This window comes from Janthinobacterium sp. PSRC1-1, from assembly GCF_049897525.1.
In the GTDB taxonomy this organism is placed as follows: Bacteria; Pseudomonadota; Gammaproteobacteria; order Burkholderiales; family Burkholderiaceae_D; genus Janthinobacterium; species Janthinobacterium tructae.
The window spans coordinates 113194-169263 of record NZ_JAFCWK010000005.1 but is presented as its reverse complement, the minus strand read 5'-3'; the positions used below and the strand labels follow the sequence as shown (position 1 = coordinate 169263).

Sequence of the window (56070 nt, the reverse complement as noted above, 5' to 3'; positions counted from 1 at the left end):
GCGGCGCGCTGGCGCGCCTACCTGAGCGACTGTTCGGCCGTGGTCGGCTTTGTGGAACCGATGCAAATATCGGGACGGGTCACGCGCGTGGCCGGCCTGGTGATGGAAGCGGTGGGCCTGCGCCTGGCCGTCGGCGCCGCCTGCACCGTGCCGCTGCCCAATGGCGGGCGGGTCGAGGCGGAAGTCGTCGGTTTCGAAGGCGAGCGCCTGTTTTTGATGCCGCAAAGCGACGTCGAAGGCATCGTGCCCGGCACGCGCGTGTTTTCCGTCGAACCGGCCATCCCCCGCCCCGGCAGCGTGGCGCATCCGCGCCGCCGTCCCAGCGACCGCGCGCGCCACCTGCCCGTGGGACCGCAACTGCTGGGCCGCGTGCTCGACGGCGCGGGCCGCCCGCTCGACCAGCTGGGCCCGCTGCACACGACGGACAGCGCGCCCATCAACGTGCGGCCCGCCAATCCGCTGGGCCGCGCGCCCATCGTGACCACGCTCGACGTGGGCGTGCGCTCGATCAATGCCATGCTGACCGTGGGCCGCGGCCAGCGCATGGGCCTGTTCGCCGGTTCCGGCGTGGGCAAGAGCGTGCTGCTGGGCATGATGGCCCGCTACACGGAAGCGGACGTGATCGTCGTCGGCCTGATCGGCGAACGCGGACGCGAAGTGAAGGAATTCATCGAGCAAATCTTGGGGCCCGAAGGCCTGGCCCGCTCCGTCGTCGTGGCGGCGCCGGCCGACACGCCGCCGCTGATGCGCCTGCAGGGCGCCGCGTATGCGACGGCCATTGCCGAGTATTTCCGCGACCAGGGGCAAAACGTGCTGCTGATCATGGATTCGCTGACCCGCTACGCCATGGCGCAGCGCGAAATCGCCCTGGCCATCGGCGAACCGCCTGCCACCAAGGGGTATCCGCCGTCCGTCTTCGCCAAGTTGCCCGTGCTGGTGGAGCGGGCCGGCAATGGCGAGGAAGGCGGCGGCTCGATCACCGCCTTCTACACCGTGCTGACCGAGGGCGACGACCAGCAGGACCCGATCGCCGACTCGGCGCGCGCGATTCTCGATGGCCACATCGTGCTGAACCGGCGCCTGGCCGAGGCGGGACATTATCCGGCCATTGACATCGAGCAATCGATTTCGCGCGCCGCCCACTCGATCACCACGCATGAACACCAGCAGCAGGCGCGCAAGCTGAAACAGCTGTATTCGCGCTATGAACGCAGCCGTGACCTGATCAGCGTGGGCGCCTACAGCGCCGGCACCGACCCCGTACTGGACCAGGCCATCGCCCTGCATGAAAAGATCGAGGCGTTTTTGCAACAGCAAATCACCGAGCGGGTCAGCATGGACGAGAGCTTGGGGCAACTTACCGCTCTATTCGACTGATTAGGGCTTGCATGGCGGGAATATAATCAGGCATGGCTTCTCCTTCCCAACTTGCAACCCTGATCGACCTTGCCCAGCGCGAAACGGACGATTGCGCCAAGCGCCTGGGCGCGGCCCTGAAAGCACTCGACGATTGCCGCCAGAAGCTCGACATGCTGTCCGGCTACCGCGACGATTATGCCCAGCGCTTCGAGGCGAGCATGAGCAACGGCATCACGCCCATGGCTTACCGCAATTTCCAGGCCTTCATGGTCAAGCTCGACAGCGCCATCCAGGGCCAGCAGCAGGTGGTCGAGCATGCGCAAGCGCGCAGCGAGAATGAAAAGATGCGCTGGCAACTGGCAGAACGCAAGCGCATGTCGTACACCACCCTGAATAACCGGGCGCAGGAACAGGCGCTGAAGCTGGAAAACAAGCGCGACCAGAAAGCAATGGATGAGCACGCGGCGCGACAAGCCTATTACAAACGCTAAGCAACACTGAGGCAGCATCATGCAAACCCAGCCCACACCGATTTCCCAGATTATCTCGCCGAACGCCACGCCGGGCGGCGCCAACCGCAGCCAGCCGCCCACCAGCAGCACGCAAGGCGACTTCCAGCGCACCCTGAACCGCCAGATCGAGCAACGCCAGGCCAGCCGCAATATGGCGCAAGCGCAAGTACAAGCACCTGCCCCCCGCCCCGCCAGCCCTGCCGCCACGCAGGCGCCGGCCAAGGACACGACGCCGATGCAAGCGGACACGGAACCGGCCGCCAACAAGGAACAGCCATCCGCGCCCGCGCCCACCGACAGCGCCACGGCCGACGCCGAGGCCAGCGTGCCCGCCGCGACAGTCCCGCCGCCGGCCGATCCGGCCGCCGAGATGCTGGCCCTGGTGGGCAGCATCCAGCTGGCCATCCAGCCGCCAGCGGCCAAGGCCGCGCCGGAACTGCCCGCGCGCGCCAGCGTCAAGGCCGATGGCAAGAACCTGGCAACGGGGGCCTTGCTGGCAGCCGGCCAGGGCAGCGGCAAGGCCGCCGCCACGGTCATCGCGCAAGCCGACAGCGGCGACTTTGCCGACAGCCTGGGCCAGGCCCAGGCCAAGACAAGCGCCACACCAGGCGCCAGCATGCCGAGCGGCAAGGCCGAGCCGGGCAAGCTGGCCATCGATGCGCAGCTGGCGGCCACGGCCAAGGCTGGCAGCGCCGTGAGCGACGCGATCATCAAGGAAGCACCTGCCGACCTGAGCCGCCTGGCGGCCCAGTTGCAGCCAGGCGTGCTGCAGCAGGCCGCCGCCGCGGTGGCCGTGCCGGCCGACAAGCTGACGGGCCGGGTCGGCACGCCGGCCTGGGACCAGCAGCTGGGACAGAAGGTCGTGTGGATGGCGGCCGGTGGCGACCAGAGCGCCACCCTGACCCTGAATCCGCCCGACCTGGGACCGGTGCAAGTGGTGCTGACGGTCACCAATGACCAGGCCGATGCCGCCTTCATGTCGGCCCAGCCCGAAGTACGCCAGGCGCTGGAAGCGGCCATGCCGCGCCTGCGCGAGATGATGAGCGAAGCGGGCATCGCCTTCGGCAACGCCACCGTCTCGGCCGGCACGCCGGAACAGCAACACAATGGCGAGCGTGCCGCCTCGGGCGAACGCCGCGGCAACGGTCAGGGCGGCGGCGTCTCCGGTGGCGAGATCGCCATCGCGCCGGCGGCGGGCGGACGCAGCCGGCCCAGCCTGAGTGCCGTGGATACCTTTGCCTGAGGCCAATTCGTCGGCCGCAGGCCCCAGGCGCGTCCCAGAGAGTAACTTTTCGTCTAAAAACAGCGAGTTGAGGGCGCTTCCGCCCTCTTTTCACTGCATCCTTCTGCGCAGAATTTGCCGATAATGACATAATGGCGTCGTGATCCACTTCCATGCACTCGAGTACCATTGAAAGCAAATCCAAAAATGAAAGCAGATCCGAAAGCAGATGCAGGCCTGGCCCCCCCCGGCGCCTCGAAAAAGAAGCTTCTGATCATCGTGCTGGCCGCGGTGCTGGTGGCTGGCGGCATCGGTGGCGGCGCCGCCTGGTACTTCCTGCATGGCAAGGCCGATAAAGAAGAAGCGGCGCCCAGCAAGAAAAAACATGCCGCTTCCAAGGCCGGTCCGCCCGTCTTCGTGCCCATCGACTCCTTCACCGTCAACTTGCAGCCGGAAAATGGCGAGCAGTACCTGCAAATCGCCTTCACCTTGCAGGCCAGCAGCCCGGAAGAAATGGACTTGATCAAGGTCAACATGCCGAAAGTGCGCAGCCGCTTGCTGCTGCTGCTGTCTGGCAAGAAGGCATCCGAACTCAATACCGTGGAAGGCAAGCAGCAACTGGCGGCCGAAATCATCAATCAGGTGAACCAGCCGTTCGAGGACAAAGGGCCGGAGCAGGACGTGACGGACGTATTATTTACCGCATTCATCATTCAATAAGCAGCCATGGCCGATAATTTCCTCTCCCAGGAAGAAGTCGATGCCCTTCTGAAGGGCGTCAACGGAGACCAGGACGACGCGCAGGCGCCGGAAGATGTCACGGGAGTTCGTACCTACAACCTGGCAACCCAGGAGCGCATCGTGCGCGGCCGGATGCCAACGTTGGAAATTATCAACGAGCGTTTCGCCCGCCTGCTGCGCGTGGGCCTGTTCAACTTCCTGCGCCGCAGTGCCGAAGTGTCGGTGGGTTCCGTGCGCGTCTCGAAATACAGCGAGTTCATCCGCAACCTGGTGGTGCCGACCAATCTGAACCTGGTCCACATGAAGCCGCTGCGCGGCACGGCCCTGATGGTCTTCGATCCGGGCCTGGTGTTCCTGCTGGTCGACAACCTGTTTGGCGGCGACGGACGTTTTCATACGCGTGTCGAAGGACGCGACTTTACGCAGACGGAGCAGCGCATCATCTTGCGCATCCTCGACATCGTCTTTGAAGCCTATACCAAGTCGTGGGAACCGGTCTTCCCCGTCGAGTTCGAATATATCCGCTCGGAAATGAACACGCAGTTCGCCAACATCGCCACGCCGAACGAGGTCGTCGTCGCCTCGACGTTTACGGTGGAACTGGGCTCCGTTTCCGGACAAATCCACTTCTGCATGCCGTATTCGATGATCGAACCGATCCGCGATTCGCTGACCTCGAGCCTGCAGGGCGAAGCGCTGGAAGTGGACAAGCGCTGGATCCGCCTGATGACGCAGCAGATCCAGATCGCCGAAGTCGAACTGGTGGCGTCGCTGGGCACGGCGCGCGTCTCGTTCGACGAGATTTTGAACATGAAGGTGGGCGACATCATTCCACTGAACATACCCGAACTGATCGCCGCCACCGTCGACGGCGTGCCCGTGATGGATTGCACATATGGCGTGTTGAACGGACAATATGCGCTGAAGGTTGAAAAGTTATTGGCAAATTCCGATAACATGAATAATCACTAAATAACTACCCGGGCCGCGTTGCGGTCCGTATCTGTACAACAGGAGAAACACATGTCTGACAACCAAGACGACCAAAGCGCGGAAGACGATTGGGGCGCGGCCATTGCCGAGCAGGCCAAGGCGGAAGCCGAAGCGCTGCAAAACCAGGCAGCCAATACGGCCAGCGCGGCCAGCGCCGCCGTGTTCAAGGACTTTTCCAAGCAGGCGTCAAAGTCGGAAACGCACAACGATATCGATTTCATCCTCGATATTCCCGTGCAGCTGACGGTCGAACTGGGCCGCACCAAGATCGCCATCAAGAACCTGCTGCAACTGGCACAGGGCTCCGTGGTCGAGCTCGACGGCCTGGCGGGCGAACCGATGGACGTGCTGGTGAACGGCTGCCTGATCGCCCAGGGCGAAGTGGTGGTGGTGAATGACAAGTTTGGTATCCGCCTGACCGACATCATCACGCCTTCCGAACGCATCCGAAAATTGAATAAATGAAGCCTGGCCTGTTGATTTCCACCGTGCTGCCGCTGATGGCGGCATGCGGCATTGCGCTGGCGGCGCCGGCTTCGGCGCCCGCACCAGCTTCGGCCACGGCCGAAACGGCGGCGCCCAGTGCAGCTGCCGAAGTGGCATCTGAAAAACCCGCTGCCGCCGCTGCGGCGGCACCCGCGCCTGCCGCCGCCCTGCCCGCCATGCCGGCGGGCGCGCCCATGACGATGGCGCCGACCAGCTCGGCCGGCAGCTTGCTGCAAACCATCTTCGCGCTGGTGTTCGTGCTGGCCCTGCTGATCGGCCTGGCCTGGTTCATGAAACGCTATGGCCCCAAGGTGATGGGCGGCAACAACAAGATGCGCGTCGTCAGTTCGCTCAACCTGGGCGGACGCGAACGCATCGTCCTCGTCGAAGTGGCCGACCAGTGGATCGTCGTCGGCGCCTCGCCCGGCCGCATCAACGCGCTGGCCACCATGCCGCGCCAGGAAGGCGAGTTGCCGCAACTGGCGACGACGCAAAACGGCCCCGCGGCCGCCAATTTTTCCGAGTGGCTGAAACAGACCATCGAAAAACGCAATGGGAAATAAGCAGCAGATGGCGTGGTCCCACGTAAAGACTCCCCTGACCTGGCTGCTGGCGGCGGCCGCCCTGGCCTTGCCGCTGTGGGCCATGGCACAGCCGGGTATCCCGGCCTTCAACAGCACGCCGGCGCCGGGCGGCGGACAGAATTACTCGCTGCCGGTGCAGACGCTCATCCTGATGACGTCGCTCACCTTCCTGCCGGCGGCCCTCCTGATGATGACCTGCTTCACGCGCATCATCATCGTGCTGTCCCTGCTGCGCCAGGCCATCGGCACGCAATCGGCGCCGCCGAACCAGGTGCTGGTGGGCCTGGCCCTGTTCCTGACCCTGTTCGTCATGGGCCCCGTGTTCGACAAGATTTATACGGATGCCTATCTTCCTTACCAGGAAAACAAGATCAGCATGCAGCAGGCCATGGACAAGGGCGTCGATCCCCTGAAAACCTTCATGCTCAAGCAGACGCGCCAGGCCGATCTGGCGCTGTTTGCCAAGATGTCGCGCTCGCCGGCCCTGCAAGGACCGGAAGACGTGCCGCTGCGCATCCTCGTGCCCGCCTTCGTCACCAGCGAACTGAAGACGGCATTCCAGATCGGCTTTGCCATCTTCATCCCGTTTTTGATCATCGACATGGTGGTCGCCAGCGTGCTGATGTCGATGGGGATGATGATGATGTCGCCGGCGACGATCTCGCTGCCGTTCAAGCTGATGCTGTTCGTGCTGGTCGATGGCTGGCAATTGCTGCTGGGCTCCTTGTCCCAGAGTTTTTACTAGGGGACGTACGATGACACCGGAAAGCGTCATGACCCTGGGCCGCCATGCGATGGAAGTCACCCTGATGGTGGCCGCGCCCATGCTGCTCGTCGCCCTCATCATCGGCTTGATCGTGAGTATTTTCCAGGCGGCCACGCAGATCAACGAATCGACCCTGTCCTTCATCCCCAAGCTGGTCGGCATCTTTGTCGCCCTCGTCGTGGCCGGCCCGTGGATGCTGTCCGTCATGCTCGACTACATGCGCCAGGTATTTACCGGCATACCGAACCTGGTGGGTTAGTGCAGCCACCATTGCCATGCTGACCCTGTCGAGCATCGAACTGAACACGTGGATCGCAGCACTGCTGTGGCCGCTTAGCCGCATCCTCGGCCTGATCGCGGCCGCGCCCCTGTTCGGCAATGCGGCCGTGCCGGCCAGCGTCAAGGTGACTCTGGGCGCGCTGCTGGCCATGATCATCGCTCCCACCGTGCCGGCCTTGCCGGCCGTCAACCCGATGTCCTTGCCCGGCTTGCTGATCCTCACACAAGAGATGCTGGTGGGCCTGGCCATGGGCTTTTCCATCCGCATCGTGTTTTCCGCCATCGAAATGGCGGGCGAGCTCAGCAGTCTCACCATGGGCCTGGGCTTCGCCTCGTTCTTCGACCCGCAAACCAAGGGCAGGTCTTCCGCCATCAGCCAGTTCCTCGTCATGCTGGCCACCTTGATGTTCTTGACAGTCAACGGCCACCTGGTCTTGCTGGCGGCGCTGGCGGAAAGCTTTGTCAGCCTGCCCATTTCATCGAGTCCCATCAGCGGCGGCGGTTTCCAGCAATTGGCGGCCTGGGGCGGGGAAATCTTCCGTTCCGGCCTGCAGATTTCGCTGCCCATCATCGCCGCCCTGCTGCTGACCAACGTGGCGCTGGGCATTTTGACGCGGGCCGCGCCGCAGCTGAACATTTTCGGTATCGGTTTTCCCGTGACCCTGGGCGTGGGCTTGCTGGTGATCAGCATGGTCCTGCCCTACCTGGCCACACCGTTCCAGAATATGTTCCTGCGCGGCATAGAAACGGCGCGTTTGCTGCCGCGCGGCTTCGCCACGCGCGACCGGCCACCGCCGCCGGCGGCGCCGAACCCCTTGCGCCCGGCGCCGCCGGCAACACCGGCACGCTAAGACCGCGCTCAATGCTGGTCCGTGCTGAGCGCCACGCGCCAGCGCCGCACATCGACATTCAGCCGCAACTGATGATGTTTGACCAGGTAGCGCACGCCGACCAGCGCCGCCGCCAGCCCCGACAGGGCGGCGATGCCCAGCGCCCAGCGCGGGCCGAAGGTATCGGCCACCCAGCCCACGACGGGTGCGCCCAGCGGCGTGCCGCCCGCCGAGATAGCCAGCAGGATCGCCATCACGCGGCCCCGCATGGCGGGCGCCGTCGACAATTGCACACTGCTGTTGACGCTGGTGGTAAACGTTTGCGCGGCGATGCCGATGACCACCAGCATCATGCCGAACAGCCAGTAATTGGGCATCACGGCGGCCAGCGCGCAGGCCAGGCCGAACAGCGCCGCCGCCCCCAGCAGCAAGGCCAGCGTCGGCTGGCCGCGCCCCGCCGCCAGCAGGGCGCCGGCCACGGAGCCGCAAGCCATGATGGAACTGAGCACGCCATACTGACCGGCGCCCGCATGGAAGGCCGTGACCGACATGGTCGAGAGGAAAATCGGGAAATTCAAGCCGAAGGTGCCGATCAGGAACAGCATCAGCAGGATGGCCATCAGGTCGGGCCGCTGGCGCACGTAGCGGAAACCCTCGCCCAGGCTGGCGCGCGTGGCCTTGATACGCGGTGCGCGGCGCAGCAATTGCACGCGCAGCAGCAACAGCGAACCGATCACCGCGGCAAACGAGACGGCGTTGATGATGAAGACCCAGCCGCTGCCGACGCTGCTGATCAGCAGTCCTGCCACCGCGGGGCCCAGCATGCGCGCCGCATTGAACGAGGTGGAATTGAGCGCCACGGCGTTCGTCAGGTCTTCCTCGCCGACGATTTCGGCAACAAACGTCTGGCGCACGGGCGAATCGAAGGCCGTCACGCAGCCCAGCAGGAAAGCAAACACATACACATGCCACAGTTGTACCAGGCCGCTGATGCACAAGATCCCGAGTCCCAGCGCCAGCAAGCCCATGGCCGCCTGCGTGCACAGCAGCAATTTCCTGCGGTCGAGCAAGTCGGCTGCCATGCCCGTCAGGGGCAGCAACAGCAGTTGCGGGCCGAACTGCAAGGCCATGACGATGCCGACGGCGCTGGCATTGTGCTGCGTCAATTCGCTCAGCACCAGCCAATCCTGCGCCGTGCGCTGCATCCAGGTGCCGATATTCGACACCAGGGCGCCACCGGCCCAGATACGGTAATTGGGAATGCGTAGCGAACGGAAGGTGTTGTTCATCTGGGCGTGCGGGCTCCTTGCCGGGTTGTGGGATACCTCAGCGGATCATTCCGCCAAGCGTTTGAGTAAGGCCACTGCATGGTTCAGTTCGGTAACTTCGTCCGGCGTGAGCCGGGTTTCAATGGTGCGCGCCAGCCAGTCTTCGCGCGCCGCGCGGCTGGCCGCGATCCAGGTGCGGCAACTGTCCGTCAGGGTCAATAGCGTCTGCCGGCCATCGGCCGGGTCGGGCGAGCCCGTCACCATGCGCGCTTGCGTCAACGCTTGCACGGTGGCGGCCATCGACTGGGGCCGCATGCCTTCGGCGCGCGCCAGGCTGCTGGCCGTGGCCGGGCCGTCGCGCTCGAGGCGGCTCAGCACGGATGCCTGCGACATGCTGACATCGCCCAGGTGCGCTTCGTCGCGCAGGCGGCGGCGCAGCTTGCCGACCAGGATGCGCAATTCGCCGGCCAGTTGCAGCACGTGCTCGTGATCGTTGTGTTCTTCTTGTGGGATGCTCATGGTGGCCGTGGGGTGTATCAACGGCCATCAGTATAACAGATAGACAGGTAGACTGCACAGCTTGCCTGCACATCTTGTCAAGACGGCCATTTTGCACACGTAAAAAAGCCGGGGCGGGAGGTATTCTCCCTGCCCCGGCTTGCCGGTCATCGAGCCGATACCGAGCGCTTAGCTGATGTAGTTGAACAGCGACAGGCCCGAGATCGAGGTGAACGTTTTCTGCGCCGCCTGCAGGGTCACCTGCTGCTGGGTGAAGGTGGAAATGGCTTTCACCATGTCCAGGTCCTGCAGGTCCGACAGGGTGGTGGCGTACTGGAGGTCGAGGTCGTCGCCTGCGCTGTCGAGATAATCGAGCTCCTTCATGCGCGCGCCCACGTCGGTGCGCACCGACAGCACATTGTCGTAGGCCGTGTCGAGTATATTGTGGGCCGCGTTCAAACCGTTCGCCAGGCGCGCCTGGCCCGCGTCGCCAGTAGTCGTCTGGCGCAGCACGCCGATCAGGTTTTTCACGGTGGTAAACAGCGATTCCTTGGCGCTCGGCTCCAGCGTAAAGCTGTCCTGGTCGGCCGGCGCACCCGTGATGTTGACTTGCTGGCCGGCGAAGGAGATGGTGTCGCCGCTCTTGTAGGGGATGGGCACGGCGGGATTCGGCACCGTCTGGCCCAAGGTGGCGTCAGTGATGGTATACGTGGTGACGGCAGTGGTACCCGTGCCCGCGACCTTGAAGTCGATGGAATATTTATGTCCCGTCAATGCCGTCGAGTCCGTCACCGTGCCGCCGGAAACGATGCCGGAACCGCCGCGCGCGAAGTTGCCGGCGGCGGCGGCCGTGGTGAACTTGCCGTTGCCGGTCAGGTTGTTTTCAAAGACGGTGGCGCCGGAATCGCTGGTCGCCAGGTAGCGCGCCGAGCCCACCTGCAATTCGCGCTGGCCCTGGTCGCCCACATAGGTGGCGCCCGTCGGCGTCTGGCTGAATGGCTGGGTGGTGGATTTATAGCCGGAAAACAGATAGCCGCCGGCGCCGTCGGCCGTGTTGGCGATGCCCAGCAAGTCGGTCAGCCGCCCTTCCAGTTCCTTCGCCAGGGTGTCGCGGTCGACATCTTTCAGCGCGGGATTGCCGGCCTTGACGACCAGGTCTTTCACGTCCGCAATCAGTGAACCCGTGTTGCCCAGCGCCAGCTCTTCCTGTGACAGGAAATTCTTCGCATTCGAACGGTTCGTCACGAACTGCGTATTGATCGATTGCGACTGCGTCACTTCCAGCGCGCGCGCCGAGGCGATCGGATCGTCGGCAGGCGTCAGGTTGCGGCGGTTCGCCGACAGCTGCATCTGCGTACGGTTCAGGGCGCCCTGCAGATTGTTCAGCTGCGAACTGCCCTGGTCATAAATCATTCGTGTGCTGATGCGCATGATGCTGCCCTTCCAGAAAGCCGCCGCGCGCCATGTCGCGGCAAAAATTAATTAACGTCCCAGGCCGATGACCACATCGAACAGGGTGCTGGCGATCTGCATGACCTTGCCGCACGCCTGGTAGGACTGCTGGTAACGCAGCAGGTTGGCCGCCTCTTCATCGAGGTTGACGCCCGAGACGGCCTGCTGCTGGGTGCTGACCTGCTGCAGCAAGGCCAGGCTGGCCAGGCCGCTGACCTGCACTTCGCGTGTCTTGTTGCCCACGAAGCTGACGGTTTGCGCATACGAACCCTGGAACGTGGCATTGCCGCCATCGAGGATGTTCTTCGTCTGCAAGCCCGCCAGCAGCGCCGCGTTGCGGTTGTCGCCCACGCCGCCCGTATTGGGCTTGATCGTGAAGGTATCGCCCTGCGCCGGCGTGCCCGTCATGCTGACATTGATGCCGCCAAAGCTGAAGTTGTCGCCTTCCGCATACGGGATGCTCGCCGTGCCGGCCGGATAGGTCGTGGTGGCGCCATTCACGCCCTTGACCGTCACCGCCTGGCCGGCCGGGAAACCCGTCAGCGAGGTAGTCGCCTTGTCGTACGTCAAGGTCACGGGACCCGTCAGGGCATTGCCCGGGGTCAGGTAGGCCTTGTCGACGGAGCCGGCGCTGAGCTTGCCCGTGCCCGTATTGGCCACCGGCGCCGAGGTGGCGATGGGGGCCCCAGCGGCAATCTTGTTGCGGTCGGTGATCAGCACGGCCAGGCCGGCCGCGCCATTCGCCGTCGGTTTGATGACGTAGTTGTCGCCCTGGGCGGCCGTGCCCGAGATCGAGAAATCAACGCCGTCGATGGTTTGCGGCGCCGTTTGCGGATACGGATTGATGATGGTGTGCGCACCGTCCGATTCGCGCGTCACCACATAGTTGGTGCCATCGTAATTCAGGCTGTAATCGCTGGCCGTCAGCTTGGTGGGGTCGCTGACCTTGGCCGACAGCACGGTGGTGCTGCTGGCGTTGTTGCCGCGGTCGGCACCGATCACGGGGTCGGGTATCTTGAAAAAGTCGCCGCCCATGGCGCCATTCAAGTCCTGGCCCAGCTTGTGCTGGTCGTTGAAGGTGCTCGCCAGCGCGATGGCCACCTTGCCCAGCGAGTTCTGCACATTGTCCAGGGTGCCGCTGCGAAATTCCAGCAAGCCGCCCAGCGAGCCGCCGGTCAGGGAGCTGTCCGGCAGCACGCTGACGGAATTGCCCGTGACATAGCCCACCTCGATGCGGTTCGGGTCCGTCCGCGAAGGCGTGGCCGCCAGCGCGAAGCTGCGATCCGCCACCACCAGCGGCTGGCCCGCGCCGATGGAAATGGTGACGGTATTGTTGGCAGCGGGTTGCACCGTCGCCTTGACATATTTGTTCAATTCCGTGATCAGCTGGTCGCGCTGGTCCAGCAGATCGTTGGGCTGGTTGCTGGCATCGACCGACAATTGGGAAATCGACTTGTTCAGCTCGGCGAGCTGCTTGGCGTAGGTATTAATCACCGTCACATTCGACGTGATCTGCGAATTGACGCCGTCGCCGATCTCCGTCAGGCGCGCGCTCAAGCCCTGGAAACGCGAAGCGAGCGAGCCGGCGCTCGACAGCAAGGCCTGGCGCGAGGCGACCGAAGACGGATTGGCGCTAAAGTCCTGCACGCCCTTGAAGAAGTCTTGCAGGGCGGGCGACAGGCCCGCCGTGGGGTCGGCCAGCAAGTTGTCGATCTGGCTGATCTGCGTGTGATAGCTGTCGAGCGCGCTGGTGGCGCTTTGTGCGGCATTGACCTGGGTGCCCATGAAGCTGTCGTACTGGCGCTTGATCTGCGACACTTCCGTGCCCGTGCCGACGAAGCCATAGCCGGAAAAGTTCGACTGCGAAGTCTGCTGCAGCACCGTCTGCCGATTGTAGCCGGGGACATTCGCATTGGTGATGTTATGCCCGGTCGTCGACAGGCCCACCTGCGCTGCAAGCAAACCGCCCTTACCGATGCTGAGTAGATTCGAAGTCATGGTGTCCTATTGGTTACCGTCACATGTATTTACGGCAGCCGCGGCGAAAACTTGAAGCGCGCGGCCTGCACAGGGGCACGGCAGGGGTTAACCGACCAGCGAATGCTTGATGATTTTTGTCAATTTGGCAGCATAATTCGGGTCCGTCGCGTAGCCGGCCTTTTGCAAGCCCTGGGCAAACGTGCTGGCATCGCCCGCGCTGGCGAGCACTTTTTCATAGCGTTTGTTGTTGGTAATCAACTGCGCATAATCCTTGAAGCTGTCCGCGTAGCTGTCATAGGCGCGGAATTTCTCCACCTTGCGCTGCGCCTTGCCATTCACATATTCCGTGGTGACGGCCTCCGTGACCTTGCCTTTCCAGTCGCTGGACGCCTTGATGCCGAACAGGTTGTGGCTGCTGCTGCCGTCGCGGCTGATGATTTCGCGCTTGCCCCAGCCCGTCTCCAGCGCCGCCTGGCCCAGCATGAACTTGGCCGGGATGCCGGTGGCGCGGCTGGCTTCTTCCGCATGCACGCCCAGCTTTTCCTGGAAGGCGCGCACATGCGGCGCCTGCGTGGCATTGGCCTTCTCGCTCAGGGTCTTGCCGCTGACGCCGGCACTGCTTGCACCGTCGGTGAGGGCGCCCTGCTGCTGGCGGAACGCGGCCAGCGCCTGCGCCATGCTCGACGAGCGGGGCGACGGCGCTTCGGCGCCATCGGCGGCCAGCGCCTGGTTCGAGGACGACAACTGGCGGATCAGCACGTCCGCCAGGCCCGTGCCCCGCTTGGCCAGGTTCTGGCTCGTCTGCTGGTCCAGCATCGAGGTATACATCTTGCTTTGCTGGCTATCCATGATGCCGTCCTGCGGCGAGGCGTCACGCATGCTTTTCATCATCATGTTGATGAACATGGCCTCAAATTGCGTGGCCGCCTCTTTCAGCGCAGCAGGATCCTTCGCCTTGGCGGACTGGCGCAAGCCATCCATGCCCTTGACGTCGTAGGCGGCGGTATTGCTGAGGTCGGTTTGGCTGATCATGGCGTGTCCATCAAATGATTTCAAGTTCGGCGCGCAGCGAACCGGCCGCCTTCATCGCCTGCAGGATCGCCAGCAAGTCTTGCGGCGAGGCGCCGATGGCGTTCAAGGCTTTCACCACATCGGACAGCGAAGCGCCACCCTTGACCAGCATGACCTTGCCCGGTTCCTTTTTGATATCGATCTGTGCCGTCTGCGTGACCACCGTGCGCCCGCCCGACAAGGGCGCCGGCTGGCTCACCTGTGGCTCGACATTGATGGTGACGGACAGGTTGCCGTGCGAAATGGCGCAGGTTTCCAGCGTCACGGACTGGTTCATCACAACGGAACCGGTGCGCGCATTCATGATGACCTTGGCCGCCAGACGGGCCGGATTGACTTCGATGCTTTCCAGCTGGCCCAGGAAGGTCACGCGCTGGTCGCTGCTGCCCGGCGACTGCACCTGAATCACGCGCCCGTCCAGCGCGGCGGCCGTGCCGGCGCCGTAGCGGCTGTTGATGGCGTCGACCACGCGGCTGGCGGTGGCGAAATCGGTGGCATTCAATTCCAGGCGTATGGTGTTGTTGGCGCCCAGCACCGAGGGCACTGTGCGCTCGACGGTAGCGCCGCCCGAGATGCGTCCCACGCTCAGGTGATTGATGACGATGGAGCTGCCGGCCGCCTGCGCGCCCACGCCGCCCACCAGGACATTGCCCTGCGCCATGCCGTACACCTGGCCGTCGGCGCCCTTCAATGGCGTCATCAATAAGGTGCCGCCGCGCAAGCTTTTCGCATTGCCCATCGACGACACGGTCACGTCGAGCATCTGGCCCGGCTGGGCAAACGCCGGCAAGGACGTCGTCACCATCACGGCGGCCACGTTTTTCAGCTGCAAACTGGTGCCTTGCGGCAAGTTGATACCTTGCTGCTGCAGCATCGCCGCCACGCTCTGGATGGTAAACGGCGTTTGCGTGGTCTGGTCGCCGCTGCCGTCGAGGCCAACGACAAGGCCATAACCCATCAGCTGATTCTGGCGCACGCCGGCGATGCTGGCCAGGTCCTTGATGCGTTCGGCTTGCGCCATCGGCGCCAGCAGGGCGCAAGCCAGGCCGGCAATGACCAAACAGCGGGGGAAAGTAAAAGTGGCCATGATCAGAATGGCAGCAGGCTGAGGAAGAAGCGCGAGGCCATCGAGGCCATTTCGGCGCGGTCGATCTGGCTGTTGGTGCGGTATTCGACGCGCGCGTCGGCCACCTGGGTCGAGGGCACGACGTTACCCGTGCCGATGGTGTCGGGATTGACCATGCCCGAGAAGCGGATGAATTCCGTGCCCTTGTTCATGGCGATCTGTTTTTCGCCGGCAACGATAAGATTGCCGTTTGGCAAGACCTCGATCACCGTCACGCCGATTGTGCCGGAAAAGGTGTTGCTGGCGGACTGGTTGTCGCCATCGGCAAATTTCGTTGCGCCATTCGCCGAGACGGTGCCACCCAAACGGCCCTGGGCAAAACCAGGCGTACTGAAGCCCACGCTGCCCGACTTGTTGCCGGAGCTGGCGCCCGCCTTGACGGCATTCGTGCGCTCGGTGATGGCGATCGTCATCATGTCGCCCACGTGGCGCGCGCGGCGGTCTTCGAAGGCGGGACGGTAGGTCGACGGCTGGTAGATGGAACCGTTGTTGACGACCACCGGTTCCGGCATCGGCGCGCGCGTGGTGGTCGGGTATTGCACGATGGACGTAGGCGTGATGGCGCAGCCGGACAACAGGACTGCGGACAACAGGGCGATGATGGGGTATTGCATGGCGAACCTCCGCTGCCATCCGGCGGCGGATGGCATGACGACTATGAAAATTAAAGTTGCGACAATTTCTGCAGCATTTGATCGGATGTGGTGATGGCCTTGCTGTTGATCTCGTAGGCGCGCTGCGTCTGGATCATGTTGACCATTTCCTCGGCCACGTTGACGTTCGAGCTCTCGATGTAGCCCTGCATCAGCACGCCGGCGCCATTCGTGCCCGGGGTGTTGGTTTGCGCCACGCCGGAGGCGCCCGTTTCCATGTACAGGTTTTCGCCCTTCGATTCCAGGCCGGCCGGATTGACGAAGGTGGTCAGCTGCAGGGAGCCGATCTGCGACGGCGCCACGGTATTGGGCAAGGTCACGGAGACGGTGCCGTCGCGCGCGACGGTCAGGCTCAGCGCATTGGTCGGCACGGTGATGGCAGGCTGGATGACGAAGCCTTCGGAAGTCACCAGCTGGCCATTGGCATCGGTCTGGAACGAGCCGTCGCGCGTGTAGGCGGTGGCGCCATCGGGCAGCAGCACCTGGAAGAAACCGGTGCCGTTGACCATCACGTCGCGCGAATTGCCCGACGCCTGGGGATTGCCCTGGGTATGGATGCGTTCGGTAGCCACGGTGCGCACGCCCGTGCCGATCTGCAAGCCCGACGGCAGCTGGGTTTGCTGCGACGATTGCGCACCGGGCTGGCGCACATTTTGATACAGCAAATCTTCAAACACGGCGCGCGACTTCTTGAAGCCGGTGGTGCTGACGTTGGCCAGGTTATTGGCGATCACGTCCATCTGCGTCTGCTGCGCTTCCAGGCCGGTCTTGGCTATCCAAAGGGAACGAATCATGATTTTTCTCCAATAACAGCGCTCATCAGCCCTGTAGACTATTTCTATGTGACCATTATGCGACCGGCTCTATCAATTCAAAGCGAGGATCTGGGTGGCTTTCGCCGCGTTATTCTCGGCATTCTTCATCAAGCTCATTTGTGTTTCGAACTGGCGCGCCAGGGCGATCATGCTGACCATCGAGTCGACGGGGCTGACATTGCTGCCTTCGAGCGCGCCCGTCGTCAATTTGACGGCCTGGTCCGCTTGCGCCACCGTGCCATCTTTCAGGCGGAACAGGCCGTCGTCGCCGCGCACCAGTTGCTGCTCGGGCGGGTTGACCAGCTTGATGCGTCCCAGCACCGTGGACGGGCCCGGCGGCACATCGGTGGAAATCGTGCCCACCGTGCCATCGCTGGCGATGGCCACCGTCACGCCCGGCGGAATGGCCAGCGGTCCCGTGTCGCCCTGCACCATCAGGCCCGATTGTGTCTGCAACATGCCGTTTTCATTGAGTTTGAAGGCGCCGTTGCGCGTATAGGCTTCGGAACCGTCGGCCGACTGCACCGCGATCCAGCCGCCATTTTCCACGGCCACGTCGAGCGCGCGGCCCGTGTGCTGCATCGGTCCTTGCGTGAAATCGGAGCCGACCGTCGAATCGACGACAAAGGCGCGCGTCGGCATCATGCCGTCGGCCACCACGGGCACGGCGCGAAACGAGTCGAGCTGGGCACGGAAACCCGTGCTGGTGGCGTTCGCCAGGTTATTCGCCGTGGTCGCCTGCTTGTCCAGGATGTGCTTGGCGCCCGAGCCGGCGGTGTAGATGAGACGGTCCATGTGTTTTCTCCGTGCAAAACGAAAGCCGGGAGCCGTCCGAAAGAACGGCTCCCCTTACTCTTAACGCAGGTTGACGAGGGTCTGTAAAACAGAATCCTGCGTCTTGATGGTCTGCGCATTCGCCTGGTAGGCGCGCTGGGCCGTGATCATGTTGACCAGTTCGGCCGTCAGATCCACGTTCGACACTTCGACGGCCGAGGCGCGCAAGTCGCCCAGGCCGGCCGAGCGCGGCTCACCCGTCATGGGGCTGCCCGAGGTCGAGCTTTCCGCCCAGGCATTGTTGCCCAGCGGTTCGAGGCCATTCGGATTGGCAAACTTGGTCAACACCACCTGGCCCAGGTCGCGCGTCTTGCCATTGTTGTACTGGCCCTGAATCACGCCATCGGTCCCCACGACGAAACGGCTCAGCTGACCGGCCGCATAACCATCGGCCACGGTGCGCTTTTCGCTGGTGGACGAACTGAGCTGGGTGGAGTTGGTGAAGTCGACCTTGATCGCCAGGTTCGCGTTCGCTCCCGTGGCGGGGAAGACGGGCAGGTTGACCGTCACCGGCAAGGTTTGCGGCGGCGTCAGGCCCAGCATGGCGGCCTTGTCCAGGCTGCCGACGCTGTTGAACACCAGCGCAGCCGACCTCACGGCGGGCACTTCCGTCACGGCGGCGATATTCTTGTCGATCTGATCCGGCGTCAGGCTGGAATTGATGCCGTTGGGCACGGCGCTACCATAGGTGGCGCTGATGGCAGCCAGCTGGGCGGGGCTGGCGCCGGCCGCTGCGGCGGCAGTGTGCACGGCGGCGCCGGCCGCATTACCATAGGCGACGGCGGCAGCCGTGATAGCCGCTGGCACCAGCGGCACGGCCGTGACGGCGGACTGGTAGGCGGCGCGCGCGGCCAGCGAAGCGGCATCGGTCTGCGCCGCGGCAGCCACTTTCGCGCTGGTAATTTCCTTGCCGTCAGTAGCCGAGTAGACATCCCAGCTATTGGTACCCGTCTTGACATAGAAATTGGACATGGTGTGGGCATTGCCCAGCGAATCGAAAACCGGCACGGGGAATTGCTTGGTCCACGACTTTTGCTCGCCCACGCTGAACGGCACCACGGTCGGCATGGCCGAATTGGAATCGAGGTTGACCTGGGTATCGATCTTGGTGGTCGCCTGCGGCGCCATGTCGGACGGGTCGATCTGCAGCGGCACAACGGCGCCGGCCAGGATCTTGCCGTTCACATCGGCCGGATAGCCGGTCAGCTGGGCTTTCTGGGCATTGATGATGAAGCCGCTCTTGTCGACCTGGAACTGGCCGTTGCGCGAATACTGGATGGCACCGTTCACGCTGGTGCGGAAGAAACCGCCGCCATTGATGGCGATGTCGAGCGGATTCGACGAGCTTTCCAGGTTACCCTGGTTGAACAGCTGCGCCACTTGCGACACGGCCACGCCGATGCCGGGCTGGTTGCCGCCCACGCCATACAGCGAGTTGGCGTAAATGTCGGCAAACTGCGCCTGCGATTGTTTGAAACCCACGGTGGCCGAGTTGGCGATATTGTTGCCGATGACGTCCAGCGATTTGGCGGCGCCATTCAAGCCGCTCAGGCCTTGTTGGAAAGACATTGTGTTCTCCTGGTAGAAATTAGGGGTAGAGGGTCTACGCTACAAACGAGCGGCTTACAAAATCTGTTTCACATCGGCCATGGTGATGCTGCCCACGCCCGGCACGTTCAACTTCACGCCACCGGCGCCCGTCGACACGCTGGCGACCGAACCGAACATCAGCGCCGCTGCATCGGTGAGTTTGGCGCCGCCGCGCGTCGCTTCCACCGAAAAGGTATACGCGCCGTCGGCCAGCACGATCGGCTTGCCATCCTTGTCGAGCTCGGCGGTGGAACCGTTCCAGCCCAGCGGCAAGGTACCCGCATCCTGCGGGCCCAGGTCGATGGAATGGACTTCCTTGCCCGCGCTGTTGTAGATGATGACCTTGACGCTGTCGGCCGGTGTCGCCAGGTCCACGCCCAGCAGGGCCGCGCTCTTGCTCAGGGTGACGTTCTTGCCTGCCGTCAGCACGCCGTGGCCGATGATATTGGCCGCCTGCATGGATTCGGCCTGCTGGTAGCTGGTTTTCAGCGTTTCCAGCGTGGTATTGAGCTTGTTGACGCCGGTCACCGTGGACAGCTGGGCCAACTGGCTCGTCAGCTGCGCATTGTCCAGCGGGTTCATCGGGTCCTGGTTTTGCAGCTGGGTCACCAGCAGGGTCAGGAATTTGTTGGTTTCTTCCTCGACGCTGCCCTTCGCGGCCGTCGTCTTCTTCGGATTCATCGTCGCCATCAGGTCGGTGACGGTGGCGGTGCTGGTATCGATGGTTGCCATAATGGTCAGTCAGCCTTATTGGCCGAGCGTAAGGGTTTTCAGGAGCAGCGACTTGGCCGCGTTCATGGTTTCCACATTGGTCTGGTACGAGCGCGAGGCCGACAGCATGTTGACCATCTCGTCGACCGTATTCACGTTGGGCATGGTGACGTAGCCCTTCTCGTCGGCCAGCGGGTTCTTCGGGTCGTAGACCAGCTTCATCGGCGACGGGTCTTCGATCACCTTCTGCACCTTGACGGCTGTGGCGCCGTTGGCCATGGGCACGGCCTCGAACACCACCTGCTTGGCGCGGTAGGCTTCGCCGCTGGCGCTGGTGGCGCTGTCGGCATTGGCCAGGTTGCTGGCCACCGTGTTCAGGCGCTGCGCCTGCGCGCTCATGGCCGAACCGGAGACATTGAAGATATTAAACAGCGACATGATTATTGTCCTCCCTGGATGGCCGTCAGCATGCCCTTGATCTGCGAGTTGAGGAACGTCACGGCCGCCTCGTAGCGGATGGCGTTGTCGGTAAAGGCGTTGCGTTCAAGATCCATGTCCACCGTATTGCCGTCGACGGCGCCCTGGGCCGGCGCGCGGTACAGCAGCGGCGTGCCGTCGGCCAGGGTCTCGACCTTGCCGCCCGTGCTGCTGCCTGCGGCAGCGGCCACGCCCTTGCCCGGCAGATGCTGCGGCGCCGTGCCCTTCAGGGCCGGCGGCACGCCATCCTTGCGCGCCATCGCCCCCTTCAGCGCGCTGGCGAAATCGACATCGCGCGCCTTGTAGTTGGGCGTATCGGCATTGGCGATATTCGAGGCGAGCAATTCCTGGCGCGTCGAGCGCAGGCTCAGCGCCGTCTCGTTGAAGCGCATGTAATCGTCGAGTTTCCCTATCATGTCAGGCTCCGGAAAGATCTGCCACTGGCGCCCGAGATGGCGGAAGGATGGCGGTATAGTAATGACAGGAAACATAGTACGGCGCCCACCGGCAAGACCATCGCCGGATCAGACCGTACTTTTACCCCTTAATCGGCGCTTCAATCAGGGCTGCGCGCACTATCATGGCAGTATTCCAGAGGCCTATCACCATGAAAACACCGCTTGCTCTCCTTCTCGCTCTTGCCGCCCTGCCACTGCTGGCGCAGGCGCAAAACGCCGGCCGGCAGACCCCGGAAGCGCTGCGCAACAGCGTGGAACAATTCCTGCAAGTACAAAGCAACGGCTTGCCAGGCAAGGTGACGATCACCGTCGGCGCCGTCGATCCGCGCCTGAACCTGGCCACCTGCCCCGCGCCGCAAGCGTTCATGGCGCCAGGCGCGCGCGCCTGGGGCAAGACCACCGTGGGCGTGCGCTGCACGGCGCCTTCCAACTGGACCATCTATTTGCAAGCCAACGTGGCCGTCGTGGGCGATTACGTCGCCAGCGCCGTGCCGCTGGCGCAAGGGCAAGCCATCGACGCCAGCCAGCTGGTGACGATGCAGGGCGACCTGGCGGCATTGCCCGCAGGCATCGCCACCGACATGGCCCAGGTAGTGGGCGCCAGCACGAATATTTCATTGCCACCAGGCACGCCGATGCGCCTCGACACCCTGCGCCGCAAGCCGGTGGTCATGCAAGGCCAGCTGGTGCGTGTCGTTTCCAGCGGCAACGGCTTCCAGGTGGCATCAGAAGGACGCGCCATCGGCAGCGCTGGCGATGGCCAGACGGTGCAGGTACGCACGCAGAGCGGCCAGCAGATCAGCGGCGTGGCGCGCGCGGGTGGCATGGTGGAGGTCGCCTTTTAACGCGAATAGATAGCGATATTGTAGTCTGGCGCACTAAAGTTCCTGGATAAGATGCCGATAAGATGTCATATCCCGGAGTTTTTTGACTTCGACCAGACGAGGATCACGCTGTGAAAATTACCGATAACACCATTAAAAGCAATCCCGGCCTGCCGGTGGCGCCCGCGAATACCTCCGGCGCCCGGAATGCCGAGAAAGCCCAGGCAACACCGACGACGTCGGACAATGTACGCCTGTCGTCACAAGGACAGGCATTAGCGGCCAGTGCAACTGCCGGCAGCGGCGCCGTGTTCGACACGAAAAAAGTCGAACGCATCAAACTGGCGATCGCCGACGGCCAGTTCCAGGTCAACTCTGAAAAAGTGGCGGACGGTCTCCTCGACACAGTCAAGGACTTGCTGCACTCACGAAATAGATAGGTTCCCTCATGCAATCAGTGACTCCGTTTTCCAGCCTGCGCGACGAGCAACAGCTCATGACCACATTGCTGGCATTGATGAAAGAAGAACAGCGGCATCTGGTTGCGGCTGACATCGATGCAATCACGGAGCTCACGGTGCGCAAGACGGCACTCGTCGGACAATTGAGCCAGCTGGCGGCGCGACGCCACCAGGCGCTGGCGGCAGCCGGTTTCACGGCCGCCGAAGCGGGCATGGAAGACTGGCTGGCCGGCGCCAGCGAAGCCGAAGCGGCGCCCCTGTGGAACGCCCTGCTCGACACCACGCGCGAAGCGAAAGAACAGAACCGGCTCAACAGCATGCTGGTCAACAAGCACATGCTGCACACGCAAGGCGCCCTGAACGCCATGCGCCCCACGGCCCAGAGCGGCAATTTCTACGGCCCCAGCGGCCAAGCGATGACCAACACGGCCAGCCGGCGCGTCGTCATCGGCTAAGTCTCTTATTTGACAGCGATCCCCGGCAAAGTGCAGCGGCCTTGCCAGCTCAACCGTGCGCCGGACGCCCCGCGTGCTGGCGAAATTTCGCCGCGATGGCTTGTCCCTTCGCTGCGGCGGCGGCCTGCTGCGCCGGGGTCAGCTCATCCTGCAGCCAGTGCCAGTATTCATCCTGATACGGATTGGTGACGCCGGGCGCCAGGATATCGTCATAGACGAGGCGCAGGGCCAGCAGGTAGCCATACGCTTGCGGCGCATCCTTCTGCACCACCTCGCCATCGCGCAGGTAGGCCATCATCAGGGTAGCCACGCTGGAGAGTTCCGCCTCGTCCGCCTGCGCCGCCAGCTGGGCGATGGCTTGCCGCTTCCACGCCTGCACCAGCGGATCGTCGGGACGGTTGCGCAGCGCGCTGCGGTCGCCGAACGGCCCTTCCGACAGGAACAGGGTGGCCGCGCCCGGCACGCCCGCCTTGGCGGCAGTGGCCAGGTAGCCCAGTCGGTCCTCGCGCTGGCGCTGCGTCAGGCCCACGCACAGCTGCTGCTGGGCGGCTTTTTCCGCCTCCGTCATCTCGCGTCCCAGCTCGAATTCCAGCCCCGGCAAGCGGCTTTCGCGCTGGAAGACGATGCAGTCGTCGAGCAGGTTGTAGGCCGCATACGCATCTTCCGCCCTGCCGCTGGCGGCCAGGCGTTCGAGCCGCTGCGCCAGGGAAACAACAACGGGCGCTTCAGCCGCAGGGACGGAAGCATCGATATGCATATACGATTCCAGGCTGCGCCCCGCTGGTGCACTGGCGGCAGCGATCACCACAGATTGTGGCGCGCCGCCGTCGGGTGCGGGCCAGTACGCCAGCGCCAGTGCTGCCGCGATGGCAGCGGCGATGGCGACACTGGTGAATTTGACGTTCATGGTGAGGATGCGCGTGGATGGGAAGCGCACGTTACCACAGGCGCACGGCAGCTGGCCGCACGCTCAGCCGCCGGCTTTTTTCGCCTGGTGCCCCAGCCTGGCCAGCGCGGCCACGATGGTGTCCACGTGGTCGCCCTGCACTTCGATCACGCCATCCTTGACGGTGCCGCCCGAGCCGCACTGCGTGCGCAACTGCTTGCCCAGCAGGGCCAGCGCGATGGCGTCCAGCGCCAGGCCTTTCACCACGCTGACGCTCTTGCCGCCACGGCCCTTGGTCTGGCGCGACACGCGCACCACGCCATCGCCGGCCGGCGCCGCCTTGGCTTGCGCCTTGCACGCGCATTGCGCCAGCGGCTGGCGGCAGGCGGGACACATGCGGCCCGTTTCAGTGGAATACACGAGACCGCCCAGGGAACTGCTTTTCATGATGGAGAGATAAAAAGGGAGAAGGCGCGATTGTACCAAGCGCCGGGGTTCAGTTGGCCGGTGCCGGCGCAGGTGCCGGTGCGACGGGCGGCGTCGGCACTTCCGTCACCGTCTCGGGGATGCCCGACAAAATCGTCACGGCGACGCGGCGGTTGCGCGCGCGCCCTTCCGGCGTTTCGTTCGGCGCCACGGGGATGTTGTCGGCGTGGCCCACGGCCGTCAGGCGCGACGCTTGTACGCCGCTGGCGATGAACAGGCGCACCACGGCGCTGGCGCGCGCGGCCGACAACTCCCAGTTCGAGGCAAAGGTCGAATTGCTGATCGGCTGCACATCCGTATGCCCTTCCACCTGCACGTCGTGCGTGTCATCCTTGAGCAGCACGGCCACGGCGCGCAGCGCCTGGTCCGATTCCGCCGTCAGCGCTGCGGCGCCCGGATCGAACAGCACGCTGGCATTGATTTCCACGCTCACGCCGCGGCTCGTCTGCGTCACCCGCACCTTGCCTTCCTTCACCAGCGGCGCCAGCGTGGAGGTGAGGTCCTGCGCCAGGCGCGTCATGTGTTCGCGCTCGCGGCGGATGGCTTCCGTGCGGCGTTTCAGGGCGGGGTTCGGCAGCGCAATGGCTTGCGGCGCTTCCATGATGATGGGCGGCGCGCCCTTTTCCAGACTGAAGGCCTGGCCGATGGCATTCTGGAAGACGCGGTATTTGCCTTCGTTGACTTGCGAAATCGCATACATGACGACGAAAAAGGCGAACAGCAAGGTGATGAAGTCGGCGTACGAGATCAGCCAGCGGTCCTGGTTGTCCGGTTCCTCGTCATACTTCCTGCGCGCGCGCCGCATCATGCTCAGTGCTCGTGCAAGAGGCTGGCCACGCGCTCTTCGATGATGCGCGTGTGGTCGCCCGTGGCGATGTCGTACAACACGGCGGCCGTGATTTCATACTGCAGCACGCGGCGCGAGACGATGGCCTTGAGCTTGTTCGCCACCGGCAGGAACAGCAGATTGGCCAGGCCGACGCCATAAATGGTCGAGACAAACGCCACGGCAATGCCGCTGCCAAGCTTACTCGGGTCGGTGAGGTTTTCCATCACGTGGATCAGGCCCAGCACGGCGCCCAGGATGCCGATCGTGGGCGAATAGCCGGCCGCCGATTCCCACACCTTGACGGCCTGGCGTTCGGCCAGCTCGTAGGCGGAGATTTCCACGTCGAGCAGCTGGCGCAGCTTGTCGGGCGCGATGCCGTCGACGATCATGCGCAAGCCCTTGGCATTGAAGCGGTCGGCCGTGTTTTCCATCAGGCGTTCGAGCGCCAGCGGGCCGTCGCGGCGCGCCGTCAAACTCCATTGCCCGATGTCGCGCGCCAGCGCGGCGCGCGTGTCGGCTGGCGGCAGGAAGACCCAGCGCAGCATTTCCAGGCCGCGCACGAAGGTGCGCAGCCGCGTTTGCAGCAGCACGGCGCCGAAGGTGCCAATGACCACGATGGCGAAGGCGGCCGGCTGCAGCAGGGAGGCCATCTTGCCGCCTTCCAGTGCCTGGCCGACCAAGAGGCCGGCCAGCGCCAGCGCCAGCCCGATTACGCTGGACCAGTCCACGCCAGCTCCCTCAAGGTTGCCCGCAGGCGCGCGACGGCCTGGGTATGCAGCTGCGAGACGCGCGATTCGGACACGCCCATCACCGCGCCGATCTCCTTCAGGTTCAGCTCTTCTTCGTAATACAGGCCCATGAGCATTTTCTCGCGTGGCGGCAGCGCGTCGATGGCATCGATCACGGATTGCCGGAAATCGGTATCGAGCAGGGACCGCAAGGGGTCGCTGTCCTCGTCCACGCAATGGCGGTCGAGAAAGCTGTCATTGCCGTCCGGGTCATGAAAGTCTTCGTAGTACAGCAACTGGTGGCCGCCGCCGTCGCCCAGCATTTCCTGGTAATCGACGAGCGACATTTTCAGCAATTTCGCCACTTCCGACTCCGTCGGCGGGTGTCCCAGGCGCTGCTGCAAAATGCTCATCGCCTCTTCGATCTTGCGCATGTTCTGGCGCATGCTGCGCGGCAGCCAGTCACTGGTACGCAATTCGTCGAGCATGGCGCCGCGGATACGCAGCACGGCATACGTCTCGAACTGCGCGCCATGCGTCTCTTCATAGCGGCTGATGGCGTCGAGCAGGCCGATCATGCCGGCCTGGATCAGGTCATCGACCTCGACCGAAGGCGGCAATTTCGCCTTCATATGGTGCGCCAGACGCTTCACCAGCGGAATGTGCTCCGTCAGCAAATAGTCCTTGTTCGATTTCCCTTTGACCGTGTACATAGGCTGCTTATTGTTTTAACTGCTATCGTGTGCTGATGATGGATTCAGACGCTGAACTGGTGCGGGCTCCCCGTCTGGTACAAGGTGCCACCGAGCACCGGCGCCGCCGAACGGGCCAGCCGCTCGGCCAGTCCGCGAAACGCCACCGAGGCTCCCGCCAGCGGAAAGGCATCGACCACGCTGCGGCCCAGACGCGCCGCGCGGTGCAGATACTCATCGGCAGGCACCGATCCCATCGAGGTCAGTTTCACGGCCAGGTAGCGGCTCGCCGCCTGCGCCATATTATCGTATACCACTTTTGCCTCGGATTCGGAAGCGCCGGTGACCAGAATGCCGAACGGACGGCGTCCCAGCTCCTGGCTCAGACGCTTGATCAGGCAGTACGCGGCCTTGATCGAGGTGGCGCTGGTCGACACTTGCACCACGATGTCGGACGAGGCCATCAGCGGCACGGGGAAGCAATCGCCCGCGTCGGCGACGACGCCGTCGACCAGCACGATGCCGCTCTGGCGCGCCAGTACCTCGAAGGTCTTGCCCAGGCGGCGCAGTTCTTCCGCACCCGCATAGTCCATGCTGTCCATCAGGTGGTTGCGCGCGCCCAGGCTGGCCACGCCGAAGCCTTGCGGCACCTGGTGGATGACCTGGTTCAGGGCGCACTGCTGGCGCGCCACGTCGCGCAGGCTGGCACCGTGCGCCAGTCCCAGACGGGCGGCCACGCCATCGCTGCCGCCGCTGGCGTCGAGCAGCAGCACGTCATTGCCGCCGTAGACCAGCGAGGCGCCCAGGTTGACCAGCATGGCGCCCTTGTCGTCCTGCGGCGTGGCCGATAAAAATGTCATCACGCGCGGCTGCGGGCCGGCCAGCATGCGGCGCAGGCCTTCGGCCTGATCGAAATCGAAATTAGCCAAGGCGCACCCCGCGCGCTTCATTGTTGCGGGCGGCCGCCTGCGCCATCAGGAGCGGCAGTTCGGCATCGGAAAACTGCGTCGCCGCCGCATCGCGCTTGAGCTTGAAGGCGCGGTCGATCAGGTAGCCACGGTCGGCCAGGTACAGGTCTTCCGGCACGCGCTGGCCGTTCGACACATAAAACAGGTTCAGTTTCTGGCGGATCACCACGTCGAGCACATTGCCGATCGAGGCCGCTTCATCGAGCTTGGTCATGATGCAGCCGGCCAGGCCGCTGCCCTGGTAGGCGCGCACCACTTCGTTCAAGGTTTCCTGCGTCGCCGTGGAGTTCAGGCACAGCAAACGTTTCACGTCGGCGCCGGCGCCCGACAGCATGGCCACCTGCTCCGTCACCATCTGATCGCGCTGGCTCACGCCCACCGTATCGATCAGCACCGTGTGCTTGTTCTTCAATTCTTTCAAGGCGATGCGCAAGTCCGCTTCATCCTTCACCGAATGCACCATCACGCCGAGGATCTTGCCGTAGATGCGCAGCTGTTCGTGCGCGCCGATACGATAGGCGTCCGTGGTGATCAGGGCCAGCTTTTCCGGGCCGTGGCGCATCACGCAGCGGGCCGCCAGCTTGGCCGTGCTGGTGGTCTTGCCGACACCGGTCGGGCCGACCAGCGCAAACACGCCGCCCTGCTCCAGCATGGCGTCTTCATTGGCGACGGTATTCAGGTTACGACTGAGGACGGTTTTAATCCAGCGCATGCTTTGCGCGCCATCGAGGCCGGCGGGCAGCTTGTCGATCAGGTAGCGCGCCAGGCTGGCCGAGAAACCGGCGGCCAGCATTTCGCGCAGCACCACGGCTTTTTGCGGCTCGCGCTGCTGCGTCGAGCCCCACGAGATTTCCGCCAACTGGGTTTCCATCATGCCGCGCATGGCGCGGATTTCATTCATCATGCCGCTCATCTCGGCGGCGGCGTTCTCTTTGACGTGCGCCAGCGCGCTGGCCATCATCTGCTGCATGCGGGCCATGTCCACTGGCTCGCCGGCTGCCTGGCGCGGTGCGGCAGGACGTGGCGCAGCCGGGCGCTGGGCCGGGGCGGCCGGACGCTGCGGCGTGGCGAACTGGGTCTGCAACTGGGGACGGGGCTGCGACATTTCGGACGCGGCCGGCGGCGACGCCAGCGAAGCGGCATCGTCATTGGCCAGCGCGAGGATTTCCACCACGCCATCGGCCTGGCGGTTCGACAGGATCACGGCATCGGGACCCAGCGCTTCGCGCACCTTGCGCAGCGCATCGCGCGACGAGGCGCCCGTAAATTTCTTCACATTCATGACCGGCCTCCCAAGGCGGGGGGGGCGCAATATTGGCTGAACTGTGTGACCATCGTCGACTCCTGTTGCTTGGGTGCTGTCTTCCACATGGACACAGATCACCCGGACAGTTTCCATTATTAGCGATGCTTGGAGGAAATGATCGAAGGAACAGGACGGGAAAGTACCCGTTATTCAGTTTGCCAGCAGGAAATTGATGTTTTTTTGACCAAAAGCAAGGGCTGGGGTCAGACCCCCACTGACGCTAACGCAAAGCTCCGCGCTAACGCTAGCTCAGTCTGACCCCGGCATTAACCATCTCAACTACTGCGCGCCCACCAGCGCCGTGACGCGGATGGTCTTGGTTTCCGGCACTTCCGCATGCGACAGCACCTTCAGCTGCGGCAAGGCGCGGCGCAGGAAACGCGACAGCAGGGCGCGCAGCGGCGCCGGCACCAGCAGCACCGGCGTCAGGCCCAGCGCCTCCTGCTGCTGCGCGGCCAGGCCTGCCTGGTGGGCGATGGTATCGGCCAGGCCCGGCTCGATGCCGGCGCCGTCGCCGCCGTTGCCCATCGCTTGCATCAGCAAGCGCTCCAGGCGGCTGTCGAGGGTCATCACGGACAATTCGGCCGCACCGGGGAACAGTTGCTGCACGATGGCGCGGCCCAGGGATACGCGTACCAGCGCCGTCAGCTCGTTCGGGTCTTGCGTATTGACCGTATGCTCGGCCAGGGTTTCGATGATGCTGCGCATGTCGCGGATGTGCACGCCCTCGGCCAGCAGGTTCTGCAGCACTTTTTGCAGGGTCGACAGCGACAGCATCTTCGGCACCAGGTCTTCCACCAGGCGCGGCGCATCCTTGCCCAGGTGATCGAGCAGCGACTGCACTTCCGCGCGGCCCAGCAGTTCGGAAGCGTGCGAGGTGATCAGGTGGTTCAAGTGCGTGGCCACCACGGTGCCCGCATCGACCACCGTGTAGCCCATCGATTGCGCCTGGTCGCGCAAGCTGGCGTCGATCCAGGTGGCGGGCAAGCCGAACGCGGGATCGCTGGTGGCCACGCCCGGCAAGGCGCCGCTGGCCATGCCGGGATTAATCGCCAGGAACTGCCCGTTGAACGCTTCGCCCACGCCCACTTCCACGCCCTTGAGGGTGATGCGGTAGGCGGAGGGTTTGAGCTCCAGGTTGTCGCGGATATGCACGGGCGGCGCCAGGAAACCCACTTCCTGGGCAAATTTCTTGCGGATGCCCTTGATGCGTTTGAGCAATTCGCCGCCCTGCGTCTTGTCGACCAGGGGGATCAGGCGATAGCCCACTTCCAGGCCCAGCGTGTCGACGGGCATGATGTCTTGCCAGCTGGCCTCTTCCTGCTCGGGCGCCACGGTCGCTGGCGGCACGTCGGCCGGTTTCTCGGACGCCTCTTTTTCCTGCGTGCGCTTCTTGCTGATCAAATAGGCGGAACCGGCCAGCGCGGAGGCCAGCAGCAGGAAGACCATGTTCGGCATGCCCGGAATCAGGCCCATGCCGCCGATGATGCCGGCGGTAATATATAGCACTTGCGGTTTCGCAAACAATTGACCGACCAGCTGGGTGCCGATGTCCTGGTCGCTGGCCACGCGCGAGACGACGATACCGGCCGCCGTGGAAATGATCAGCGAAGGAATCTGCGCCACCAGGCCGTCACCGATGGCCAGCAGCGTGTAGTTTTTGAGGGCATCGGCAAAGCCCATGTCATGCTGCAACAAGCCCACCAGCAAGCCGCCGACGATATTGATGACGGTGACCATGATGCCGGCGATGGCGTCGCCGCGCACGTATTTGCTGGCACCGTCCATGGCGCCATAGAATTCCGCTTCCTGCGCCACTTCCGTGCGGCGGCGGCGCGCTTCGTCTTCGCCGATCAGGCCGGCGTTCAGATCGGCATCGATGGCCATCTGTTTACCAGGCATGGCGTCCAGCGCGAAGCGGGCGCCCACCTCGGCGATACGGCCCGCACCCTTGGTCACGACGGTAAAGTTAATGATGGTCAAAATAATGAAGACGACGATACCGACCGTATAGTTGCCGCCGATCAGGAAGTGGCCGAACGCCTCGATCACTTTACCGGCCGCGTCGGCGCCCGTATGGCCTTCCGTCAGCACCACGCGCGTGGACGCCACGTTCAGCGACAGGCGCAGCATGGTCGACACCAGCAAAATGGTCGGGAAGGCCATGAAGTCGAGCGGCTTGACCGTATACAGCGCCGTCAGCAGCACGATGATGGACAGCGCGATATTGAAACTGAAAAAAATGTCGAGGATGAAGGCCGGCAGCGGCAGCACCATCATCGCCAGCAGCATGATGATGATGATCGGCGCGGCGATGCCCTTGCTGGCGTTGCCGCTCATACCGCTGAGCCAGGCTGGCAATCTCAGGCCGTTCATGGTGTACTTCCTTTATTCTTGTCTGCCGCGTCGGCTGCGGCCTTGATCTGCGATGCCGGGTCGAGCGGATCGAGCTCGGGCGGCACGTCGAGTTTCTTCGGCTTGTCGGGGCGCTGGCCATGGCCGCTGCCGTAGCTGCGCAGCTGGAACACGTAGGCCAGCACTTCGGCCACGGCGCCATACAGCGCCTCGGGGATCTCGTCGCCGATGTCCGTGTGCTGGTACAGCGCACGCGCCAGCGCCGGCGCTTCGAGGATGGCGACCTTGTGTTCGCCGGCCAGTTCGCGGATCTTCGCCGCCACCTCGTCGATGCCCTTGGCCACCACCTGCGGCGCGCCGCGCGAATTCTCGCCATACTTCAAGGCCACCGCGTAGTGGGTAGGATTGGTCACCACCACGTCGGCCGTCGGCACGTCGGCCATCATGCGGCGGCGCGACATTTCATGCTGCATCTGGCGTATCTTCGCCTTGATCTGCGGATTGCCGTCCGACTCCTTCGCCTCTTGCTTGACTTCCTGCAAGGACATTTTCATCTTGTTGGCGTAGTGCCACATCTGGTACGGGCCGTCGATGGCGGCGATCAGGCCCAGCGCGCCGACGATCAGCAAAAAGGCCGTGATCAGCAGGCTGATCAGATGGGCCGAACCGGCGCGCAAGGATTCGACCGACAGGCCCAGCACGGCGTCTTTCTGGTGCTGCATCACCATCCAGGCGACGACGCCGACGACGAGCGTCTTGGCGATGGCCTTGAGCAATTCCACCAGCGCATTCTTCGAAAACATATTGCCCAGGCCGCGAATCGGGTTGAGCTTGCCAAAATTGGGGGTGAACGCCTTGGAACTGAACAGCCAGCCACCCACCAGCACGGGCGAGGCCAGCGCGACGAGCATGATGGCCGCGGCGTACGGCAGGCAAGTCAGCAAGACGGAGCCCACGTCGTAGCCGATGCGCAACATCATCGCGTCGGGATTGAGGATTTGCTCGCGGTCCAGGGTCAGCCCGGACACCATGACGGCCGTCAGCCGGCGCACGATGGCGTCGCCGGCAAACCACAGGCAGCAGCCGGACGCCATCAGCACCGTAAACGTGGCCACTTCACGCGATCGCGGAACGTCGCCTTCCTCACGCGCCTGCTCGAGGCGCTTCGGTGACGCGGCTTCGGTCTTTTCTGCGTCGCTGTCGTCCGACATCAATCAACTCCGGTGAAGTCCTGCAGCCTGGTTAGGCGCAATACGGACTGGGCATGACACATTATCGATTCAATGACGGCAACGCCATCAAGGGAAAAGGAGGGCGAATCCCCTGCTTTTCCTTTGCTCTCCAGAAACCTTAGCGCGACTTGCGCGCCTCGGCCTGCTTGACGGTCTGCTCGATGGCACCAAACAGCGACTTGCCATCATCACCGAGCATTTCCAGCCGGACGACGTCACCGAACAGCAAATAGGGCGTACTGGCGACGCCATCGGCGATCATCTCCTGGTTACGTCGCTCAACGATGCTGGCAAAACCCTTTTTAATTTCCTTGTTGGCGACGCCGCCCGCGCTGACCACGCTGCCGGCGCGCGCGTTGCGCGTCCGGCACAGATGGGCGAGCAATTGCGGGTAATTGAAGGCCATGTCGGCGCCCGCGTGGGGCTGGCCCGTCAATTTGCCGTTCAGGCTGCAGCGCAAGGCGTAATGCACCTTGCCGCCGCGCCATGCATCGCCCAGCTCGTCGGGCGTGATGGCCACCGGCGAGCAGGCCATGGCCGGCTTCGCTTGCAGGTAGCCGTAGCCGCTGGCCTGCTCCTCGGGCGCCAAGTTGCGCAAGGTAATGTCGTTGACCAGCATCAACAGCTTGATGTTCAGGTGCGCCTGGTCCGGCGTCGAGCCCATGGCCACGTCGTCCGTGATGGCGGCGAGGCCCGCCTCGTAATCGATGCCCCACTGCTCGTGCGCCAAGACAATATCGTCGTGGGCGCCGAGGAAATCGTCGCTGGCGCCCTGGTACAGGCGCGGCGCCTCGCGCCAATTGGCGGGCGCGTCAACGCCCGCCGCCTTGCAGGCGCGCTCGATCTGCTGCAGGTACGAGGCGCCGGCCACGCGCAAGCTGCTGCGCGGCAAGGGCGCCATGCAGTTGGCAGGGTCGAAGTCGAAGGCGCGGTGGCCGCGGCCGCTATTGATGGTCTGGTACAGTAAATCGAGCTGGGGCGCGATGAAACTCCAGTCGTCGAGCGCCTTTTGCAAGGTCGAGGCGATGCCATCGGCCAGGTGGGCCGTTTTCAGGTCGCGCGAGACGACAGCCAGCTGGCCGTCGCGCGTGCCGTCTTTCAAAGTTGCTAATTTCATGTACGGGAAACTTCGTCAAATGCGGGCAATTAGGGACCAAAGACGCCAAAAAGCCGGGACATTCCCGGCTTTGGCGGTCAGGAGGGATTTATGCCAGCAGCGCGATCTGCTCTGGAGTCAGATAACACCACTCGCCTTCGGCGATGCCCAGCGATTCCAGCGTCAGACTGCCGATGGCGGAACGGTGCAGCGCGCTGCAATGGTTGCCGGCGGCGGCCAGCATGCGCTTGACCTGGTGGTATTTGCCTTGTTCGAGCACGATTTCCAGCTGGAATTCTCCGCGCTGGACACACACGAGGGCGGCCAGCGGGGCCGGTTCATCGTGCAATTGCACGCCGGCCAAGAGCTGCGCCACCAGTGCATCGGTCACGGGCTCTTGCGTGGTAGCCTGGTAAATCTTGGGAACGTGACGCTTCGGCGACGATTGTGCATGGATAAAGGGACCATCGTCGGACATCAGCAGCATGCCGGTCGTATCGTGGTCGAGCCGGCCGACGGGCTGGACTTCGCGCCAGGTGAACTGTTCCGGCAGCAAGGTCAGCACGCCAGGATGATGGCTGGGCTTGCGCGAGCATTCGAAGTTGGCGGGCTTGTTCAGCGCCAGGTACAGGTGCGCGCGGTAGACCCACTCTTCTTCAAACACGTGCAGCACCAGGCCTTCGGTCTCGACGGTGGTGCGGTAAGTGGTCTGGGTGACGCCATCGATGACGACATCGCCATCTTCGATGAGGGAACGACAATATTTACGGGTGCCAAAACCCTGCGATTGCAGGATGCGGTCTAGGGATAATTTACTCATGGGCGTGACTTTACCAGAAGCGGCTGGCAGCGTGAAGCGGCGGCACCTGGCGCCTGCGCGACGGCGCCAGCGGCACCAAACCATGGCGCAGACAGAAATGCCAAAAAGAACAAGGTGAGATTTGGCGAGAAATGGATGATTCCTTTGAGATATATCAAGCGCTCGGAATATCGCATTGATAGACTGAAACTTCGTTAGGAATCCGCCTAATGCACTTTAGGAATTGTGGCAGTCGCCACCCCGCATAAGGACATCGTATGAAGCATACCGATACCATCGCCTTACAAGGCAGCATCGCCGACCTGCGCCAGCGCATCGCCGCGGAACAAGCGGCCATGCACAAGGTCAGACTCGGCGTGGCGCGCTGGCGCAACGTCCCTGCGCCGCAGCAGGCGGACGCGCCGCCATCGCCAGCGAGCCAGACGCACTGGCATGCCGAGGCGCAATCCCACTTCATGTGCTGGCTGGAATTGGGCGGTTTTGCGCACGCGGATGCGGCAGCCGACAACGTGAGCGCGCCCGCCATGGCGGACATGCCGCCCGATACCAGCACCAGCGTCACAGCAGAGGAGCCGGCCCCCCTGCCCGCGCACTGTAACGGCTGCGCCGCCTGAGCGCGCCGCCATCGGACGCGCCATGCCCTGCCCCTGCATGCCTGCGTTGCCAGCCAGACCAGATCACGCATTGCGCAATGCCAGCCTACCCGGCAAGGACGACGCACAAAAGGAAACGGCGGCATTGCGCCGCCGTTCCCAAGCCCCATCGGGACTTTAGTGAGGAATGTAAATTCACTCAAAACCACATCTGCGATGCGGCGAGTAGTTCCAAGACCTGCCAATCAAGTTAGTACTGACAACATAGTTGATATATCGCCCCTCCTTGAAAAGAACTACGCTTTCACTATAGCCCAAGCAGCCCCTTTTTCAAGCCAAATTAGCATCTTATTGAAAATCATTCTCGACTGGCTTGCCTGCCAGCCAACAGTGATGCCTTCAACGCAACACCGGTTGTGACTGCTGCACGGCCGCCTTCATGGCGCCTGCGCCCATGGCGGCGCCAAATTTCTTCAGCACCCGCTCCGGCAAGCCTTCATGCTGCGTGTAGTCGACGATGTCTTCCGCCTTGACGACATCGCGCGCCACGCTGTCGACCGTGCCGAAATCGTCGGCCAAGCCCATTTCCACGGCTTTCGCCCCCGTCCAGTACAGGCCCGAGAAGGTATCGGCCGTTTCCTTCAGGCGCTTGCCCCGTCCCGTGCGCACCACGTCGATGAATTGCTGGTGGATTTCATTGAGCATGCCTTGCGCATACGCCTTGTGCTTGTCCGTCAGGGGACTGAACGGGTCCATGAAGCCCTTGTTCTCGCCCGCCGTCAGCAGCCGGCGCTCGACGCCCACCTTGTCCATCACGCCCGTAAAGCCGAAGCCATCCATCAGCACGCCGATGGAGCCGACCACGCTGGCCTTGTTGACGTAGATGCGGTCGGCGGCGGCGGCGATGTAATAGCCGCCCGAGGCGCACATTTCATCGACCACCACATACAAGGGCTTGTCCGGATAGCCCTTGCGCAGGCGCTGCATCTCGTCGACGATCATGCCGGCCTGCACGGGACTGCCGCCCGGACTATTAATGTGCAGCACCACGGCCACGGAACCGGCATCGGAAAACGCCTTGTCCAGCGCGGGGATGACGACGGCGGCCGAGCCGCTGCCTTCGGACTCGATGGCGCCGCTGATGTCGATCAGGGCCGTGTGGCGGCCCAGGGTCTCGCTGTCGTCGGCCGTGTTGTAGTCATAAAACACCCACAGGGCGAACAGCACGATCAGCAGGCCGAAGATCTTGAAAAAGATGCTCCAGCGGCGGTGCGCGCGCTGCTCTTGCAAAGTGGCAAATACCAGCTTTTCCAGCACGGCGCGCTCCCAGTTCCCCGCAGGGGCGCCGTGACCGGCGGCTGGCGCGCTGCTGTCCAGCTTGTCATTCGTGTTATCGCTCATGGTTCACTTTGTTTAAATTGCAATAATGCCTGTGCCCGGCTTCAGGCCGGCAGCGGCTGGACATACTCATCGGGTTGCCAGTACAGCTGGCCATCGCGCTCGCTCACGGGAATCGGGCGCAAGCGGCCGCCCTTGCAGGGACCGCCCGCGCACAGGCCGCTCTCCGGCACATAGATGGCGCCATGCGTCGAACACATCAGGTACAAGCCGCTGGACTCGAAAAACTCGCCCTCGGCCCAGTCCAGTTCGATCGGTACATGGGCGCAGCGGTTCAGGTAGCCATACGCCTTGCCACCGTGGCGCACGACAAAGCCGGTGGTCGCTTCACCACCGGCCGAGACGGGAAAGCGCACGCCCTTGCCGCCATCGGCCAGCGTGTCGGCGGCACAAATCAACACTTCCACACCATCGCTCATCATGCGTGCTCGCTCAGCCATTGGTGCAGATCGGCCACCGTGGCGGCCGAATACAGGGGCTTACAAGCCTGCAACTGCGCCACCGGATGCGCTCCATACTCTACGGCAATACCGGCCGCGCCTGCATTGCTTGCCATCAACAAATCATGACTGGTGTCGCCGATCATCACGGTGCGACGCATATCCTGTCCCAATTCGCGCGTCAGCTCCTGCAGCATGGCCGGATGGGGCTTGGAAAACGTTTCATCGGCGCAGCGCGTCGCATCGAACAGCGACAGCAGCTTGACGGCATTCAGCGAACGGTTCAGGCCGACACGGCTCTTGCCCGTGGCGACGGCCAGAAAGTACGCTTGCTGCGAGAGTTCCTGCAGCATTTCCTGCACGCCGGGAAACAGGGTCAGCTCATGGTCGCGCGACAGATAGTGATAACGGTAGCGCTCGGCCATGCGCGCATGGTATTTCGGCTCCACATCGGGCATCACCAGCTGCATGGCTTCCTGCAAGCCCAGGCCGATCACGTGCGAAGCGACCAGCTCGGTGGGAATTGGCAAGCCCAGGTCTTTCGCCGACGCCTGGATGCACTTGACGATGGTCGAGGTACTGTCTATCAGGGTACCGTCCCAATCGAAGACGATCAGATCAAATTGCTTTCTTGCCATTTTTCCCGACGGCAAAGCCGCCGGCTCCTTGAGAATGAATGATGGCGACTGACTACCTTGTGAGTAGTGTCGCGCGCACGCGATGGAGAGCTATCGTGCGGCAACGGCCAATGGTTTGCCCAAGCTTACCAAGAAACGCTCGCATTCGGCAGCCAGCGGCGCATTCAGGGTCATCGTCTTGCCCGTCTCCGGATGCGTAAACGTGATCTGGTGCGCGTGCAGGAACATGCGCTTCAGGGCGCCGCGCGTGCTGTCGGCTTTCAACAGGGCACGGTTGAGGGCAAAGTCGCCATATTTATCGTCGCCCGCGATGGGGAAACCGGACGAGGACAGATGCACGCGGATCTGGTGCGTGCGTCCCGTCTTCAATTCCGCTTCCAGCAAGGCGAAGTTGTGATATTTATACAACAGCGAAAACACCGTGTGCGACGCCAAGCCATCGGCCTGCACGGCCACCCGGCGCTCGCCTTCGGCGGTCGTATACTTATGCAGCGGCAGCTTGATATGCTGGCGCGCATTCTTCCAGTCACCGGCCACCAGCACCAGGTAGCGCTTGTCCGTGAGGCCGTCGCGCATCTGCTCGTGCAAATTCGTCAGCGCCGTGCGCTTCTTTGCCAGCAACAGCAAGCCGGACGTGTCGCGGTCCAGGCGGTGCACCAGTTCCAGGAACTTGGCGTCGGGGCGCGAGGCGCGCAATTGCTCGATCACGCCGAACGAGACGCCCGAGCCGCCATGCACGGCCACGCCGGCCGGCTTGTCGATGACGAGCAGCTGCGCGTCTTCGAAGATGATCTTGAATTCGGCGGCCGGCGCGCCCGTGGGCGCCTTTTCGGCCACGCGCACGGGTGGAATGCGCACCACGTCGCCGGCGGCGAGACGGTACAGCTGATCGATACGGCCTTTATTAACCCGCACTTCTCCCGATCGCAAGATCCGGTAGATGTGGCTTTTAGGCACTCCCTTGCACACTCTTAATAAGTAGTTGTCGATGCGCTGGCCTGCTTCTTCCTCGGCGATCGTTACGAATTGGGCTTGCGGCTGAACCGGGGGTGTTGAAGGGGGAACAACATCATTTTGACTCTTCATTTACTATGTCTTCCCAGAAATCTCTCTAAGTCCTTCATTTTGAATATATAATTGTTTTTGCTGCGGCCCTGGCTGCTGCGAGTGTAAGAATAAAAGCACATTTTACACAGGGGCGTCTCCACCGGCCTCGCCAAATTGCAAATTCGGTGGAAAAAAATGTATATGCACCATCCCTGCGCGAATCAAGGTTGCACCGTAGTTGTAATCGGATAACGCGTGGAGATGCTGAAGTGAGTGTGGGATTATAAGGATAAGTACCCGTTAGCGCGACTTATCGAGTCGGGCTCGCGGGTTGATGAAGTTGATAACGCTTGCCGTTTTCGCCAAACCCCGTATGTGGCCAAATACTGAGGGTTGTCGATGATAGGCTGAGGCCAAGCCTCGCCATCGCGATCCCTGTAATGAGCCGGCTAACGATTTTGGCTCTGAATTTGCTGACCACTTGCATTCTCTGCCCCCGATGCAGTTCATTCTCATCCGGGCTGTTTCAGATGAGTTGCAAGTGTCCTGTGCACTCGGCATGACGATTGACCTCACCGCGCCTGTTGCGGCCGTAACGTATACCTCGTACGCGTTGTTGCTCCGCACGCCTGGGCATTTCCCCCGCCAACACTCCCGTTCTCGCATATATCCCTGTACTTTCGCCGCTTCCCCGGAAGCGGCTTTGAGATGGCCTACGGGTCGCGGAGTTATAAAAATGAAACGCATGTTGTTTAATGCCACGCAGCAAGAAGAGCTGCGCGTAGCGATTGTCGACGGACAAAAACTGATCGACATCGATATCGAGACAGCCGGGCGCGAACAGCGCAAATCCAACATCTACAAGGGCGTCATCACGCGCATCGAGCCATCGCTCGAAGCGTGCTTCGTCAGCTATGGCGAAGACCGCCACGGCTTCCTGCCCTTCAAGGAAGTTGCCCGCACATACTTCCGCGAAGGCGTCGATGTGCGTAACGCTTCCGTCAAGGAAGCGCTGCGCGAAGGCCAGGAAATCATGGTTCAGGTCGAAAAGGAAGAGCGCGGCAACAAGGGCGCCGCCCTGACCTCGTTCGTTTCGCTGGCCGGCCGTTACCTGGTCCTGATGCCGAACAACCCGCGTGGCGGTGGCGTATCGCGCCGCGTGGAAGGTGAAGAGCGCCAGGAATTGCGCGAAACCATGGATAAACTGGACTTGCCAGCTGGCATGTCCGTCATTGCCCGCACCGCCGGCATCGGCCGCAACGTCGATGAACTGCAGTGGGACTTGAATTACCTGATGCAACTGTGGCGCGCCATCGAAGGCGCCGGCAAGTCGGCCAACGGCGCTTTCCTGATCTACCAGGAATCGTCGCTCGTCATCCGCGCCATCCGCGACTACTTCCAGCCCGACATCGGCGAGATCCTGATCGACACCGACGAGATCTACGACCAGGCGCACCAGTTCATGAGCCACGTGATGCCCGACATGGTGCACCGCGTAAAACGCTACAGCGACGACGTGCCGCTGTTCTCGCGCTTCCAGATCGAACATCAGATTGAAACGGCGTACAGCCGCACCGTGCCGCTGCCATCGGGCGGCGCCATCGTGATCGACCACACCGAAGCGCTGGTGTCCGTCGACGTCAACTCGGCCCGCGCCACGCGCGGTTCGGACATCGAGACGACCGCCTTCAACACCAACTGCGAAGCGGCCGAAGAAGTGGCCCGCCAGCTGCGTCTGCGCGACCTGGGCGGCTTGATCGTCATCGACTTCATCGACATGGAAGTGGCAAAAAATCAGCGCGAAGTGGAACAGCGCTTGAAAGATGCGCTGCACCATGACCGTGCCCGTGTACAAATGGGCAAAATTTCCCGCTTCGGCCTGATGGAACTGTCGCGCCAGCGCCTGCGCCCTTCGCTGTCCGAAGGCTCGCACGTGACGTGCCCGCGCTGCTCCGGCACCGGCCATATCCGCGACACGGAATCGTCCGCCCTGCAGGTGCTGCGCATCATCCAGGAAGAGGCGATGAAGGAAAACTCGGCCACCATCCACGTGCAAGTGCCCGTCGATGTGGGCGCCTTCCTGCTGAACGAAAAGCGCGGCGAAGTGCTGAAGATCGAGAACCGCCACCGCATCGCCGTGATCCTGATCCCGAACAAGCATCTGGAAACGCCGCACTACAAACTGGAACGCATCAAGCACGACGATCCGCGTCTGGAAGACAGCCAGGCCAGCTACAACCTGGCCGAAAGCGCTGAAACCGACATGGCTTACAGCAAGCGCCAGAAGGAAGAAGCCAAGCCGCGCCAGGAAGCCGTCGTCAAGACGATCACCCCTGACCAGCCGGCACCGCTGGTCGAGCGCAAGCCTGTCGAAGTGAAACCGGCTCCGGTGGCCGCGCCTGCCGCACCACAGGGCCTGATCGCCAAGATCATCAGCTTCTTCACCGGCGCACCGGCACCGGTGGCGCCAGCGCCCGCCCCTGTCGCACCAGCCAAACCGGCCGGCGCCGACCGCGGCGACCGCAACAGCCGTGGCCCGCGTGGCCGTGGCCGCAACGGCAAGCCTGGCCGCGAAGAACGCGAACCAGGCCAGGCCCGTCCTGCCCAGGACGATGCTGCCAAGGAAGCGGAAGCACTGGAAAAGGCGGCCCGTCCGCCACGCCCACCGCGTCCGCCACGTGAACCGCGTGAAGCGGGCGAGGCAACGGCAGCACCACGCGAACGCGGCGAGCGTCCTGAACGCGCGGAACGCCCTGAGCGCGCAGAGCGCCCGGAACGCGCCGAACGTCCGCCACGCCAGCCACGCGAAGGCCGCGAACCACGCGCCGACAAGGCTATTGTTGCTGAAGTGAAAGCTGACGAGCTGGCATTGGTGGGCGCCAGCGCCACCGCAGTGAATGTCGTCGTGGCGTCGAGCGGTCCGGACGCTGATGCCGCGCCAACGAGCTTGCTGAAAGCGCCGGTCAATGCCGGTCCTGAAGGCGAAGAGACGGAAAACGACGTGGAAGGCGAAGAACCGCGCCGCCGCCGTCGTCGTGGTGGCCGCAACCGCAACCGCCGCGACCGCGAAACGGGCGAGCTGATCGAATCGGCAAACGGCGAGAACGAAGGCCTGGACGCACCAGCGATCAGCTTTACGGTCGCTCCAGCGCCGGAAGCTGCAGCTGACGCGGCTCCGGTCGCCGTCGTGGCTGCCGCCGCTGTCGTCGCCGTCGCCGCGCCAGTGGAAGCTGCCGTCGTGGAAGTGGTCGAAGTGGTCGAAGTGGCCAAGGTCGAAGCAGCCGCTCCAGCCGCAGAAGCCGCACCAGCTGCGGAAGTGATCGTGCCGCAAGCCCCTGTGGAAGTGGCTGCGGCGCACGCTGAACCAGCCGCTGCCGAACCGGCACCCGTTGCCGAGTACAGCTTTGCCGAGAAAGCGGAAGCTGCACCAGCACCAGCTGAAATCATCGTCGAAGCCGTACCCGTGGTGGAAGCTGCGCCGCTGGTGGAAGCCATCGCCGTGATCGAGGACGCACCAGCAGCTGAAACGGCGCCTGCCGTGGTGGAAGCGGCTCCGGTGCTTGCCGAAGTGGCTCCCGTACCTGCTCCTGCTCCGGCGCCAGCACCGGTCGTCGCTGCAGCGCCGGCGCCTGCGCCGCTGGACTTGAGCGCCGTGCTCGGCTCCGCCGGCCTGACCCTGGCTGCCACCGATCCGGAAAAACTGCGCCTGGCGCAGGAAGCGGCCGCCAAGGCAGTCGCTCCCGTACGCAAGCCGCGCGAACGCAAGCCATTGCCGCCGCAATCGGATGAGCCGTTGATCCAGGTCAACACGCAACGTCCATAAGCGCGCAGGGTTCGCCCAGCCGCCAATGATGAAAGGGGGAGCTCAGGCTTCCCCTTTTTTATGTCCACTCTCCTTGTCAGCCAGCCGCCATGCACGACAACGCCAATCAACTTCCCGCCCCCGTCAGCCTGCGCAGCGCCTTCTGGTACTGGCTCAAGCTGGGCTGCGTCAGCTTTGGCGGCCCGGCCGGGCAAATCGCCATGATGCATGCGGAACTGGTGGAAAAGCGGCGCTGGATTTCCGAGCAACGCTTCCTGCACGCCCTGAACTACTGCATGCTGCTGCCGGGGCCGGAAGCGACCCAGCTGGCCATCTACATCGGCTGGCTGATGCACCGCACGCGCGGCGCGCTGGTGGCGGGCCTGCTGTTCCTGCTGCCCTCGCTGGGGGTGCTGATCGTCCTGTCCTGGCTGTACATGGCGTATGGCCACGTGGCCGCCATCGCCGGCATCCTGTACGGCATCAAGCCGGCCGTCGTCGCCATCGTGCTGGCGGCCGCCTGGCGCCTGGGCCGGCGCACCTTGCGCAGTCCCGGCCTGATCGCCATCGCGGCGGGCGCATTTGTCGCCATCGCCGCGCTACAGCTGCCATTTCCGCTGATCGTGCTCACGGCAGCCCTGCTGGGCATGGCGGGCGGCCGCTGGCTGCCGGCCCATTTTCAGGCCGGCGGTACGGGGCATGGCGGCGCGGCCCGCTACGGCGCCGCCCTGATCGATGACGACACGCCCACGCCGGAGCACGCGCAGCTCAAATGGCCGCGCCTGCTGGCCACCTGCGCACTGGGCCTGGCGCTGGCCTTCTTCGCCTGGCTGGGCCTGGCGCTGGCGGGCGGTGCGGACCAGCCGCTGGCGCAGATGGGCGTGTTTTTCAGCAAGGCGGCCCTGCTGACGTTCGGCGGCGCGTATGCCGTGCTGCCCTACCTGGTGCAGGGCGCCGCCGACCACTACCACTGGATCACCAGCGCGCAGATGATGGATGGCCTGGCCTTGGGTGAAACGACGCCCGGCCCTTTGATCATGATCGTCGCCTTCATCGGTTTTGTCGGCGGCTGGAGCCATGCCGTGGCAGGCGAGCACCTGTGGCTGGCGGGCGTCTGTGGCGCCCTGGTCGCCAGCTGGTTCACCTTCCTGCCCTCGTTCATCTTCATCCTGGCCGGTGCGCCGCTGGTGGAAGCGTCGCGCGGCAATTTGCGCCTGAGCGCGCCCCTGACGGCCATTTCGGCGGCCGTGGTGGGCGTCATCGCCAGCCTGGCCCTGTTCTTTGGCCGCCATGTCTTCTGGCAAGCAAACCCGCTGCCGCACTGGGACTGGCTGGCGATGCTCATCGCGCTGGCGGCCGGCGTGGCGCTGATCAAGTTTCAGGTGGGCACCATCAAATTGCTGCTCGCCTGTGCCATCTTCGGCCTCGTGCTATCGTATCTGCCTTGACCGATTTAACGTAAGTGGTATCACCTTTCATGGCTGACAAGATTATCTACCTCGCCGAGGCCCGCAATGGGGCCTTGGCGATCCCCGCGCGGCTGGAAAGTCCCAGCGGTAACGTGGCCGACAGCCTGGGCCGGCCTCTGCACGACCTGCGCATCTCGATTACCGACCGCTGCAATTTCCGTTGCGTGTATTGCATGCCGAAAGACGTGTTCGACAAGAACCACGTGTATCTGCCGCACACGGATTTGCTGTCGTTCGAGGAAATCACGCGCATCGCGCGCCTGTTCGTCGCGCACGGCGTGGAAAAGATCCGCCTGACGGGCGGCGAACCGCTGCTGCGCAAAAATATCGAAAAGCTCATGGCCATGCTGGCCGCACTGCGCACGCCCTCGGGCCAGCCGCTGGACCTGACCCTGACGACCAACGGTTCCTTGCTCGCCAGAAAAGCGCAAGCGCTGAAGGATGCGGGCCTGAACCGCGTCACCGTGTCGCTCGACTCGCTCGACGACGCCACCTTCAAGCGCATGAACGATGTCGACTTCGCCGTGGCCGACGTGCTGCACGGCATCGATGCGGCGCACCAGGCGGGACTCGGCCCCATCAAGATCAACATGGTCGTCAAGGCCGGCATGAACGAGCAGGAAATCGTGCCCATGGCACGCCACTTCAAGGGCACGCCCTACATCTTGCGCTTCATCGAATACATGGACGTGGGCGCCTCGAACGGCTGGAACTTGCAGGAAGTCATCCCGTCCGCCGAGGTGGTGCGCCGCATCGGTGCACACATGCCCTTGCTGCCCATCAACCCCAACTACACGGGCGAGACGGCGGCGCGCTGGCGCTATGCCGATGGCAGCGGCGAAATCGGCCTCATTTCCAGCGTCACGCAAGCGTTCTGCGCCGATTGCAGCCGCGCCCGCCTCTCGACCGAGGGCAAGCTGTACACGTGCCTGTTCGCCAGCAGCGGCCACGACTTGCGCAGCCTGCTGCGCGGCGGCCGCAGCGATGAGGAAATCTCCTCGGCCGTGGCGCAGTTGTGGCGCGGCCGCGCCGACCGCTATTCGCAATTGCGCACCAGCCAGACGGATTTGACGGCCACCACGCTTGAGCACGGTAAAAAGAAAGTGGAAATGTCGTACATCGGCGGCTGAATCAGGCGCGGCACACGCCCGCCGCTGCTACCATGGCGCATGCACCCACTTTCTACCTGACATGATCAATACACACGACATTACCGGCCTGATCCTGGCCGGCGGCCTCGGCACGCGCATGGGCCAGCGCGACAAGGGCATGCTGCACCTGCATGGCCAGCCTCTGGCCCGCCACGCGCTGCAGCGCCTGGCGCCGCAAGTGGGCCAGCTGGCCATCAGTGTCCACGCCGATGCGGGAGATTACGCGCGCTTCGACCTGCCCGTGTGGCCGGACGTACTGCCGGGCCATCTGGGGCCGCTGGCAGGTTTACACAGCGGCATGCGGCACGCCAGCACGCCCTACCTGCTGACGGTGCCGTGCGATTCGCCCCTGCTGCCGCCCGACCTGGCGGCGCGCCTGGCCGCCGGCCTGGTCGAGAACGATGCCGACCTGGCCATCGCCGTCACCGAAGAGATCGATCCGGCGACGGGAACGGCGGTGCGCCGCCCGCATCCCGTTTTCTGCCTCGTCAAAACTTCCGCCCTGCCCCAGTTAGACTCGTATCTGCGCAACGGAGAGCGCCGCATGCGCACCTGGCACGGCCCCCTGAAGCTGGCCGAAGTGCTCTTCGAGGATGGCGCCGCGTTCGGCAACATGAATACCCCGGACGAGCTGGCCGCCCTGCAGGCGCAGGGCCTGTCCGTGCCGATGGCGCAAGCCATCCTGGCCGACAGCGTCGCGCCTGTCGCCGACATCGAGGAACTGCCGTTGCCGCAAGCGTTCGAGCGCATCCTGGCGGCCGACATCATCTCGCCCATCAGCGTGCCCGCACACGACAATTCCGCCATGGATGGCTATGCGCTGCATGGGGCTGACCTTGGCGCCGACCTGGGCGGCAGTGTGCCGCTGACCCTGGCCGTGGTCGACACCATCCTGGCCGGGCGTCCCGGCACGGTCAACGTCGGGCGCGGGCAATGCGCGCGCATCATGACGGGCGCCGTCATGCCGGACGGCTGCGACAGCGTGGTGCCACAGGAACTGGTGCTGCAAGCCAATGAAACCAGCATCACGCTGGCGCCCGATTGCATCCGCCCCGGCGACAACCGCCGTTTCAAGGGCGAAGACTTGATGCAGGGTCAGCCGGCCCTGCTGCAGGGCAAACGCCTGGGTCCGGCCGAACTGGGGCTGCTCGCCTCGCTGGGCATCGCCACGGTGCCCGTGCGCCGCCGCCTGCGCGTGGCCTTCTTTTCCACTGGCGACGAATTGCGCTCGATCGGCGAGCCACTCGACGCCGGCTGCATCTACGACAGCAACCGCTACACCCTGCTGGGCATGCTGACGCGCCTCGGTTGCGACGTGCTCGACATGGGCATCGTCAAGGACAATCCGCAAGCGCTGGAAGCGGCGCTGCGCGGCGCCTGCGCCTCGGCCGACGTCATCATCACCTCGGGCGGCGTGTCCAGCGGCGCGGCCGATTTTACGCGCGAGATCCTGGCGCGCCTCGGTGAGGTGGCCTTCTGGCAGATCAACATGCGCCCGGGCCGCCCCATGGCCTTTGGCCGGATTGCCAGCGAGGGCGACACGGCCTTGCTGCTGGGCCTGCCCGGCAACCCCGTGGCCGTGATGGCGGCGTTTTACTTCCTCGCCCGCCCCACCCTGCTGCGCCTGATGGGCGCCGATGCGGACACGTCCGCCCTGCCGTTGCTGCAAGTGGCGGCCCAGGCACCTATCCGCAAGAAACGGGGCCGCACCGAATACCAGCGCGGCATCGTCGAACGGGACGCGGACGGCCGCCAGCACGTGCGCGTAACGGGGGCGCAAGGCTCCGGTATCCTGCGCTCGATGACGCAAGCCAATTGCATGATCGTGCTGCATGAAGCGCAAGGCAACGTGGCCATGGGCGACCTGGTCGATATCGTGCTGTTCCATGGATTGACCTGATGAAACATCTACTTCTGGCACTGGCCCTGCTGCAGGGCATGGCGGCGTACGCTGGCGAAGTCCACAGCAATGGTTACACGGTGCGCTTCGACGCGCGCATCGAAACGGCGCCGGGCGACTTGCATGGCGCCACCGTGGGCCGCATCAGCATCGTGCGCGCCGCCGATCAAGGTCTCGCGTGGCAGGAAAACACGCCCTTGCAGCCGGGCTGCGGCGCCATTGCGGCCGTCACCGTCCTCAACGACCGCTATGTGGCCCTGTGCGGCCACCTGGGCGGGCGCCATTACACGCACAAGATCATCTTCATGCAAGGCAACTCGCCCGCCATGGTGAGCGTGGACCAGTTCGATTCACCGAGTGCCGTGCGCGTGGAGCGCGACGGATCGCTGGCCATCGACGTCCTGCGGCGCGACCGTTTCCCTGGCGAGCTGACGGGTCCGCATTACTTTCCCACCGTGTACCGCTTGCACCACGATGACGCCACCTTCGGTTTCATCCCCAGCTTTGATGGCGATGCCGCCGAGCGCTACTGGCAGCACTATCGCGCCACGCGCCAGGCGGCGCCAGCGGCGGACGTACTGCCGGAATTGCTGGCCTCCCTGCTGGCGGCCCAGGCCGGCAAACAATCCATCTGTGCAGAGCTGGCCACGCTCGCCGCAGATTTGCAGCAGGGGCAACAGTACGAACAGTACGATACGCAAGGCGCGCGCACCTTGATGCGCAAGTGGCTGCACAAGCTGCCCGCCATCGGCTATCCCGCCCTCGATACGCAAGCCTGCCCGGGCAGCATTTAACGCGCATTCCTTACCGCCGCCTGCCGGCGGCGCATCCTTCAAAACCCGCCCCCTCTCAAGCGGCCCGCCCTGCGCGGGCCGCTCGCATTGCCCCTTCGCAATCAATTTACCTGCGCGGCAAGCGTTTGCCCATCAAGATAAAAATATTAATTATTTCCCAAAAGAACATATAAATAAAAACAACATTAATTGTAATTATTTTATTTATTTATTGATACTACAGTTTCTTCGGTGATAACATCCAACCTCACATAAAAATTCAATTTTGATATTGTTTTCACGAGGAAACTAATAATGAGACACCATTCATGGATCGCAGGGGCCGGCATGCTGGGAGTGGCTTGCCTGCTTGGCATGTTGTCCCTGGCGCCGCTGCCCGCCTATGCCAAAGGGGTACCACGGGCCGACGTGCTGGAGCATTGCAGCTGGAACCGCCCGGGCGCTGACCCGTTCATGGGCGATGTCGTGGCCGCAGTGGACAGGTACCCGGACATCGCGCCGCAGGTGCGCGAAGAATTGAAGGCGCGCATGCGCGCGCGCCAGTACGATGAAATCGTCGTGATCAGCCGCGACGCCATCCGCGGCAAGGGCAATTACAATGCGCGCATCAGCGACATGCATTTCGGGCCGGGCCGCGTCTGCCGCAATGTCACGCGCTCAGGCTGGAGCGAGCAGATGCAGGAAAGGGGACTCGTGTACTGCGTGCAGGGCGTTTGCATCCTCGTGCCCACCGTGTGCCGCAATGTCAGCCGCATCACGCGGGTGCCAGCGTCAGCGACGCCAGCCGCCGGAGCAGCTCCCGCTGGCGCCGCGCCCGGTGCCGCCGCGCCCGCCGCCCCGGAAGCAGCAGGCGTGCCCGTGATCGATCATCCCGACGCCTTGCGCGGCGGTTCCTTCACGGGCGTCGGCGCACCGCTGGCTGTGGCGAGCACGCCCTTCCTGCCCTTCGATTATGTGCGTACCGTCGGCGGTATCACGCCGCCAGCCGGCATGGGCGGCGGCATGGGCGGCGGCGGTGGTGGTGGCGGTGGAAGCCTGCCGCCGGACCAGGGCAGCAGCATCATCGTGCCGCCCACCGTGATCCTGCCGACCACCCTGCCACCCACTGCCCCGACAGTCTTGCCGGCCGTGCCCGAGCCGCAAACCTGGCTTATGCTGCTGGCAGGACTGCTGCTGCTGGCCTGCAGCGCCAGAAAAACCCGTACCGGCAAGCATGGCACCTGAGGCGTAGCCAGTTGGATGCGGACTTGTTACTATGATGCATTCCAGAGAAGGACCGCCATGCCCAACAGCGATAGCCGTTTGACACGCCTCAGTGCCCTGCGCGAAGAAGGTCGACATGCGGATGCGCTCGTGCTTTTGCAACAGCTATTTGCTGAAGCGGAACAAGCCATTGCGCCGTCCCGCACCAGCTATTTCATGATCATGCTGGAATGGAAATTCTTGACCGACCTCCATACGCCCGCGCAACTTGCTCTGAAGGTCGAGCGCAACGAGCAGATACGGTTGCTGCTGGCAGGTGAACCTTTTGCAGGACGTGATGGCGGCGAGCCACAGGCAGGCGACCTCTTTCGACGTGCGTCGCGTTTTTCTCTTATCGTCGAGATGAACGAGACGCTGGGCGATGCCCGTTCCACCGCCGACCTGTTTGCCCAGCTGGACGCCAGCGCCCCCGAACTGGCGCGCCAGTACGCTTGGCAAGCCCTGCCAGCCGTCGTCGAAATGGACAATTTCACGCTGGCGCAGCGTTATCGGACGGCGCCGCTCGCGCATCTAGGCATGGTCAATGCCCTGGCGGCCAGCCTGCCCCTGTTTCCTGCGCCTGGCACGGCACCGCGCCTGGCGGCGGAGTTGATGAATCTGGTGAGAGACGTGCGGATCACCGCTGCCGTCCTGCGCGGCCAGGAACAGGCCGCCGAGGCCGACGCACTATGCGCCGCCTTGCTGTCCGGCCTGGAGAATGATGCCATGCGCACACTGGCGCAGCGCGAGCTCGATGCGCCAGGCAGCATCACGGCAGAAATCGTCAACCGCCAGATGGCGCAGGAACAGCAGGCCTAGCAGGCGGCTGCGGCGAACAAGACAGCGCTATTCACCGTCCGCCTTGTCCAGCAGCAAGGCGGCCGCCTCGCCCGGCAAGGCTTCCACGGATTTCAATTTGCGCGCCATCTGCCGGCTGCGCACTTCCGCGCTTTCGATATTCTTCGCCGCCTTTTCCAGGGTCAGCCGGGTTTGCGACAGCACGTCGCCGAACTTGCCGAATTCCGTCTTGACGGCGCCCAGCACCTGCCACACTTCCGACGAGCGCTTTTCCAGCGCCAAGGTGCGGAAACCCATCTGCAAGCTGTTGAGCAAGGCCGTCAGGGTGGACGGCCCGGCGATGCTGACCCGGTGCAGGCGCTGCAATTCGTCGGCCAGTCCCGGCCGGCGCATCACTTCCGCATACAAGCCTTCCGTGGGCAGGAACAGGATGGCAAAGTCGGTGGTCAGCGGCGGCGCCAGGTATTTCTCGGCGATGGTTTTCGCCTCGCCCCGCACGGCCCGTTCCAGCTCGCGGCCGGCGACGGCCACGCCATCGGCATCGGCCCGCTCGGCCGCGTCGACCAGGCGCTCGTATTGTTCCTTGGGGAATTTCGCATCGATGGGCATCCACACGGGTGGCCCACCGTCGACCATGCCCGGCAACTTCAGGGCAAATTCCACGCGCGCGCCGCTGCCCGGCAGCGTTTCCACGTTCTTCGCGTACTGGTCGACAGTGAGTACCTGCTCGAGCAGCATTTCCAGCTGCACTTCGCCCCAGGTGCCGCGCGTCTTCACATTAGTAAGCACCCGCTTCAGATCGCCCACGCCCAGCGCCAGCTGCTGCATTTCACCGAGACCCTGGTGGACTTTTTCCAGCCGCTCGGACACTTGCTGGAACGAGGCACTCAAACGCGTTTCCAGCGTGGCATGCAGTTTTTCATCGACCGTCTTGCGCATCTCTTCCAGGCGCGCGCCATTGTCGGCCTGCAAGTCGCGGATCTTGTTTTCCAGCGTGGCGCGCACTTCCAGCATGCGCTGCGCATTCGATTCCGTCAGCTGGGCCAACGTCTGATTCGTGCTGTCGGCAAAACGCGCCAGGCTTTGCGCCTGCTCCTCGCGCCCGACTTTCCCCTGCGCCTGCATCTGCGTGCGCAAGCTGTCGAGCTGTTGCAAGGTTGCCGCCTGGAATTGCGCCAGGCCGGCCGCCAGGTCTTGCCGCGTGGCTTGCGCCGACGCCTGCAACTGCAGCCGCACTTCGCGCTCGACCCGGTCGATGCGTTCCAGGCTTTGCTGCTGGTGCTGCTGCACCAGCGCCAGGGTGGTGGCGCCATCGCCGGCCGCGCCGCGCGGACGCAGCAACAGCAAGAGCAACAGGACGATGGCGACGGCGGCGGCGCCCAGCAGGCTGTAAAACTCGATTGGACTCATGGGTGTCAGTCAGGTTTGTTGCGCATCCAGTCGGCCGTCTGATAGAACGATTCCATCAGCCGCACGCGCAGGGACTCTTCGATGCCCGTGTCTTCCATGGCCCAGGCCATGGCGCGCAGCCACTGGTCGCGCTCGCTCGTGCCAATGGCGTAAGGCAAGTGACGGGCGCGCAGGCGCGGGTGGCCGAATTTCTCGATATACAAGTCCGGCCCGCCCATCCAGCCCGTCAGGAAGAAATACAGCTTGTCGCGCGAACCATCCGTCGAAGGCGGATGCATGACGCGGATGCCGGCGAACTCGGCTTCGAGCTCCATCAAGTCATAAAAACGGTCGACCATTTCGCGCAGCACGGGGGCGCCGCCGATGGTCTCGTACAGGGTGGGGGCAGTGGTATCAGTCATGGCCGCCATGATAGCGCAAGCATCGGCGCTCCATGCGCCACTAGCTCTCTCTGCCACAATAAATGGCAATATACTTGACTGCTCAAGCTTATATCAACTACTATGCAATTTTAAACCAAGGACAAGAACAGCATGCCAGCCACCACCCAACCCCACTTGCTACGCAATAGCAACTTCCGCTGGCTGCTGGGCGGCGGCCTCGTTTCCATGCTGGGCGACCAGTTCAGCATGCTGGCCCTGCCGTGGCTGGTGCTGAGCCTGACGGGCGATAGCCTCAGCCTGGGCATCGCCGTGGCCCTGATGGGCGCCCCGCGCGCCGTACTCATCTTGCTGGGCGGCACCGTCGCCGACCGTTACTCGCCCCGGCGCGTGCTGCTGCTGAGCAAATATGCGAACGCTGTCATCCTGCTGGCGCTGGCGGGGCTGCTGATGCTGGGCCACGCCAGCCTGGTGCTCGCGTATGCGGCCGCGCTGGCGCTCGGCGTCGCTTCCGCCTTCGGCATTCCGGCCGGCACGGCCATCCTGCCGCAAGCCGTGCCAACGCAATTGCTGCAAAAAGCCAATGGCTTGCAGATGGGCGCGCGTCAGTTGTCGTTGCTGGCTGGCCCCCTGCTGGCGGCGCTGGTGCTGGGCGCCCACGCTGGCGGGCAGCAAACCGGCATGGCGGCGCTGGCCGCCGCCTTTGCCATCGATGCGCTGACGTTTGTGTTTTCCGCATGGACCTTGCGGCAAGTCACGCTGCGGCCACTGGCCGTGGCGGCGGCGCAGGGCATGTGGCGCGACATGGCGGCGGGCCTGGCCATGGTGTGGCGCGACAAGCCCTTGCGCAGCTGCTATGTCTACTGGGCGGTGGTGGCCTTCTTCGTCATGGGCCCGCTGCAAGTGGCCTTGCCCGTGCTGGCCAGCGAGCGCCTGCACGGCGCCGCGGCGCTGGGACTGCTCATGGGCGCGCACGGCGCCGGCACCCTGGCCGGCATGCTGGCGTCCAGCCTGGGCAGCGCCTGGCTGCGCCTGCGTTTCGGCGCCACCCTGCTGCTGGTCGACGCCATCGCGGGCTGCCTGCTGATGGCGCTGGGACAAGTCGAAACAGCCTGGCAAGGCGCGGCCCTGCTGGCCGTCACCGGCCTGCTGGGCGGCTATGTGCAGGTGGCCATCTTTACGTGGATACAGCGGCGCGTGGCGCCGGCCATGCTGGGCCGGGCGATGGCCGTATTCATGGGCATCTTCCTGGGCCTGGCGCCCCTGTCGGCGGCGGCCACGGGCGCGCTGCTGCGCCACCTGAGTGTGGGCGAGCTGTTCTGCTGCGGCGGCGCCCTGCTACTGGCGGCCGCCATCGCCGCCGCCCTGCTCACCGACATCGCGCGCATCGCGGGCAGCCCTTCCGTTTCATCACCTTGAGAGAGTTCCAGCATGGATAAAACACGACAAACGGCCCTGAAAGCGGCCTACCGGCAACAAGCGCCAGCATTGGGCATCATCGCCCTGCGCCACCTGCCCAGCGGATACACCCTGCTCGAACGCAGCGGCAACGCCCCTGGCGCGCTGAACCGCCACCGCTTCGAACTCGCGCTGGGCACGCACCGCAACGCCCGCTTGCAGGCGGATTGGCGGCGCGATGGCGCGGCAGCCTTCCGCTTCGACATCATCGACAGCGTCAAGGCATCGGGCGACCCCGCCTTCGATGCGCAGGCCGAACTCGATGCCCTGCTGGCCCTGCACCGCGCACAGTGGCTGGAACAGGGGCAGCCACTGTATTGAGCAGTCTTGCTTTACACTTGCGTACTCAAGCACTGCGCAGCCAACACAAAGGAAACCATGACCGATCACACTTCCCCGCCGCCAGACGGCGCCAGCGCGCTGGACTTCTGCCTGCGCCTGGCGCGTGCCCAGGCGCTCATCGTGCGCCGCTTCGACAGCATCCTGGGCAATCTGCACGGCCTGAGCTTTGGCGATTATCAATTGCTGTACCACTTGCAGCGCGCGCCCGGTGGCCGCCTGCGCCGCATCGACCTGGCCGAGCGCCTGGCGCTGACGGCGTCCGGCATCACGCGCTCGCTGATGCCGCTGGAAAAAATCGGCCTGGTGGCGCGCCAGGCCGATGCGCGTGATGCCCGCGTCGGCTATGCCGTCATCACCGAGGCGGGGCAAGCCCTGCTGATCCACGCCGATGCGACGGCGCAGGCGCTGGGCCAGGAATTGCTGCAGGACGCACCGGCAGAGCAGCTGGGGGCGCTGTCCGCCGTCCTGGGCAGACTGGCCGGCTGACGGCTGTCCCGCGTACCGTCCCTACACCAGCGCCAGCTTGCGCAAGCGCCGCGTCGACGGCCAGTGTTCCACGCCCGCTTCGGCGCGCACCGCCGCGCAGGCGGCCAGCAGCCTGGCGATGCCCGTCTCGTCGAGTCCCGCGTTGAGGGTCAGTCGCACGAGGGCGCGGTTTTTCGCCGTGGCCGGGGCACAGAACATGGCGCCGTAAATGCCATGCCGCTCCAGCGCCTGGCGCAGGGCCAGGGTGGCCGGTTCGCCGCCCGCCTCCAGCGCCACGATCTGCTCCGTGCCGTCGCTGACGTTGTAGCCGAGCGCGCTCAATCCCTCGCGCACCTGCAGCGTGTGGCGTTGCAGGGTGGCGCGCCGCGCGTCGGCGGTCATGATGAAATCGAGCGCCGCGTCCAGCCATGCCAGCTCGTGGGCCAGCAGGCAGGAGCTAAAGATGGCGGGACGCGATTCGGACAAAAAATATCCCTTGAAGCGGCTGGAACAGCTGATGAAGCCGGCACGCCCGGCAAACGCCTTGGCCAGCGACGCCGTACGGAAATGCACGCGGTGTCCCAGTCCCAACGCTTCCACCAGGCCCGCGCCCCGGGGGCCATGCGTGCCCAGCGAGTGCGACTCGTCGACCACCACCACGCAATCGCTGCGCTCGGCGATGTCCAGCAATTCCAGCAGCGGCGCCAGGCTGCCGTTGGTGCTGTACAGGGCGTCGACGACGATCACGCCGCGGCCATGCTTTTCCACCTGCCGCCGCAAATGCGACATGTCGTTGTGCAGGAAGGCGACGGCCTGGGCCTGCGCCGACAGCACGCCTTCCCACAGCGAGGCGTGGGCCTGCATGTCCAGGTAGACGGGGATGCCGGGGCCGGCGATACACTGCAGCAAGCCGACATTGGCCGCCATGCCGGACTGCGCAAGGATGCCGTCCTCGCAGCCCATGAAGCGGGCCAGCCGGCTTTCCAGCCGATGCTGTTCGCTGCCTTCCTGCAAGTACACAGCCGACATCAGCATGCCGCCCGCGTTCGCCTGCAGGGACGCCACCTGGGCCGCCACCAGCGCCGGCTCGGCGGCGATGGACAGGTAATCATTGCCCGCCAAGAAAATGGCATGGGCGGGGGTCGGTTGCCAGGCATGGGGATGCTGGCCGCCCAGCAATTTTTCAATGCGCGTGATGTGATGCGCATCCATGCGCCGCACGATATAGTCGGGCAGGCAGTGTTCGGCACGGGTAAACGATGGAGTGTGCAAGCTGTTGGCGATGGTCATGATTTTTCTCCTGGGGAAAGGTTTGTTGCAAATTAAAACCTTGACCGTGTCGCCAACCCATCCATTGACGTATATCAATGTCCGGCGAGATAACCGTTCAACCAGGAAAATTTACGCGATGATAATGTTCTGAAGAGGATCAAGGCAGAGTCATGACGCAGCAATGGCAAGGACGATGGACACACTGGCGCAGGCGCCTGCTCCATTCGCTGCTGCATGAGCGCATGCCCCATGAAAACCTGGCCGGCAGGGTCGCCATGCTGGCCGCCGTGGGCACGGTGGCGATGCCGCTGTACTACCTGCTGTGGCATAACTTTTTTCCGCAAGCCTATGAAAACCTGACCCTGCGCCTGACGGGCGTGGGCATCTGCGTGGCGGGCCTGTTCGCGCGCCGCCTCTCGGCCCGCTGGCTGTCGCGCTACCTGCTGTTCGCGCTCAGCTACATCCTGCCCTTCTTCTTTACCTTCATGTTCCTGATGAACCACGCGTCGTCCATCTGGAGCGAATCGCTGCTGATCGGCCTGGTCGTGCTGTTTCACTTCGAAACGAAGCTGGCTTGCCGCGCCTACCTGATCGGCACCAGCGCCGCCTGCCTGGCCGTCATCCTGCAGGGAGAAGGCGGCTTCCTGCTGCAACGTGAAGTGCTGCAGCAACTGCCCGTGCACTGGTTCACGATTGCCGCGCTGTCCGTGGTGAAAGTGGGCAGCAAGGTGCTGGAACGGGAACGGCTGGCAGGCTTGGCGGCAGGACTCGGTTCCGTGGCGCACGAGCTGCGCACGCCGCTGACCAGCGTGGAAGCGAATGTGCGGGGCATGCGCCGGCTGCTGCCGCAGCTGTCCGGCCAGGCGGACGACCTGCCGCCGCTGCAGGATGCCCTGTCGCGCATCCAGTTCGAAGTGCGCCACATGCAGCACATAATCGATCTGTTCCTGATGAGCGCCAGTGCCGTCAACCGCAACCTCGAGCCCAGCCAGATGCTGTCGATGCTGGCGATGGTGACCTCCGTGCTCAAGCGCTATCCATTTACCGGCAACAGCCAGCGCAACAGCGTCAAGGTGGACGTGCGCGCCGACTTCCAGTTCGCCGGCCAGGACGAGCTGTGCGTGGTGATCCTGCTGAACCTGCTGAGAAACGCGCTGAAAGCCATCCAGCGGGCCGGCAAGGGCCGCGTGCGCATCATCATCGACGGCGCCCGCCCCGTGCCCAGGCTGCTGTTCATCGACACGGGCTGCGGCATCGCGAAAAACCGCCTGCCGCTGATCTTCGAGCGTTTTTATTCCTATCCCGTGCACAACGGCAGCGGCATCGGCCTGGCCCTGTGCCGGCAGATCGTCACCGCCTGGCAGGCGCGCATACGCTGCGTGTCGCGCGAACATGCGTATGCGATTTTCATCCTGGAGTTTCCGCAGCCCCTGCCTGCCCGCTTCCAACCCTCTTCCCCCGCAAGGTGACGCATGCAACTGCCCGTCTATACCCATCCGACGCTGACCGTATTGATCGACGACAGCGACTCCTTCCTGAAAAGCCTGGCGTTCCAGCTCGATCCCGCACTGGCGCGCCAGACCTTCCACGACACGAGCAGCGCGCTGCACTGGCTGCGCCACAGCACG

At 63.9% G+C, this 56070-nt stretch carries 57 protein-coding genes (1 of these 57 only partly in view); 26 read left to right on the top strand and 31 right to left on the bottom strand.

Going from position 1 to position 56070, the window contains the following annotated elements:
• The first annotated feature begins 60 nt into the window (after positions 1–60).
• From fliI to fliR, 10 genes are all read left to right on the top strand, one after another.
• The gene (fliI, locus tag ACP7DW_RS12590) at positions 61–1377 is read left to right on the top strand and encodes a flagellar protein export ATPase FliI (RefSeq protein ID WP_242428328.1); all 1317 of its coding nucleotides are present in this window, start codon (positions 61–63) and stop codon (positions 1375–1377) included.
• 32 nt (positions 1378–1409) lie between these two features.
• The gene (fliJ, locus tag ACP7DW_RS12585; RefSeq protein ID WP_071075863.1) at positions 1410–1850 is read left to right on the top strand and encodes a flagellar export protein FliJ; all 441 of its coding nucleotides are present in this window, start codon (positions 1410–1412) and stop codon (positions 1848–1850) included.
• Positions 1851–1869: 19 nt separating this feature from the next.
• Positions 1870–3114, top strand: coding sequence for a flagellar hook-length control protein FliK (locus ACP7DW_RS12580; RefSeq protein WP_426055658.1), 1245 nt, complete (start codon positions 1870–1872; stop codon positions 3112–3114).
• 186 nt (positions 3115–3300) lie between these two features.
• Positions 3301–3813: a flagellar basal body-associated protein FliL gene (gene fliL, locus ACP7DW_RS12575; RefSeq protein ID WP_426055659.1), complete on the top strand. Its 513-nt coding sequence runs from the start codon at positions 3301–3303 to the stop codon at positions 3811–3813.
• 6 nt (positions 3814–3819) lie between these two features.
• On the top strand, positions 3820–4806 hold the full coding sequence (fliM, locus tag ACP7DW_RS12570) for a flagellar motor switch protein FliM (RefSeq protein WP_071075860.1): 987 nt from the start codon (positions 3820–3822) through the stop codon (positions 4804–4806).
• A gap of 51 nt (positions 4807–4857) precedes the next feature.
• Positions 4858–5292 carry a flagellar motor switch protein FliN gene (gene fliN, locus ACP7DW_RS12565; RefSeq protein WP_034754038.1) on the top strand — a complete coding sequence of 145 codons (435 nt, stop codon included), beginning with the start codon at positions 4858–4860 and terminating at the stop codon, positions 5290–5292.
• Positions 5289–5876, top strand: a complete 588-nt coding sequence (gene fliO, locus ACP7DW_RS12560) for a flagellar biosynthetic protein FliO (RefSeq protein ID WP_426055660.1) — start codon at positions 5289–5291, stop codon at positions 5874–5876. Before fliN ends, fliO begins: the two co-directional genes overlap by 4 nt.
• Positions 5877–5883: 7 nt before the next feature.
• Positions 5884–6642 (top strand): flagellar type III secretion system pore protein FliP, encoded by a 759-nt coding sequence (fliP, locus tag ACP7DW_RS12555; RefSeq protein ID WP_141170420.1) that lies wholly within the window; start codon positions 5884–5886, stop codon positions 6640–6642.
• A gap of 10 nt (positions 6643–6652) precedes the next feature.
• On the top strand, positions 6653–6922 hold the full coding sequence (fliQ, locus tag ACP7DW_RS12550) for a flagellar biosynthesis protein FliQ (RefSeq protein WP_071075857.1): 270 nt from the start codon (positions 6653–6655) through the stop codon (positions 6920–6922).
• Positions 6923–6938: 16 nt separating this feature from the next.
• Entirely contained in the window at positions 6939–7793 is an 855-nt protein-coding gene (fliR, locus tag ACP7DW_RS12545) for a flagellar biosynthetic protein FliR (protein ID WP_426055661.1), read from the top strand.
• Between the two features lie 8 nt (positions 7794–7801).
• Here the strand turns inward: fliR and ACP7DW_RS12540 are convergent, their stop codons facing one another.
• The 13 genes from ACP7DW_RS12540 to flgB all read right to left on the bottom strand — a co-directional run bounded on the left by ACP7DW_RS12540 (position 7802) and on the right by flgB (position 20663).
• The gene (locus tag ACP7DW_RS12540) at positions 7802–9061 is read right to left on the bottom strand and encodes an MFS transporter (RefSeq protein WP_426055663.1); all 1260 of its coding nucleotides are present in this window, start codon (positions 9059–9061) and stop codon (positions 7802–7804) included.
• A gap of 45 nt (positions 9062–9106) precedes the next feature.
• Positions 9107–9559, bottom strand: a complete 453-nt coding sequence (locus ACP7DW_RS12535) for a MarR family winged helix-turn-helix transcriptional regulator (protein ID WP_426055664.1) — start codon at positions 9557–9559, stop codon at positions 9107–9109.
• A 168-nt stretch (positions 9560–9727) separates the two neighbouring features.
• Entirely contained in the window at positions 9728–10969 is a 1242-nt protein-coding gene (gene flgL / locus ACP7DW_RS12530; RefSeq protein WP_426055665.1) for a flagellar hook-associated protein FlgL, read from the bottom strand.
• 51 nt (positions 10970–11020) lie between these two features.
• Positions 11021–12988 (bottom strand): flagellar hook-associated protein FlgK, encoded by a 1968-nt coding sequence (flgK, locus tag ACP7DW_RS12525; RefSeq protein WP_426055666.1) that lies wholly within the window; start codon positions 12986–12988, stop codon positions 11021–11023.
• An 87-nt stretch (positions 12989–13075) separates the two neighbouring features.
• Positions 13076–14002, bottom strand: coding sequence for a flagellar assembly peptidoglycan hydrolase FlgJ (flgJ, locus tag ACP7DW_RS12520; RefSeq protein ID WP_426055668.1), 927 nt, complete (start codon positions 14000–14002; stop codon positions 13076–13078).
• Between the two features lie 10 nt (positions 14003–14012).
• Positions 14013–15128, bottom strand: coding sequence for a flagellar basal body P-ring protein FlgI (locus ACP7DW_RS12515; RefSeq protein WP_426055669.1), 1116 nt, complete (start codon positions 15126–15128; stop codon positions 14013–14015).
• A 2-nt stretch (positions 15129–15130) separates the two neighbouring features.
• Positions 15131–15781 (bottom strand): flagellar basal body L-ring protein FlgH, encoded by a 651-nt coding sequence (locus ACP7DW_RS12510; protein WP_426055670.1) that lies wholly within the window; start codon positions 15779–15781, stop codon positions 15131–15133.
• 50 nt (positions 15782–15831) lie between these two features.
• Positions 15832–16614, bottom strand: coding sequence for a flagellar basal-body rod protein FlgG (gene flgG / locus ACP7DW_RS12505; RefSeq protein WP_010400781.1), 783 nt, complete (start codon positions 16612–16614; stop codon positions 15832–15834).
• A 72-nt stretch (positions 16615–16686) separates the two neighbouring features.
• Positions 16687–17430 carry a flagellar basal body rod protein FlgF gene (locus tag ACP7DW_RS12500; RefSeq protein ID WP_426055671.1) on the bottom strand — a complete coding sequence of 248 codons (744 nt, stop codon included), beginning with the start codon at positions 17428–17430 and terminating at the stop codon, positions 16687–16689.
• Between the two features lie 60 nt (positions 17431–17490).
• A complete protein-coding gene (locus tag ACP7DW_RS12495; protein WP_426055672.1) occupies positions 17491–19038 on the bottom strand; it encodes a flagellar hook protein FlgE in 1548 nt (515 codons plus the stop codon).
• A gap of 54 nt (positions 19039–19092) precedes the next feature.
• Positions 19093–19791, bottom strand: coding sequence for a flagellar hook assembly protein FlgD (locus ACP7DW_RS12490; protein WP_071075846.1), 699 nt, complete (start codon positions 19789–19791; stop codon positions 19093–19095).
• Positions 19792–19806: 15 nt separating this feature from the next.
• The gene (gene flgC / locus ACP7DW_RS12485; RefSeq protein ID WP_196854753.1) at positions 19807–20208 is read right to left on the bottom strand and encodes a flagellar basal body rod protein FlgC; all 402 of its coding nucleotides are present in this window, start codon (positions 20206–20208) and stop codon (positions 19807–19809) included.
• 2 nt (positions 20209–20210) lie between these two features.
• Positions 20211–20663 (bottom strand): flagellar basal body rod protein FlgB, encoded by a 453-nt coding sequence (gene flgB / locus ACP7DW_RS12480; RefSeq protein WP_426055673.1) that lies wholly within the window; start codon positions 20661–20663, stop codon positions 20211–20213.
• A 191-nt stretch (positions 20664–20854) separates the two neighbouring features.
• Between flgB and flgA the strand changes: the two genes are divergently transcribed.
• The 3 genes from flgA to ACP7DW_RS12465 all read left to right on the top strand — a co-directional run bounded on the left by flgA (position 20855) and on the right by ACP7DW_RS12465 (position 22445).
• Positions 20855–21550 (top strand): flagellar basal body P-ring formation chaperone FlgA, encoded by a 696-nt coding sequence (gene flgA / locus ACP7DW_RS12475; RefSeq protein WP_426055674.1) that lies wholly within the window; start codon positions 20855–20857, stop codon positions 21548–21550.
• A 110-nt stretch (positions 21551–21660) separates the two neighbouring features.
• Entirely contained in the window at positions 21661–21969 is a 309-nt protein-coding gene (gene flgM, locus ACP7DW_RS12470) for a flagellar biosynthesis anti-sigma factor FlgM (protein ID WP_298413937.1), read from the top strand.
• A gap of 8 nt (positions 21970–21977) precedes the next feature.
• Positions 21978–22445, top strand: coding sequence for a flagella synthesis protein FlgN (locus tag ACP7DW_RS12465; RefSeq protein ID WP_426055675.1), 468 nt, complete (start codon positions 21978–21980; stop codon positions 22443–22445).
• A gap of 49 nt (positions 22446–22494) precedes the next feature.
• Here the strand turns inward: ACP7DW_RS12465 and ACP7DW_RS12460 are convergent, their stop codons facing one another.
• The 11 genes from ACP7DW_RS12460 to ACP7DW_RS12410 all read right to left on the bottom strand — a co-directional run bounded on the left by ACP7DW_RS12460 (position 22495) and on the right by ACP7DW_RS12410 (position 33843).
• A complete protein-coding gene (locus ACP7DW_RS12460; RefSeq protein ID WP_426085209.1) occupies positions 22495–23352 on the bottom strand; it encodes a hypothetical protein in 858 nt (285 codons plus the stop codon).
• Positions 23353–23415: 63 nt separating this feature from the next.
• On the bottom strand, positions 23416–23778 hold the full coding sequence (locus ACP7DW_RS12455; RefSeq protein WP_298413929.1) for a translation initiation factor Sui1: 363 nt from the start codon (positions 23776–23778) through the stop codon (positions 23416–23418).
• Positions 23779–23827: 49 nt separating this feature from the next.
• Positions 23828–24622, bottom strand: a complete 795-nt coding sequence (motD, locus tag ACP7DW_RS12450) for a flagellar motor protein MotD (protein WP_426055769.1) — start codon at positions 24620–24622, stop codon at positions 23828–23830.
• 5 nt (positions 24623–24627) lie between these two features.
• The gene (locus ACP7DW_RS12445) at positions 24628–25374 is read right to left on the bottom strand and encodes a flagellar motor protein (RefSeq protein WP_298413925.1); all 747 of its coding nucleotides are present in this window, start codon (positions 25372–25374) and stop codon (positions 24628–24630) included.
• A complete protein-coding gene (locus ACP7DW_RS12440) occupies positions 25356–26087 on the bottom strand; it encodes an RNA polymerase sigma factor FliA (protein WP_071075839.1) in 732 nt (243 codons plus the stop codon). The genes ACP7DW_RS12445 and ACP7DW_RS12440 overlap by 19 nt, the downstream gene beginning before the upstream one ends.
• 44 nt (positions 26088–26131) lie before the next feature.
• On the bottom strand, positions 26132–26995 hold the full coding sequence (locus ACP7DW_RS12435; protein WP_099764443.1) for a MinD/ParA family ATP-binding protein: 864 nt from the start codon (positions 26993–26995) through the stop codon (positions 26132–26134).
• Positions 26988–28316 carry a flagellar biosynthesis protein FlhF gene (gene flhF, locus ACP7DW_RS12430; protein ID WP_099762516.1) on the bottom strand — a complete coding sequence of 443 codons (1329 nt, stop codon included), beginning with the start codon at positions 28314–28316 and terminating at the stop codon, positions 26988–26990. Before flhF ends, ACP7DW_RS12435 begins: the two co-directional genes overlap by 8 nt.
• Positions 28317–28619: 303 nt before the next feature.
• Entirely contained in the window at positions 28620–30716 is a 2097-nt protein-coding gene (gene flhA, locus ACP7DW_RS12425) for a flagellar biosynthesis protein FlhA (protein WP_426055677.1), read from the bottom strand.
• A complete protein-coding gene (flhB, locus tag ACP7DW_RS12420; protein ID WP_426055678.1) occupies positions 30713–31906 on the bottom strand; it encodes a flagellar biosynthesis protein FlhB in 1194 nt (397 codons plus the stop codon). Before flhB ends, flhA begins: the two co-directional genes overlap by 4 nt.
• 139 nt (positions 31907–32045) lie before the next feature.
• Positions 32046–33044, bottom strand: a complete 999-nt coding sequence (locus tag ACP7DW_RS12415) for a fumarylacetoacetate hydrolase family protein (RefSeq protein WP_426055679.1) — start codon at positions 33042–33044, stop codon at positions 32046–32048.
• 88 nt (positions 33045–33132) lie between these two features.
• Complete coding sequence (locus tag ACP7DW_RS12410) at positions 33133–33843, bottom strand: pseudouridine synthase (RefSeq protein ID WP_426055680.1); 711 nt, start codon at positions 33841–33843, stop codon at positions 33133–33135.
• A 257-nt stretch (positions 33844–34100) separates the two neighbouring features.
• Between ACP7DW_RS12410 and ACP7DW_RS12405 the strand changes: the two genes are divergently transcribed.
• On the top strand, positions 34101–34457 hold the full coding sequence (locus tag ACP7DW_RS12405) for a hypothetical protein (RefSeq protein WP_298413906.1): 357 nt from the start codon (positions 34101–34103) through the stop codon (positions 34455–34457).
• 378 nt (positions 34458–34835) lie between these two features.
• Here the strand turns inward: ACP7DW_RS12405 and ACP7DW_RS12400 are convergent, their stop codons facing one another.
• The 4 genes from ACP7DW_RS12400 to ACP7DW_RS12385 form a co-directional block, all read right to left on the bottom strand.
• Positions 34836–35837: a S49 family peptidase gene (locus tag ACP7DW_RS12400; RefSeq protein ID WP_426055681.1), complete on the bottom strand. Its 1002-nt coding sequence runs from the start codon at positions 35835–35837 to the stop codon at positions 34836–34838.
• 41 nt (positions 35838–35878) lie between these two features.
• The gene (locus ACP7DW_RS12395) at positions 35879–36253 is read right to left on the bottom strand and encodes a Rieske (2Fe-2S) protein (protein WP_426055770.1); all 375 of its coding nucleotides are present in this window, start codon (positions 36251–36253) and stop codon (positions 35879–35881) included.
• Positions 36253–36912 carry an HAD-IIIA family hydrolase gene (locus ACP7DW_RS12390; RefSeq protein WP_298413898.1) on the bottom strand — a complete coding sequence of 220 codons (660 nt, stop codon included), beginning with the start codon at positions 36910–36912 and terminating at the stop codon, positions 36253–36255. The genes ACP7DW_RS12395 and ACP7DW_RS12390 overlap by 1 nt, the downstream gene beginning before the upstream one ends.
• A gap of 90 nt (positions 36913–37002) precedes the next feature.
• Positions 37003–37998 (bottom strand): RluA family pseudouridine synthase, encoded by a 996-nt coding sequence (locus ACP7DW_RS12385; RefSeq protein WP_426055682.1) that lies wholly within the window; start codon positions 37996–37998, stop codon positions 37003–37005.
• A 697-nt stretch (positions 37999–38695) separates the two neighbouring features.
• Between ACP7DW_RS12385 and ACP7DW_RS12380 the strand changes: the two genes are divergently transcribed.
• From ACP7DW_RS12380 to ACP7DW_RS12350, 7 genes are all read left to right on the top strand, one after another.
• Entirely contained in the window at positions 38696–41782 is a 3087-nt protein-coding gene (locus ACP7DW_RS12380; protein WP_426055683.1) for an Rne/Rng family ribonuclease, read from the top strand.
• Positions 41783–41871: 89 nt separating this feature from the next.
• Complete coding sequence (chrA, locus tag ACP7DW_RS12375) at positions 41872–43209, top strand: chromate efflux transporter (RefSeq protein ID WP_426055684.1); 1338 nt, start codon at positions 41872–41874, stop codon at positions 43207–43209.
• 29 nt (positions 43210–43238) lie between these two features.
• Entirely contained in the window at positions 43239–44360 is a 1122-nt protein-coding gene (moaA, locus tag ACP7DW_RS12370; protein ID WP_426055685.1) for a GTP 3',8-cyclase MoaA, read from the top strand.
• A 61-nt stretch (positions 44361–44421) separates the two neighbouring features.
• A complete protein-coding gene (glp, locus tag ACP7DW_RS12365; protein ID WP_426055686.1) occupies positions 44422–46281 on the top strand; it encodes a gephyrin-like molybdotransferase Glp in 1860 nt (619 codons plus the stop codon).
• Positions 46281–47075, top strand: coding sequence for a hypothetical protein (locus ACP7DW_RS12360; protein ID WP_426055687.1), 795 nt, complete (start codon positions 46281–46283; stop codon positions 47073–47075). The genes glp and ACP7DW_RS12360 overlap by 1 nt, the downstream gene beginning before the upstream one ends.
• Before the next feature lie 294 nt (positions 47076–47369).
• The gene (locus ACP7DW_RS12355; RefSeq protein WP_426055688.1) at positions 47370–48299 is read left to right on the top strand and encodes an MHFG family PEP-CTERM protein; all 930 of its coding nucleotides are present in this window, start codon (positions 47370–47372) and stop codon (positions 48297–48299) included.
• A gap of 57 nt (positions 48300–48356) precedes the next feature.
• The gene (locus ACP7DW_RS12350; RefSeq protein ID WP_426055689.1) at positions 48357–49136 is read left to right on the top strand and encodes a hypothetical protein; all 780 of its coding nucleotides are present in this window, start codon (positions 48357–48359) and stop codon (positions 49134–49136) included.
• 27 nt (positions 49137–49163) lie between these two features.
• On the opposite strand, the gene rmuC is transcribed toward ACP7DW_RS12350, so the two are convergent.
• Together rmuC and ACP7DW_RS12340 are read right to left on the bottom strand one after the other, a co-directional pair.
• On the bottom strand, positions 49164–50525 hold the full coding sequence (gene rmuC / locus ACP7DW_RS12345) for a DNA recombination protein RmuC (protein ID WP_426055690.1): 1362 nt from the start codon (positions 50523–50525) through the stop codon (positions 49164–49166).
• A gap of 5 nt (positions 50526–50530) precedes the next feature.
• Positions 50531–50926: a group II truncated hemoglobin gene (locus ACP7DW_RS12340; RefSeq protein ID WP_034785429.1), complete on the bottom strand. Its 396-nt coding sequence runs from the start codon at positions 50924–50926 to the stop codon at positions 50531–50533.
• A gap of 132 nt (positions 50927–51058) precedes the next feature.
• Here ACP7DW_RS12340 and ACP7DW_RS12335 point away from each other — a divergent pair, with 132 nt between their 5' ends.
• The 3 genes from ACP7DW_RS12335 to ACP7DW_RS12325 are packed head-to-tail and all read left to right on the top strand — an operon-like array spanning position 51059 to position 53191.
• The gene (locus ACP7DW_RS12335) at positions 51059–52324 is read left to right on the top strand and encodes an MFS transporter (protein ID WP_426055691.1); all 1266 of its coding nucleotides are present in this window, start codon (positions 51059–51061) and stop codon (positions 52322–52324) included.
• Positions 52325–52336: 12 nt separating this feature from the next.
• Complete coding sequence (locus tag ACP7DW_RS12330) at positions 52337–52684, top strand: GIY-YIG nuclease family protein (protein WP_426055692.1); 348 nt, start codon at positions 52337–52339, stop codon at positions 52682–52684.
• Between the two features lie 57 nt (positions 52685–52741).
• Positions 52742–53191: a MarR family winged helix-turn-helix transcriptional regulator gene (locus ACP7DW_RS12325; RefSeq protein WP_426055693.1), complete on the top strand. Its 450-nt coding sequence runs from the start codon at positions 52742–52744 to the stop codon at positions 53189–53191.
• A 21-nt stretch (positions 53192–53212) separates the two neighbouring features.
• Here ACP7DW_RS12325 and cqsA read toward each other — a convergent pair whose 3' ends face one another.
• On the bottom strand, positions 53213–54460 hold the full coding sequence (gene cqsA, locus ACP7DW_RS12320) for an alpha-hydroxyketone-type quorum-sensing autoinducer synthase (protein WP_426055694.1): 1248 nt from the start codon (positions 54458–54460) through the stop codon (positions 53213–53215).
• A gap of 224 nt (positions 54461–54684) precedes the next feature.
• On the opposite strand from cqsA, the gene ACP7DW_RS12315 reads away from it, so the two are divergent.
• Both ACP7DW_RS12315 and ACP7DW_RS12310 read left to right on the top strand, forming a co-directional pair.
• Positions 54685–55911, top strand: coding sequence for a sensor histidine kinase (locus ACP7DW_RS12315; RefSeq protein WP_426055695.1), 1227 nt, complete (start codon positions 54685–54687; stop codon positions 55909–55911).
• Between the two features lie 3 nt (positions 55912–55914).
• Positions 55915–56070: the 5' end (the start) of a response regulator gene (locus ACP7DW_RS12310; protein WP_426055696.1), read on the top strand. Its footprint extends 852 nt past the window's final position; the window shows 156 of its 1008 coding nt (coding positions 1–156); its start codon is at positions 55915–55917; its stop codon lies beyond the right edge, outside the window.

Bases quoted from the DNA above. Each gene is read 5' to 3' on its own strand.
- ACP7DW_RS12515 (WP_426055669.1), bottom strand. From the start codon at position 15,128: ATGGCCACTTTTACTTTCCCCCGCTGTTTGGTCATTGCCGGCCTGGCT.
- ACP7DW_RS12405 (WP_298413906.1), top strand. From the start codon at position 34,101: ATGAAGCATACCGATACCATCGCCTTACAAGGCAGCATCGCCGACCTG.
- ACP7DW_RS12415 (WP_426055679.1), bottom strand. From the start codon at position 33,044: ATGAAATTAGCAACTTTGAAAGACGGCACGCGCGACGGCCAGCTGGCT.
- flhB (WP_426055678.1), bottom strand. From the start codon at position 31,906: ATGTCGGACGACAGCGACGCAGAAAAGACCGAAGCCGCGTCACCGAAG.
- glp (WP_426055686.1), top strand. From the start codon at position 44,422: ATGATCAATACACACGACATTACCGGCCTGATCCTGGCCGGCGGCCTC.
- ACP7DW_RS12440 (WP_071075839.1), bottom strand. From the start codon at position 26,087: ATGTACACGGTCAAAGGGAAATCGAACAAGGACTATTTGCTGACGGAG.
- ACP7DW_RS12330 (WP_426055692.1), top strand. From the start codon at position 52,337: ATGGATAAAACACGACAAACGGCCCTGAAAGCGGCCTACCGGCAACAA.
- fliP (WP_141170420.1), top strand. From the start codon at position 5,884: ATGGCGTGGTCCCACGTAAAGACTCCCCTGACCTGGCTGCTGGCGGCG.
- flgA (WP_426055674.1), top strand. From the start codon at position 20,855: ATGAAAACACCGCTTGCTCTCCTTCTCGCTCTTGCCGCCCTGCCACTG.
- fliL (WP_426055659.1), top strand. From the start codon at position 3,301: ATGAAAGCAGATCCGAAAGCAGATGCAGGCCTGGCCCCCCCCGGCGCC.
- fliO (WP_426055660.1), top strand. From the start codon at position 5,289: ATGAAGCCTGGCCTGTTGATTTCCACCGTGCTGCCGCTGATGGCGGCA.
- ACP7DW_RS12325 (WP_426055693.1), top strand. From the start codon at position 52,742: ATGACCGATCACACTTCCCCGCCGCCAGACGGCGCCAGCGCGCTGGAC.
- ACP7DW_RS12380 (WP_426055683.1), top strand. From the start codon at position 38,696: ATGAAACGCATGTTGTTTAATGCCACGCAGCAAGAAGAGCTGCGCGTA.
- flgC (WP_196854753.1), bottom strand. From the start codon at position 20,208: ATGTCGCTGTTTAATATCTTCAATGTCTCCGGTTCGGCCATGAGCGCG.
- fliJ (WP_071075863.1), top strand. From the start codon at position 1,410: ATGGCTTCTCCTTCCCAACTTGCAACCCTGATCGACCTTGCCCAGCGC.
- flgB (WP_426055673.1), bottom strand. From the start codon at position 20,663: ATGATAGGGAAACTCGACGATTACATGCGCTTCAACGAGACGGCGCTG.
- ACP7DW_RS12355 (WP_426055688.1), top strand. From the start codon at position 47,370: ATGAGACACCATTCATGGATCGCAGGGGCCGGCATGCTGGGAGTGGCT.
- chrA (WP_426055684.1), top strand. From the start codon at position 41,872: ATGCACGACAACGCCAATCAACTTCCCGCCCCCGTCAGCCTGCGCAGC.
- flhA (WP_426055677.1), bottom strand. From the start codon at position 30,716: ATGAACGGCCTGAGATTGCCAGCCTGGCTCAGCGGTATGAGCGGCAAC.
- ACP7DW_RS12335 (WP_426055691.1), top strand. From the start codon at position 51,059: ATGCCAGCCACCACCCAACCCCACTTGCTACGCAATAGCAACTTCCGC.
- fliM (WP_071075860.1), top strand. From the start codon at position 3,820: ATGGCCGATAATTTCCTCTCCCAGGAAGAAGTCGATGCCCTTCTGAAG.
- flgJ (WP_426055668.1), bottom strand. From the start codon at position 14,002: ATGATCAGCCAAACCGACCTCAGCAATACCGCCGCCTACGACGTCAAG.
- cqsA (WP_426055694.1), bottom strand. From the start codon at position 54,460: ATGACCATCGCCAACAGCTTGCACACTCCATCGTTTACCCGTGCCGAA.
- flhF (WP_099762516.1), bottom strand. From the start codon at position 28,316: ATGAATGTGAAGAAATTTACGGGCGCCTCGTCGCGCGATGCGCTGCGC.
- fliQ (WP_071075857.1), top strand. From the start codon at position 6,653: ATGACACCGGAAAGCGTCATGACCCTGGGCCGCCATGCGATGGAAGTC.
- ACP7DW_RS12350 (WP_426055689.1), top strand. From the start codon at position 48,357: ATGCCCAACAGCGATAGCCGTTTGACACGCCTCAGTGCCCTGCGCGAA.
- ACP7DW_RS12500 (WP_426055671.1), bottom strand. From the start codon at position 17,430: ATGGACCGTCTCATCTACACCGCCGGCTCGGGCGCCAAGCACATCCTG.
- ACP7DW_RS12360 (WP_426055687.1), top strand. From the start codon at position 46,281: ATGAAACATCTACTTCTGGCACTGGCCCTGCTGCAGGGCATGGCGGCG.
- flgG (WP_010400781.1), bottom strand. From the start codon at position 16,614: ATGATTCGTTCCCTTTGGATAGCCAAGACCGGCCTGGAAGCGCAGCAG.
- ACP7DW_RS12410 (WP_426055680.1), bottom strand. From the start codon at position 33,843: ATGAGTAAATTATCCCTAGACCGCATCCTGCAATCGCAGGGTTTTGGC.
- ACP7DW_RS12315 (WP_426055695.1), top strand. From the start codon at position 54,685: ATGCCCCATGAAAACCTGGCCGGCAGGGTCGCCATGCTGGCCGCCGTG.
- fliN (WP_034754038.1), top strand. From the start codon at position 4,858: ATGTCTGACAACCAAGACGACCAAAGCGCGGAAGACGATTGGGGCGCG.
- ACP7DW_RS12460 (WP_426085209.1), bottom strand. From the start codon at position 23,352: ATGAACGTCAAATTCACCAGTGTCGCCATCGCCGCTGCCATCGCGGCA.
- fliR (WP_426055661.1), top strand. From the start codon at position 6,939: ATGCTGACCCTGTCGAGCATCGAACTGAACACGTGGATCGCAGCACTG.
- ACP7DW_RS12395 (WP_426055770.1), bottom strand. From the start codon at position 36,253: ATGAGCGATGGTGTGGAAGTGTTGATTTGTGCCGCCGACACGCTGGCC.
- ACP7DW_RS12400 (WP_426055681.1), bottom strand. From the start codon at position 35,837: ATGAGCGATAACACGAATGACAAGCTGGACAGCAGCGCGCCAGCCGCC.
- flgL (WP_426055665.1), bottom strand. From the start codon at position 10,969: ATGCGCATCAGCACACGAATGATTTATGACCAGGGCAGTTCGCAGCTG.
- ACP7DW_RS12385 (WP_426055682.1), bottom strand. From the start codon at position 37,998: ATGAAGAGTCAAAATGATGTTGTTCCCCCTTCAACACCCCCGGTTCAG.
- ACP7DW_RS12455 (WP_298413929.1), bottom strand. From the start codon at position 23,778: ATGAAAAGCAGTTCCCTGGGCGGTCTCGTGTATTCCACTGAAACGGGC.
- ACP7DW_RS12490 (WP_071075846.1), bottom strand. From the start codon at position 19,791: ATGGCAACCATCGATACCAGCACCGCCACCGTCACCGACCTGATGGCG.
- flgK (WP_426055666.1), bottom strand. From the start codon at position 12,988: ATGACTTCGAATCTACTCAGCATCGGTAAGGGCGGTTTGCTTGCAGCG.
- ACP7DW_RS12495 (WP_426055672.1), bottom strand. From the start codon at position 19,038: ATGTCTTTCCAACAAGGCCTGAGCGGCTTGAATGGCGCCGCCAAATCG.
- fliI (WP_242428328.1), top strand. From the start codon at position 61: ATGCAAATATCGGGACGGGTCACGCGCGTGGCCGGCCTGGTGATGGAA.
- ACP7DW_RS12465 (WP_426055675.1), top strand. From the start codon at position 21,978: ATGCAATCAGTGACTCCGTTTTCCAGCCTGCGCGACGAGCAACAGCTC.
- ACP7DW_RS12390 (WP_298413898.1), bottom strand. From the start codon at position 36,912: ATGGCAAGAAAGCAATTTGATCTGATCGTCTTCGATTGGGACGGTACC.
- motD (WP_426055769.1), bottom strand. From the start codon at position 24,622: ATGCGGCGCGCGCGCAGGAAGTATGACGAGGAACCGGACAACCAGGAC.
- rmuC (WP_426055690.1), bottom strand. From the start codon at position 50,525: ATGAGTCCAATCGAGTTTTACAGCCTGCTGGGCGCCGCCGCCGTCGCC.
- ACP7DW_RS12510 (WP_426055670.1), bottom strand. From the start codon at position 15,781: ATGCAATACCCCATCATCGCCCTGTTGTCCGCAGTCCTGTTGTCCGGC.
- ACP7DW_RS12340 (WP_034785429.1), bottom strand. From the start codon at position 50,926: ATGACTGATACCACTGCCCCCACCCTGTACGAGACCATCGGCGGCGCC.
- moaA (WP_426055685.1), top strand. From the start codon at position 43,239: ATGGCTGACAAGATTATCTACCTCGCCGAGGCCCGCAATGGGGCCTTG.
- ACP7DW_RS12540 (WP_426055663.1), bottom strand. From the start codon at position 9,061: ATGAACAACACCTTCCGTTCGCTACGCATTCCCAATTACCGTATCTGG.
- ACP7DW_RS12535 (WP_426055664.1), bottom strand. From the start codon at position 9,559: ATGAGCATCCCACAAGAAGAACACAACGATCACGAGCACGTGCTGCAA.
- ACP7DW_RS12580 (WP_426055658.1), top strand. From the start codon at position 1,870: ATGCAAACCCAGCCCACACCGATTTCCCAGATTATCTCGCCGAACGCC.